The organism is Rhabdaerophilum sp. SD176 (genome assembly GCF_030143245.1).
Classification (GTDB): domain Bacteria; phylum Pseudomonadota; class Alphaproteobacteria; order Rhizobiales; family Beijerinckiaceae; genus Rhabdaerophilum.
This window is the reverse complement of record NZ_JARJNS010000002.1, coordinates 450538-505856: the sequence shown is the minus strand read 5'-3', so window position 1 is coordinate 505856 and position 55319 is coordinate 450538. Positions and strand designations below refer to the sequence as shown.

Annotated in this window: 57 protein-coding genes (2 of these 57 only partly in view); 33 read left to right on the top strand and 24 right to left on the bottom strand. The window is 65.2% G+C overall.

The window, feature by feature from the left end:
* Together P0652_RS06210 and P0652_RS06205 are read right to left on the bottom strand one after the other, a co-directional pair.
* Nucleotides 1-312, bottom strand: the 5' portion of a protein-coding gene (locus P0652_RS06210; protein WP_284177898.1) for a LemA family protein. The gene continues 252 nt to the left of window position 1, outside the view; the window shows 312 of its 564 coding nt (coding positions 1-312); the start codon lies at nt 310-312; its stop codon lies beyond the left edge, outside the window.
* Between the two features lie 26 nt (nt 313-338).
* Nucleotides 339-1313: an OmpA family protein gene (locus P0652_RS06205; RefSeq protein WP_284177897.1), complete on the bottom strand. Its 975-nt coding sequence runs from the start codon at nt 1311-1313 to the stop codon at nt 339-341.
* A 238-nt stretch (nt 1314-1551) separates the two neighbouring features.
* Here P0652_RS06205 and carB point away from each other — a divergent pair, with 238 nt between their 5' ends.
* The 3 genes from carB to P0652_RS06190 all read left to right on the top strand — a co-directional run bounded on the left by carB (nt 1552) and on the right by P0652_RS06190 (nt 5940).
* Complete coding sequence (carB, locus tag P0652_RS06200; protein WP_284177896.1) at nt 1552-4890, top strand: carbamoyl-phosphate synthase large subunit; 3339 nt, start codon at nt 1552-1554, stop codon at nt 4888-4890.
* A 116-nt stretch (nt 4891-5006) separates the two neighbouring features.
* Complete coding sequence (gene greA / locus P0652_RS06195; RefSeq protein ID WP_284177895.1) at nt 5007-5480, top strand: transcription elongation factor GreA; 474 nt, start codon at nt 5007-5009, stop codon at nt 5478-5480.
* A 22-nt stretch (nt 5481-5502) separates the two neighbouring features.
* Nucleotides 5503-5940 carry a hypothetical protein gene (locus P0652_RS06190; protein WP_284177894.1) on the top strand — a complete coding sequence of 146 codons (438 nt, stop codon included), beginning with the start codon at nt 5503-5505 and terminating at the stop codon, nt 5938-5940.
* A gap of 19 nt (nt 5941-5959) precedes the next feature.
* Here P0652_RS06190 and P0652_RS06185 read toward each other — a convergent pair whose 3' ends face one another.
* Complete coding sequence (locus tag P0652_RS06185) at nt 5960-6442, bottom strand: Lrp/AsnC family transcriptional regulator (RefSeq protein ID WP_284177893.1); 483 nt, start codon at nt 6440-6442, stop codon at nt 5960-5962.
* Between the two features lie 223 nt (nt 6443-6665).
* Here P0652_RS06185 and P0652_RS06180 point away from each other — a divergent pair, with 223 nt between their 5' ends.
* From P0652_RS06180 to P0652_RS06170, 3 genes are all read left to right on the top strand, one after another.
* Nucleotides 6666-7748 carry a mitochondrial fission ELM1 family protein gene (locus tag P0652_RS06180; RefSeq protein ID WP_284177892.1) on the top strand — a complete coding sequence of 361 codons (1083 nt, stop codon included), beginning with the start codon at nt 6666-6668 and terminating at the stop codon, nt 7746-7748.
* The gene (gene trxB, locus P0652_RS06175) at nt 7745-8713 is read left to right on the top strand and encodes a thioredoxin-disulfide reductase (protein WP_284177891.1); all 969 of its coding nucleotides are present in this window, start codon (nt 7745-7747) and stop codon (nt 8711-8713) included. Before P0652_RS06180 ends, trxB begins: the two co-directional genes overlap by 4 nt.
* A gap of 130 nt (nt 8714-8843) precedes the next feature.
* Nucleotides 8844-9734 carry a LysR family transcriptional regulator gene (locus tag P0652_RS06170; protein WP_284177890.1) on the top strand — a complete coding sequence of 297 codons (891 nt, stop codon included), beginning with the start codon at nt 8844-8846 and terminating at the stop codon, nt 9732-9734.
* A gap of 176 nt (nt 9735-9910) precedes the next feature.
* Here P0652_RS06170 and msrP read toward each other — a convergent pair whose 3' ends face one another.
* The 5 genes from msrP to P0652_RS06145 all read right to left on the bottom strand — a co-directional run bounded on the left by msrP (nt 9911) and on the right by P0652_RS06145 (nt 15991).
* On the bottom strand, nt 9911-10864 hold the full coding sequence (gene msrP / locus P0652_RS06165) for a protein-methionine-sulfoxide reductase catalytic subunit MsrP (RefSeq protein ID WP_284177889.1): 954 nt from the start codon (nt 10862-10864) through the stop codon (nt 9911-9913).
* 88 nt (nt 10865-10952) lie between these two features.
* Entirely contained in the window at nt 10953-12635 is a 1683-nt protein-coding gene (locus P0652_RS06160; protein ID WP_284177888.1) for an AMP-binding protein, read from the bottom strand.
* 154 nt (nt 12636-12789) lie between these two features.
* Entirely contained in the window at nt 12790-13737 is a 948-nt protein-coding gene (locus tag P0652_RS06155; RefSeq protein WP_284177887.1) for a DMT family transporter, read from the bottom strand.
* A gap of 77 nt (nt 13738-13814) precedes the next feature.
* A complete protein-coding gene (locus tag P0652_RS06150) occupies nt 13815-14762 on the bottom strand; it encodes a YcbK family protein (protein ID WP_284177886.1) in 948 nt (315 codons plus the stop codon).
* A 26-nt stretch (nt 14763-14788) separates the two neighbouring features.
* Complete coding sequence (locus P0652_RS06145) at nt 14789-15991, bottom strand: pyridoxal phosphate-dependent aminotransferase (protein WP_284177885.1); 1203 nt, start codon at nt 15989-15991, stop codon at nt 14789-14791.
* 204 nt (nt 15992-16195) lie between these two features.
* Here P0652_RS06145 and P0652_RS06140 point away from each other — a divergent pair, with 204 nt between their 5' ends.
* Both P0652_RS06140 and P0652_RS06135 read left to right on the top strand, forming a co-directional pair.
* A complete protein-coding gene (locus P0652_RS06140; protein WP_284177884.1) occupies nt 16196-17188 on the top strand; it encodes a Bug family tripartite tricarboxylate transporter substrate binding protein in 993 nt (330 codons plus the stop codon).
* A 31-nt stretch (nt 17189-17219) separates the two neighbouring features.
* Nucleotides 17220-18338: a PQQ-dependent sugar dehydrogenase gene (locus P0652_RS06135; RefSeq protein ID WP_284177883.1), complete on the top strand. Its 1119-nt coding sequence runs from the start codon at nt 17220-17222 to the stop codon at nt 18336-18338.
* A gap of 12 nt (nt 18339-18350) precedes the next feature.
* Here P0652_RS06135 and P0652_RS06130 read toward each other — a convergent pair whose 3' ends face one another.
* Nucleotides 18351-18608, bottom strand: coding sequence for a SemiSWEET transporter (locus tag P0652_RS06130; protein WP_284177882.1), 258 nt, complete (start codon nt 18606-18608; stop codon nt 18351-18353).
* A 276-nt stretch (nt 18609-18884) separates the two neighbouring features.
* On the opposite strand from P0652_RS06130, the gene P0652_RS06125 reads away from it, so the two are divergent.
* Both P0652_RS06125 and P0652_RS06120 read left to right on the top strand, forming a co-directional pair.
* Nucleotides 18885-20954 carry a methyl-accepting chemotaxis protein gene (locus P0652_RS06125; RefSeq protein WP_284177881.1) on the top strand — a complete coding sequence of 690 codons (2070 nt, stop codon included), beginning with the start codon at nt 18885-18887 and terminating at the stop codon, nt 20952-20954.
* A 147-nt stretch (nt 20955-21101) separates the two neighbouring features.
* Nucleotides 21102-23171, top strand: a complete 2070-nt coding sequence (locus P0652_RS06120) for a methyl-accepting chemotaxis protein (protein ID WP_284177880.1) — start codon at nt 21102-21104, stop codon at nt 23169-23171.
* An 8-nt stretch (nt 23172-23179) separates the two neighbouring features.
* Here the strand turns inward: P0652_RS06120 and P0652_RS06115 are convergent, their stop codons facing one another.
* Nucleotides 23180-23650: a tetratricopeptide repeat protein gene (locus P0652_RS06115; RefSeq protein WP_284177879.1), complete on the bottom strand. Its 471-nt coding sequence runs from the start codon at nt 23648-23650 to the stop codon at nt 23180-23182.
* An 82-nt stretch (nt 23651-23732) separates the two neighbouring features.
* Here P0652_RS06115 and uvrB point away from each other — a divergent pair, with 82 nt between their 5' ends.
* Nucleotides 23733-26495 carry an excinuclease ABC subunit UvrB gene (gene uvrB / locus P0652_RS06110; RefSeq protein WP_284177878.1) on the top strand — a complete coding sequence of 921 codons (2763 nt, stop codon included), beginning with the start codon at nt 23733-23735 and terminating at the stop codon, nt 26493-26495.
* A gap of 9 nt (nt 26496-26504) precedes the next feature.
* Here uvrB and P0652_RS06105 read toward each other — a convergent pair whose 3' ends face one another.
* The gene (locus tag P0652_RS06105) at nt 26505-26777 is read right to left on the bottom strand and encodes a PepSY domain-containing protein (protein WP_284177877.1); all 273 of its coding nucleotides are present in this window, start codon (nt 26775-26777) and stop codon (nt 26505-26507) included.
* A gap of 194 nt (nt 26778-26971) precedes the next feature.
* On the opposite strand from P0652_RS06105, the gene P0652_RS06100 reads away from it, so the two are divergent.
* A complete protein-coding gene (locus P0652_RS06100; protein WP_284177876.1) occupies nt 26972-27247 on the top strand; it encodes a hypothetical protein in 276 nt (91 codons plus the stop codon).
* A gap of 257 nt (nt 27248-27504) precedes the next feature.
* On the opposite strand, the gene P0652_RS06095 is transcribed toward P0652_RS06100, so the two are convergent.
* Both P0652_RS06095 and P0652_RS06090 read right to left on the bottom strand, forming a co-directional pair.
* The gene (locus P0652_RS06095) at nt 27505-28767 is read right to left on the bottom strand and encodes an amidase (RefSeq protein ID WP_284177875.1); all 1263 of its coding nucleotides are present in this window, start codon (nt 28765-28767) and stop codon (nt 27505-27507) included.
* Complete coding sequence (locus tag P0652_RS06090; protein WP_284177874.1) at nt 28751-28999, bottom strand: DUF2798 domain-containing protein; 249 nt, start codon at nt 28997-28999, stop codon at nt 28751-28753. The genes P0652_RS06095 and P0652_RS06090 overlap by 17 nt, the downstream gene beginning before the upstream one ends.
* A gap of 115 nt (nt 29000-29114) precedes the next feature.
* Here P0652_RS06090 and P0652_RS06085 point away from each other — a divergent pair, with 115 nt between their 5' ends.
* From P0652_RS06085 to P0652_RS06060, 6 genes are all read left to right on the top strand, one after another.
* On the top strand, nt 29115-30389 hold the full coding sequence (locus tag P0652_RS06085) for an extensin family protein (protein ID WP_284177873.1): 1275 nt from the start codon (nt 29115-29117) through the stop codon (nt 30387-30389).
* 54 nt (nt 30390-30443) lie between these two features.
* On the top strand, nt 30444-31433 hold the full coding sequence (locus P0652_RS06080; protein WP_284177872.1) for an aldo/keto reductase: 990 nt from the start codon (nt 30444-30446) through the stop codon (nt 31431-31433).
* 108 nt (nt 31434-31541) lie between these two features.
* Nucleotides 31542-31973 carry a hypothetical protein gene (locus P0652_RS06075; protein WP_284177871.1) on the top strand — a complete coding sequence of 144 codons (432 nt, stop codon included), beginning with the start codon at nt 31542-31544 and terminating at the stop codon, nt 31971-31973.
* A complete protein-coding gene (locus P0652_RS06070) occupies nt 31973-32632 on the top strand; it encodes a ribonuclease T2 family protein (protein ID WP_284177870.1) in 660 nt (219 codons plus the stop codon). The genes P0652_RS06075 and P0652_RS06070 overlap by 1 nt, the downstream gene beginning before the upstream one ends.
* A 6-nt stretch (nt 32633-32638) precedes the next feature.
* Nucleotides 32639-33481: a 23S rRNA (adenine(2030)-N(6))-methyltransferase RlmJ gene (locus P0652_RS06065; protein WP_284177869.1), complete on the top strand. Its 843-nt coding sequence runs from the start codon at nt 32639-32641 to the stop codon at nt 33479-33481.
* A 96-nt stretch (nt 33482-33577) separates the two neighbouring features.
* The gene (locus tag P0652_RS06060) at nt 33578-34186 is read left to right on the top strand and encodes a glutathione S-transferase (RefSeq protein ID WP_284177868.1); all 609 of its coding nucleotides are present in this window, start codon (nt 33578-33580) and stop codon (nt 34184-34186) included.
* A 233-nt stretch (nt 34187-34419) separates the two neighbouring features.
* Here the strand turns inward: P0652_RS06060 and P0652_RS06055 are convergent, their stop codons facing one another.
* The gene (locus P0652_RS06055) at nt 34420-34989 is read right to left on the bottom strand and encodes an outer membrane protein (RefSeq protein WP_284177867.1); all 570 of its coding nucleotides are present in this window, start codon (nt 34987-34989) and stop codon (nt 34420-34422) included.
* Between the two features lie 270 nt (nt 34990-35259).
* On the opposite strand from P0652_RS06055, the gene P0652_RS06050 reads away from it, so the two are divergent.
* Both P0652_RS06050 and P0652_RS06045 read left to right on the top strand, forming a co-directional pair.
* The gene (locus P0652_RS06050) at nt 35260-36048 is read left to right on the top strand and encodes a glycosyltransferase family 2 protein (protein ID WP_284178026.1); all 789 of its coding nucleotides are present in this window, start codon (nt 35260-35262) and stop codon (nt 36046-36048) included.
* Nucleotides 36045-36800 (top strand): SDR family oxidoreductase, encoded by a 756-nt coding sequence (locus P0652_RS06045; protein ID WP_284177866.1) that lies wholly within the window; start codon nt 36045-36047, stop codon nt 36798-36800. Before P0652_RS06050 ends, P0652_RS06045 begins: the two co-directional genes overlap by 4 nt.
* A gap of 121 nt (nt 36801-36921) precedes the next feature.
* On the opposite strand, the gene pgeF is transcribed toward P0652_RS06045, so the two are convergent.
* The 3 genes from pgeF to lgt are packed head-to-tail and all read right to left on the bottom strand — an operon-like array spanning nt 36922 to nt 39683.
* Nucleotides 36922-37689 (bottom strand): peptidoglycan editing factor PgeF, encoded by a 768-nt coding sequence (gene pgeF / locus P0652_RS06040; protein ID WP_284177865.1) that lies wholly within the window; start codon nt 37687-37689, stop codon nt 36922-36924.
* Between the two features lie 9 nt (nt 37690-37698).
* Nucleotides 37699-38799, bottom strand: coding sequence for a class I SAM-dependent methyltransferase (locus P0652_RS06035; RefSeq protein ID WP_349774963.1), 1101 nt, complete (start codon nt 38797-38799; stop codon nt 37699-37701).
* A gap of 2 nt (nt 38800-38801) precedes the next feature.
* Nucleotides 38802-39683, bottom strand: coding sequence for a prolipoprotein diacylglyceryl transferase (gene lgt, locus P0652_RS06030; RefSeq protein WP_502947466.1), 882 nt, complete (start codon nt 39681-39683; stop codon nt 38802-38804).
* A 60-nt stretch (nt 39684-39743) separates the two neighbouring features.
* On the opposite strand from lgt, the gene P0652_RS06025 reads away from it, so the two are divergent.
* From P0652_RS06025 to P0652_RS06005, 5 genes are all read left to right on the top strand, one after another.
* The gene (locus P0652_RS06025; protein WP_284177863.1) at nt 39744-40037 is read left to right on the top strand and encodes an accessory factor UbiK family protein; all 294 of its coding nucleotides are present in this window, start codon (nt 39744-39746) and stop codon (nt 40035-40037) included.
* Between the two features lie 436 nt (nt 40038-40473).
* On the top strand, nt 40474-40974 hold the full coding sequence (locus P0652_RS06020; protein ID WP_284177862.1) for a type III secretion system chaperone family protein: 501 nt from the start codon (nt 40474-40476) through the stop codon (nt 40972-40974).
* Between the two features lie 77 nt (nt 40975-41051).
* Nucleotides 41052-41864, top strand: a complete 813-nt coding sequence (gene proC, locus P0652_RS06015; RefSeq protein ID WP_284177861.1) for a pyrroline-5-carboxylate reductase — start codon at nt 41052-41054, stop codon at nt 41862-41864.
* Nucleotides 41865-41935: 71 nt separating this feature from the next.
* A complete protein-coding gene (locus P0652_RS06010; RefSeq protein WP_284177860.1) occupies nt 41936-42619 on the top strand; it encodes a ubiquinone biosynthesis protein COQ9 in 684 nt (227 codons plus the stop codon).
* A gap of 8 nt (nt 42620-42627) precedes the next feature.
* The gene (locus tag P0652_RS06005) at nt 42628-42978 is read left to right on the top strand and encodes a tRNA-binding protein (protein ID WP_284177859.1); all 351 of its coding nucleotides are present in this window, start codon (nt 42628-42630) and stop codon (nt 42976-42978) included.
* Between the two features lie 3 nt (nt 42979-42981).
* Here the strand turns inward: P0652_RS06005 and P0652_RS06000 are convergent, their stop codons facing one another.
* The 3 genes from P0652_RS06000 to P0652_RS05990 form a co-directional block, all read right to left on the bottom strand.
* Nucleotides 42982-44493 (bottom strand): ATP-binding protein, encoded by a 1512-nt coding sequence (locus P0652_RS06000; protein WP_284177858.1) that lies wholly within the window; start codon nt 44491-44493, stop codon nt 42982-42984.
* On the bottom strand, nt 44490-45203 hold the full coding sequence (locus P0652_RS05995) for a response regulator (RefSeq protein WP_284178024.1): 714 nt from the start codon (nt 45201-45203) through the stop codon (nt 44490-44492). The genes P0652_RS06000 and P0652_RS05995 overlap by 4 nt, the downstream gene beginning before the upstream one ends.
* A 75-nt stretch (nt 45204-45278) precedes the next feature.
* Complete coding sequence (locus tag P0652_RS05990) at nt 45279-45803, bottom strand: MarR family winged helix-turn-helix transcriptional regulator (protein WP_349774962.1); 525 nt, start codon at nt 45801-45803, stop codon at nt 45279-45281.
* Nucleotides 45804-46068: 265 nt separating this feature from the next.
* On the opposite strand from P0652_RS05990, the gene P0652_RS05985 reads away from it, so the two are divergent.
* Nucleotides 46069-46962 carry a branched-chain amino acid aminotransferase gene (locus tag P0652_RS05985; protein ID WP_284177857.1) on the top strand — a complete coding sequence of 298 codons (894 nt, stop codon included), beginning with the start codon at nt 46069-46071 and terminating at the stop codon, nt 46960-46962.
* Nucleotides 46963-47042: 80 nt separating this feature from the next.
* On the opposite strand, the gene P0652_RS05980 is transcribed toward P0652_RS05985, so the two are convergent.
* From P0652_RS05980 to uvrC, 4 genes are read right to left on the bottom strand one after another with little or no spacing between them, the layout of a single operon-like run.
* Complete coding sequence (locus P0652_RS05980) at nt 47043-47498, bottom strand: molybdenum cofactor biosynthesis protein MoaE (RefSeq protein ID WP_284177856.1); 456 nt, start codon at nt 47496-47498, stop codon at nt 47043-47045.
* 1 nt (nt 47499) lies between these two features.
* Nucleotides 47500-47751 carry a molybdopterin converting factor subunit 1 gene (gene moaD / locus P0652_RS05975; RefSeq protein ID WP_284177855.1) on the bottom strand — a complete coding sequence of 84 codons (252 nt, stop codon included), beginning with the start codon at nt 47749-47751 and terminating at the stop codon, nt 47500-47502.
* On the bottom strand, nt 47748-48389 hold the full coding sequence (gene pgsA, locus P0652_RS05970) for a CDP-diacylglycerol--glycerol-3-phosphate 3-phosphatidyltransferase (RefSeq protein WP_284177854.1): 642 nt from the start codon (nt 48387-48389) through the stop codon (nt 47748-47750). The genes moaD and pgsA overlap by 4 nt, the downstream gene beginning before the upstream one ends.
* A gap of 58 nt (nt 48390-48447) precedes the next feature.
* The gene (gene uvrC, locus P0652_RS05965) at nt 48448-50448 is read right to left on the bottom strand and encodes an excinuclease ABC subunit UvrC (protein WP_284177853.1); all 2001 of its coding nucleotides are present in this window, start codon (nt 50446-50448) and stop codon (nt 48448-48450) included.
* A gap of 214 nt (nt 50449-50662) precedes the next feature.
* Here uvrC and P0652_RS05960 point away from each other — a divergent pair, with 214 nt between their 5' ends.
* The 7 genes from P0652_RS05960 to P0652_RS05930 all read left to right on the top strand — a co-directional run.
* Nucleotides 50663-50941, top strand: a complete 279-nt coding sequence (locus P0652_RS05960) for a hypothetical protein (RefSeq protein ID WP_284177852.1) — start codon at nt 50663-50665, stop codon at nt 50939-50941.
* Nucleotides 50942-51264: 323 nt separating this feature from the next.
* A complete protein-coding gene (locus tag P0652_RS05955; RefSeq protein WP_349774961.1) occupies nt 51265-51546 on the top strand; it encodes a hypothetical protein in 282 nt (93 codons plus the stop codon).
* A gap of 177 nt (nt 51547-51723) precedes the next feature.
* Nucleotides 51724-52875: a M24 family metallopeptidase gene (locus P0652_RS05950; RefSeq protein ID WP_284177851.1), complete on the top strand. Its 1152-nt coding sequence runs from the start codon at nt 51724-51726 to the stop codon at nt 52873-52875.
* Nucleotides 52872-53195, top strand: a complete 324-nt coding sequence (locus P0652_RS05945; protein ID WP_284177850.1) for a PAAR domain-containing protein — start codon at nt 52872-52874, stop codon at nt 53193-53195. Before P0652_RS05950 ends, P0652_RS05945 begins: the two co-directional genes overlap by 4 nt.
* Nucleotides 53196-53291: 96 nt before the next feature.
* Nucleotides 53292-53816, top strand: a complete 525-nt coding sequence (locus tag P0652_RS05940) for a YajG family lipoprotein (RefSeq protein ID WP_284177849.1) — start codon at nt 53292-53294, stop codon at nt 53814-53816.
* A gap of 165 nt (nt 53817-53981) precedes the next feature.
* On the top strand, nt 53982-54923 hold the full coding sequence (locus P0652_RS05935; RefSeq protein ID WP_284177848.1) for a ribose-phosphate pyrophosphokinase: 942 nt from the start codon (nt 53982-53984) through the stop codon (nt 54921-54923).
* 12 nt (nt 54924-54935) lie between these two features.
* Nucleotides 54936-55319, top strand: the 5' portion of a protein-coding gene (locus P0652_RS05930) for a pyridoxamine 5'-phosphate oxidase family protein (protein ID WP_284177847.1). Its footprint extends 234 nt past the window's final position; 384 of the gene's 618 nt are visible here — the first part of the coding sequence; it begins with the start codon at nt 54936-54938; its stop codon lies beyond the right edge, outside the window.

Below are 55319 nucleotides of genomic sequence, written 5' to 3'. Positions count from 1 at the left end.
CAGCGCGATCAGGCGGCCGAGCGCACCTGACAGGCCCTTCTCTGCCTCGGCCATGTTGGCCGGGCCCTGCGCGCTGATCGCGGTGTTGCGGGCGCGGATCACCGCATCCAGCGTTTCCTTCTCGTGGCTGGCATAGCCTTTCACCGTTTCCACGAGATTGGGGATCAGGTCATGCCGCTGCTTGAGCTGCACATCGATATCCGCGAAGGCCTGGTTGGCCCGCTGGTTCATGGCCACGACGCCATTGTAGCTCATCAGCAGCCAGCCGATCACCAGCACGATCAGCCCGAGAATGACCCATTCCATCGTCACGTCTCCTTGTTGAGGCCCGACCGGGCTCAGCGCTTCACAATCTCGACCCGGCGGTTCTGCGCCTGCCCGGCCTCGGTTTCGTTGGTTGCCACAGGCGAGGCCATGCCGGCCCCGAACGGCGTCAGGCGGTTGGCGCCGATGCCCGCTGCCGTCAGCGCCTGCACGACAGCCTGCGCCCGGCGGCGGGACAGGTCGACATTGTAGTCGAAACCGCCCTTGGCGTCGGTATGGCCGGCCACGACGATCGCCACCTGCGGATTGGCCTTGAGATAGGCCACGATCTGGTCGATCTGCGGCCGGGATTCCGAACGGATCTCGGCCTTGTTGAACTCGAAGGTGATGCCGTAAAGCGCAGCACGGCCCTGGCCATCCAGCGCACTTTTCAGGGCGCCGGCATCGAGCACCTTGATCTTGTCGGTTTCCATGCCCTTGCTTTCGAGCACATCCACCAGCGAGCGCACCTCGCCGCTGATCTCGACCGAGAGCACGGCCACGACCGATTCGGCGCCGTTGCCATCCTTTTTCCGGGCGATCAGATAGGTCTGGCTCTCCCAGTTCGAAGGCAGCCCGCTGCCCTTGTGGGCTTCGGTCACGGCGAACCAGAGATCCGAGCCGCCGCAATCGCGCATCCGGCACAGGAACAGCGTTTCGAAGCCCTGCCCCTGCAGGCGCTGCTCGTAGTTGCGGACCACTTCCAGCGAGGAACGTCCCTGCGGTCCACGATAGAGCTGGCGCAGGGCCCGTCCCTTGATCTCGATGCTGTTTTCCTCGGTCAAAACTCTGGAATTGTTGAGCTTCTTGATCGGAAGGCGCATCTCGTCATAGTCGCGCACCTTGTGGTAGGCGATGAAGGAGCCTTCGTAGCGTCCTGCGAGGGGATGATCCCGCGAGCCCTGGACATCCTTTGTCGGAAAGGTCTGGGCCTGGGCAGTCACGGCCGAAAGCCCGACGACGAGGGTCAGGCACAGGCCCCGAATTCCGAAAAGGCAATTGCGCATCATGGTGTCGCTGTCTCCTGAATCACTCTGGCAAAATTCTGCGACGCGATAAAGCGCAGGCCCGTCCTCATGCGGCAAAAGGCGATCGGCCATCTGTGTGATGGCTCACTTTCCCCTTGGCCATCCGGTTTTGCTTGTCTATAGCGGGCGTCTAGCAGTCAAAACCACAGCAATCCGCCACCTGGCGCCGCATGAAACGCGCCCGGGATCCGGCGGGGTCGCGCAAAAATGGCCCGGAACCATGCCCAAACGTCAGGATATCCACACCATCATGATCATCGGCGCGGGGCCGATCGTCATCGGTCAGGCCTGCGAATTCGATTATTCCGGCACACAGGCCGTCAAGGCGCTCAAGGCCGAGGGCTATCGCATTGTCCTCGTCAACTCGAACCCGGCCACGATCATGACCGATCCGGAACTGGCCGATGCGACCTATGTCGAGCCCATCACCCCGGAAGTGGTGGAGAAGATCATCGCCAAGGAACGGCCGAAGACGCCGGCCGGCAAGAAATTCGCCCTTCTCCCGACCATGGGCGGCCAGACAGCTTTGAATTGTGCGCTTTCGCTGCAGAAGATGGGCGCACTCGCAAAGCATGACGTGGAAATGATCGGCGCCACCGCCGATGCGATCGACAAGGCCGAAGACCGCGAGCGCTTCCGCGAGGCCATGACGAAGATCGGCCTCGAGACGCCGAAATCGCACCACGTGAAGACGCTGGGCGCCGCCCTGGATTGCCTTGAGGATATTGGCCTGCCGGCCATCATCCGGCCCTCCTTCACCATGGGCGGCACGGGCGGCGGCATCGCCTACAACAAGAGCGAATTCATCGAGATCGTCGAGCGCGGCATCGACGCCTCCCCGACCAACGAGGTCCTGATCGAGGAAAGCGTGCTCGGCTGGAAGGAATACGAGATGGAGGTCGTCCGCGACAGGCGCGACAACTGCATCATCGTCTGTTCCATCGAGAATTTCGACCCGATGGGCGTCCATACCGGCGACAGCATCACCGTGGCCCCGGCCCTGACGCTGACCGACAAGGAATACCAGATCATGCGCGACGCCTCGCTCGCCGTCCTGCGCGAGATCGGGGTCGAGACCGGCGGCTCGAACGTGCAGTTCGCCGTCAACCCGGCGGATGGCCGGATGATCGTCATCGAGATGAACCCGCGCGTCTCGCGCTCCTCGGCCCTCGCGTCGAAGGCCACCGGCTTCCCGATCGCCAAGGTCGCGGCGAAGCTCGCCGTGGGCTACACGCTCGACGAAATCGAGAACGACATTACCGGTGGCGCGACGCCGGCCTCCTTCGAGCCGACGATCGATTATATCGTCACCAAGATCCCGCGTTTCGCCTTCGAGAAATTCCCCTCGAACGATCCGAATTTCGGCGTGCTGACCACCTCGATGAAATCGGTCGGCGAGTCGATGGCCATCGGCCGCACCTTCCATGAGAGCCTGCAGAAAGCCCTGCGCAGCCTCGAGACGGGGCTGGACGGCCTCGACGAAATCGAGATCGAGGGCCTCGGCAAGGGCGACGACAAGAACGCCATTCGTGCCGCTATCGGCACGCCGATGGCGGACCGGATCCTCAAGGTCGGGCAGGCCATGCGCCTCGGCTTCACCGACGAGGAAATCCATTCCGCCTGCAAGATCGATCCCTGGTTCCTCGCCCGGCTGCGCGAGATTGTCGACATGGAAGCGCGGATCCGTGCCCATGGCCTGCCGCAGGATGCGCATAACTTCCGCGCGCTGAAGGCGCTGGGCTTCTCCGACCAGCGCCTGGCCAGCCTTGCCGGGCTGGAGGTTGCCGCCGTGCGCGAGCGCCGCATCGGACTCGATGTGCGCCCGGCCTACAAGCGCATCGATACCTGCGCGGCGGAATTCGCCTCGCCCACCGCCTACATGTACTCGACCTATGCGCCGCCCTTCGGCGCAAGCCTCGCCGACGAGGCCCAGCCGAGCAACCGCAAGAAAGTGGTGATTCTCGGCGGCGGCCCGAACCGGATCGGGCAGGGCATCGAGTTCGATTATTGCTGTTGCCATGCCGCCTTCGCGCTGAAAGAGGCCGGCTACGAGACGATCATGGTCAATTGCAACCCGGAAACGGTGTCGACCGACTATGACACGTCGGACCGGCTCTATTTCGAGCCGCTGACGGCCGAGGACGTGCTGGAGATTCTCGAGCGCGAGAAGCAGAACGGCACGCTCCACGGCGTGATCGTGCAGTTCGGCGGCCAGACCCCGCTGAAGCTCGCCGCCGCGCTTGAGGCCGCCCGCGTGCCGATCCTCGGCACCTCGCCCGATGCGATCGACCTCGCCGAGGACCGTGACCGGTTCAAGCGCCTGCTCGACAAGCTGGACCTGAAGCAGCCCAAGAACGGCATCGCCTATTCGGTCGAGCAGGCACGCCTTGTCGCGGCCGATCTCGGCTTCCCCTTTGTCGTCCGCCCGTCCTATGTGCTGGGTGGCCGCGCCATGGCGATCATCCGCGAGCGCGAGGCCTTCGACGATTACCTGCTCGGCACCCTGCCCTCGCTGATCCCCTCGGATGTGAAGGCGCGCTACCCGAACGACAAGACCGGCCAGATCAACACGGTGCTCGGCAAGAACCCGCTCCTGTTCGACCGCTATCTCGCCGATGCGATCGAGGTCGATGTCGATTGCCTCTGCGACGGCAAGGACACCTTCATCGCCGGCATCATGGAGCATATCGAGGAAGCGGGCATCCATTCGGGCGATTCCGCCTGCTCGCTGCCGCCGCGCTCGCTCTCGCCGGAAATCCTCGCGGAACTCGAACGCCAGACACGCGAAATGGCACTCGCCCTCGGCGTCGGCGGGCTGATGAACGTGCAATACGCGATCAAGGACGGCGAGATCTTTGTCCTCGAGGTCAATCCACGCGCCTCGCGCACCGTGCCCTTCGTCGCCAAGGTGATCGGCGAGCCGATCGCCAAGATCGCCGCCCGCGTCATGGCCGGCGAGCCGCTCGGCGATTTCGGCCTGCGCCCCAAGGTGCTCAACCATGTCGGCGTCAAGGAAGCGGTCTTCCCCTTCGCCCGGTTCCCGGGCGTGGATACGGTTCTCGGCCCGGAAATGCGCTCGACCGGAGAGGTTATCGGCCTTGACCGCAGCTTCGGCGTGGCCTTCGCGAAGAGCCAGCTCGGCGGTGGCACCAAGGTGCCGTCGCAGGGCCGTGTCTTCGTTTCGATGCGTGATGCTGACAAGGATCGCATCCTGCCGACGATCCGCATGCTGGTGGAGGAAGGCTTCACCATCGTTGCGACCACGGGCACCCAGCGCTTCCTGGTCGAGCATGGCCTGCCCTGCGAGCGGATCAACAAGGTGCTGGAAGGTCGGCCGCATATCGTCGATGCCATCAAGAACGGCTCGATCCAGCTCGTTTTCAACACCACCGAGGGCGCACAGGCCCTGACCGACTCCCGCTCGCTCCGTCGGGCCGCCCTCTTGCACAAGGTGCCGTATTATACCACCTTGGCGGGGGCGATTGCCGCAGCCGAGGGGATTCGGGCCTACCGGGCCGGGGACCTCGAGGTGCGCGCGCTTCAGGAATACTTTGCCTGAAACGGGTCCGGGCTGCAGCGCCGAAACCGGAATGGCCGGTCCTGCCGGCCCTTGATCATACTCCTCCCCGCCGGCGGTGCCCGCATGGCGGGGAGACTGTTTAAGGAGAACCCGCCATGGAACGCATTCCGATGACGGCCAACGGCTACAAGATGCTGGAAGAGGAGCTCAAGCACCGCCAGACGGTCGAGCGCCCGCGCATCATTCTCGCGATCCAGGAGGCCCGTGCCCACGGTGACCTGAGCGAGAACGCGGAATATTCCTCCGCCAAGGAAGCTCAATCGCTCAACGAGGGGCGGATCGGCGAGCTCGAGAGCCTGATCTCGCGCGCCGAGGTGATCGAGGTCTCCAAGCTCTCGGGCAGCACGATCAAGTTCGGCGCCACGGTGAAGCTCGTCGACGAGGATACCGAGGAAGAGAAGGCCTACCAGATCGTCGGCGATGTCGAGGCGGATGTCCGCAGCGGCCGCGTCTCGATCTCCTCGCCCATCGCCCGCGCCTTGATCGGCAAGAAAGTCGGCGATACCGTCGAGGTGAATACCCCGGGCGGAGGCAAGAGCTATGAGGTCGTGGAGATTTCCTTCCGTTAACGCCGCCTTCTGGCTCGCTCTCATGCTGGCGGCGGCATTCCCGCTGCCGGCATCTGCGCAGGGTGCGCCGCGCATCACTGTCGAGGCCGGCGGAATCGGCCTTCCGGCCATCTCTGCCCATATCCGCCGCAGCCTGCCACGCGCCCTCGCCCGCGAGATGGCGGAGCAGGGCAAGCCGTTGCCGGCGGGCACGCGCCTCGTTGTGCGGGTGACGCAGGTGTATCTCTCCAGCGATCCGTTCCCCGGCATCCGTGGTGGCTTTGGCAGCTTTTCTCCGGGGGATGCCATTGATGGAGAAGCGATCCTGCTGGACCGGCAGGGGCGCGCGCTCTCGCGCCGGCCTGTGGCCGGCCGCTCGCCGGCCAATTCCAGCGGTTTCGCCCCGTCGCCCTATAACGAACCGCGCCGGGTCGAGGCCTTGATCGGCGCCTTTGCCTACTGGATCATCCGCGAGCTGTGAGCCCGGATCGCCGGCCGCCTCAGCGCGGCAGGCCGGGAACCGGCACCAGCCCCTCATCCTTCAGCTTGCCGAGCGCCAGCGCGGTGCGGACGTTGCGGACATTCGGCGTGGCCGTCAGGTCTCCCACCAGAACCTGCAGGCTGGGAAGGTCCTTCGTCACGCATTTGAGCAGGAAGTCGATATCGCCCGAGAGGGTCCAGCATTCACGGATGCTCGGCCAGAGGCGGATCCGCTCGGCAAAGGCCGCAAGGTCGCCCTCCGCCTGGCTCGCGAGATGCACGAAGGCGAAACACACCACCGAAAATCCGAGTTGCGGCGCATCGAGCATTGCCCGGTAGCCCCGGATGAAACCGGCCTCGCGCAGGGCATGCACCCGGCGAAGGCAGGGCGGCGGCGTCAGCCCGACCCGACGTGCCAGTTCGACATTGGTGAGGCTGCCATCAGCCTGAAGCTCGCCGAGGATTTTCCAATCGATGGCGTCAAGTTCGAGGGATTTGAGCATTGGAGACCGATCTGAAAGCAATCCTGCCCGCCTGATCCTGCATAGGCAGAGGCCGAGCAAAAAGCGAGAGGGCGTTGAAAAAACGTCATGGAAACAATTTTGGCATATCGAGCATTTTGGGCAGGTCCGGCAACCCGGACGCTTCCTTATTCCGCAAGGCAGCAGCTTCCCTCAAGCCGATTCGATGGACAAGTCTCGCCGGAGCGTGGATAACGCCGGGCGCATGAGCCACGCCGCCAGCACACCCGCGAACAGCCCCGACGCCCAGGCCAGCACCGCAGGGGCCATTGCCGCCGCGCGTGGCCTTGCCTGCTGGATCCTGACCGATGGCAAGGCCGGCGACCGGGCGCATGCCCTCGGGATCGCTGAACGGCTCGGCCTCGCCATCCAGGAACGGCAGGTTTCTCCCCGCGCACCCTGGTCCTGGCTGATGCCACACAGCTGGCGGCTCCCCGGCCTTGCTATCGACCCGCGTGAGACACCCGGCCGGCCGGATTCGCCCCTGGCAGGCCCTTTCCCGGACCTTGTCATCGCCTCGGGCCGGCGGGCTGCGGCCTACCTGCCGGCGATCAAGGCCGCGAGCGGCGGGCGCTGTTTCACCGCCTTCCTGAAGGACCCGCGCACGGGGCCGACCATCGCCGATTTCCTCTGGGTCCCTGAGCATGACCGGCTGCGCGGCCCGAATGTCATGATGACGCTGCTCTCGCCGCATCGCTTCACGCCGGAGCGTCTGGCCGGCGCCGCCGCGGCACCGCCGGCCCCGCTGGTGGACTGGCCCGGCTATCGCGTTGCACTTCTTCTCGGCGGCAACAGCAAGGATTTCACCTTCACCGATGCAGACATTGCAGGGTTCCTGCGCAGGCTCGACCGCATGATCGCGAGCGGCGCCGTGATCCGGGCCACGCCCTCGCGGCGCACGCCACCGGCGCTGCTGGAGGCCGTGCGCCAAGGGCTTTCAGGTTCCGGTGGCTGGATCTGGGACGGCACGGGCGAGAACCCCTACCCGGCCTTGCTGGCCTGCAGCGAGGCAATCATCGTCACGGCGGATTCGGTCAACATGGTCGGCGAGGCGCTGGCCACCGGCCGGCCGGTCCATCTCGTGCGGCCGAGTGGCGGATCACGAAAAATCGACCGGTTCCTCACAGAACTTGAAGAGATCGGGGCGATTTGCCCCTTCTTTGGCCGGCCTGTTCTGTATAGCTATGAGCCGATGGATGCCACGCCGGCCATTGCCGCGGCCCTGGCCCGGCATCTCACGGAATTTCGAAGCCGCCTGCCGCGGCAAGTCGCCTGGAGCACCCCATGAGCACCCCCACCCGCCACGCCAAGGTTATCGTGATCGGCTCCGGCCCGGCCGGCTATACCGCCGCGATCTACGCTGCCCGCGCCATGATGAAGCCGCTGCTCATTTCCGGCTTTGAGCCGGGGGGCCAGCTGATGATCACCACCGATGTCGAGAATTATCCGGGCTTCGCTGAGGCGATCCAGGGCCCGTGGCTGATGGAGCAGATGCGCGCCCAGGCCGAGCATGTGGGCACCGAGATGGTCGCGGACTATATCACGTCTGTCGATCTGCAGCGGCGCCCCTTCCGCCTCTCGGGGGATGGCGGCGCCACCTACACCTGCGATACGCTGATCATCGCCACCGGCGCCAAGGCGAAGTGGCTCGGCATCCCCTCGGAGGAGAAGTTCAAGGGCTTCGGCGTCTCGGCCTGCGCGACCTGCGACGGCTTCTTCTATCGCGGCAAGGAAGTCGTGGTGGTCGGCGGCGGCAATTCGGCGGTCGAGGAAGCACTCTACCTCGCCAATCTCGCCAGCAAGGTGCGCGTCATCCACCGGCGCGACAGCTTCAAGGCGGAGAAGATCCTGCAGGAGCGCCTTTTTGCCCATCCCAAGATCGAGGTGATCTGGGATTCCGCCGTCGAGGAAATTTGCGGCCAGCAGCAGCCTCCGGGCGTGACGCATCTGCGCGTGAAGAACGTGAAGACAGGCGCGATCACCGAACTGAAGACCGACGGCCTCTTCGTTGCGATCGGCCACCAGCCCGCCTCCGAACTCTTCGCGGGCCAGCTCGACATGAAGGAAAACGGCTACCTAAAGGTGGTGCCAGGCACGACGCAGACCAACATCCCCGGTGTCTTTGCGGCCGGCGACGTGGCGGATGACGTGTTCCGCCAGGCTGTGACGGCGGCCGGCCTCGGCTGCATGGCCGCGCTGGAAGCCGAGCGCTACCTGACCGCGCATGCCCCGGCGAAGGTGGCTGCCGAGTAAAGTCGGGATTCCTCGCCACGAAACCTGCGACAAGCGCCCACGGGGGCATTGCCGCAGGGCATGGCTGTGCCATTATGCCGAAAGCGCATAACTGAGCCGCCAACCAAGCGCGGCCGTGAGGGGAAGTGCTGTGGATTGGGATCGCGTCCGAATATTCTACGCCGCCGCGGAAGCCGGCAGCCTCACCCGGGCCGGGGAAGTGCTGGGCCTGTCCCAATCCGCCGTCAGCCGGCAGGTCTCGGCGCTGGAAGCCGAACTGGATGTGCCGCTGTTCCATCGCCATGCACGCGGGCTTGTCCTGACCGAACAGGGCGAGTTGCTGTTCCGCACTGCCCGCGAGCTTGTCACCAAGCTGGACCAGACCCGCGCCAGCCTGTCCGACAGCCGCGAGAAACCGAACGGCGAGCTGAAGGTCACCGCCAATGTGGCGCTCGGCGGGAACTGGCTGACGCCGCGCCTTTCCGAATTCCTCGATCTCTACCCGGACATCCGGCTGCAGGTGATCCTGACCGATGACGAGCTCGATCTCGCCATGCGGGAGGCCGATGTCGCCTTGCGCCTGCGGGCCCCCGTCCAGGCGGACCTGATCCGTCGCCGGCTCTTCGCGGTGCATTTCCATGTCTATGCCTCGCCGGACTACCTCAAGCGCTTCGGCGCGCCGCGCGTGATCGGCGATCTCGACGAACATCGCCTTGTGGCCTTTGGCGGGGACATTCCGGGCTATCTGGAGGATGTGAACTGGCATTGCACCGCCGGACGCGAGCGTCGCGAGCCACGGATCCCGGCGCTTGTTGTCAATTCGATCACGGCCCTGCTGCATGCCGCGAATAGCGGGGCGGGCATTGCCGTGCTGCCGGACTACGTGGTCGACCAATCCTCGACGCTGGTGCAATTGCTGCAGGGCGAAACCATGCCGCATCTCGATTGCTACCTCGTTTTCCCCGAGGCACTGAAGCAGGTGGCGCGCGTACAGGTCTTTCGCGATTTTCTCGTCAGCAAGGCCCAGCGCTGGGTCTATTGACGGTCCGCTTTCAGCCTCAACCCATTTAGGCCGAATGGCCGTCCGAGCTTTTGCGAGGGTCTTGTTCCATCCGGCAATGCCTTGGACGGAACGAAAGAAACCCAGGCCGAATGGCCGTCCGAACTTATGCGAGGATCCTCTGCCGCCCGACAAAGCTTCGGGAGGCAGGAAAAACATCACGCCCAGAGCCGTTCCTTTTCCAGCCCCTTGTAGAGCCCGGCCACTTCATTGGCATAGCCGTTGAAAAGCAGCGTCGGGATGCGATTGTTCGTGCCGAGCACGTTCTCGCTGGCCTGGCTCCAGCGTGGATGCGAGACTTCCGGGTTCACATTCGCCCAGAAGCCATATTCGGCAGCCTGCAGCGATTCCCACAGGCCCTTCGGCCGCTGATCGGTGAAGGTGATACGCTTGATCGACTTGATCGACTTGAACCCGTATTTCCAAGGCAGCATCAACCGGATCGGGGCGCCATATTGCTTGGCGAGAGTCTTGCCATAGGCGCCCGTCACCATGAAGGCGAGATCGTTCCGCGCTTCCTCGATCGTGACACCCTCGACATAGGGCCACGGATAGAACGGCGCGCGCTGGCCCGGTGCCATCTTCGGATCGAAGAAGGTTTCCATGCGCACATATTTCGCGCCCGAAAGCGGCTTGCAGTAATCCACCAGCGCCTTCATGCCGAAGCCAGACCACGGCACCACCATCGACCACGCCTCGACGCAGCGGAAACGGTAGATCCGCTCCTCGCGCGGCATGGCCATGATCAGGCTGTCGATCGCCACCGGGCCGGGCTTCTCGACCATGCCATCGATCTGGATATCCCACGGCCGCGTCACCAGCTGTTGCGCCGCTGCGGCGATGCTCTTCGAGGTGCCGTACTCATAAAAATTGTTGTATTGCGACGCGAATTTCTCATCCGTTACCGGCCGGCCCGGATCATAGGCGGCATTGCGCGGATAGGGGTGGAGGGCATCCGTTTCGGCCTGCGAGGCCGCACGGGCTTTGCCGGCGGCCAGCATCGCCATCAGGCCGGCGCCAAGGCCGAGGCTCTCCCGTCGCGACAGGAAGGCCGCCTCCGGGGTCACGGCGCTTTCCGGCAATTCCCAGCTGCGGCGGCGAATAATGTGCATGGCTCTCTCCCTGACCTCGGCGCAGCACAAGATCTAGCGCAGCTCGGCCTCGCGACATAATCACGAGACCGTGCCCGGGAGGAGCGCCTTATGCAGATGGCTCGCGCAGCATCCGGCGCAGCACCTTGCCGACATTGGTCTTCGGCAGGGAGTCGCGGAAATGGATGACCTTCGGCACCTTGTAGGCAGTGAGTTCCGAGCGGCAATGCGCCCGGATGGTTTCGGCCTGGAGGTCGGGGTCCTTTTTGACGATATAGGCCGCAACGGCCTCCGTCGATTGCGGGTCCGGCACGCCGATCACCGCCACTTCCAGCACGCCCGGATGCTTGGCGATCACCTCTTCGACCTCGTTCGGATAGACGTTGAAGCCGGAGACAAGGATCATGTCCTTCAGCCGGTCAACAATCTTGAACGTGCCGTCGGGCAGCTGGACGCCGACATCGCCGGTCCGGAAGAAGCCGTCCGCCGTCATGACCTTCTGGGTCTCGTCCGGCCGCTGCCAGTAGCCCTGCATCACCTGCGGGCCGCGGGCGCAGATCTCGCCGGCCTCGCCCACCGGCACCGACTTGCCCTCGGCATCGCGCAGGTCCATGTCGGTCGAGGGAACCGGGAACCCGATCGTGCCCGAGAATTCCTCGAGATCGACGCGATTCACCGTGAGGATCGGCGAGGTCTCCGAGAGGCCATAGCCCTCGATGATGGCGCAACCGCTAACGGCCTTCCAGTTCTTCGCCACCGCGCTCTGGGTGGCCATGCCGCCGGCAACGCAGAATTTCAGCGTGGTGAAATCCACCGTCCGGATATCGGGATGGTTCGCCAGCGCGTTGTAGAGCGTGTTCACGCCGGACATCAGCGTGAAGCGGGTTTTCTTCAGCGTGGCGATGAAGCCGGGAATGTCACGCGGATTGGCGATCAGCAGGCAGGCCGCACCGATCTTCATCATGTAGAGACAGCAGCAAGTCAGGGCGAAGATGTGATAGAGCGGCAATGCCGTCACCATCACGTTATCGGGGATGGAATTCACCGCCGGGCCAAGCCACATCTCAGCCTGCACGACATTGGCGGAAATGTTCCGATGCGTGAGCGTGGCGCCCTTGGAAACGCCCGTGGTGCCGCCGGTATATTGCAGGAAGGCGATGTCATCGAGGCTGATCTGGACCGGCCGGAGCCCGGCACCACGCCCGACGCGCACGACCTCCTCGAAGCGGACCGCCTGCGGCAGCGAATACGGGGGCACCACCTTCTTCACATACTTGGCCACGAAGGACACGATCTTGCCCTTGAAGCCGAGCAGATCGCCGGCCGAGACGATCACCACCTTCTTGAGCGAGGTATGCGGCAATGCGCTGGCGACGACATGGGCGAAATTCTCGAGGACGAAGATCGCCTCGGCGCCGGAATCGTTGATCTGGTGGATCAGTTCCCGCTCGGTATAGAGCGGATTGACGTTCACGACGGTGAACCCGCCGAGCAGCGTCCCGAACATCGCGGCCGGATAAGCCATGACATTCGGCATCATCATGGCGATGCGGTCGCCCTTCTGGAAGCCCTGCGCCTGCAGCCAGCCGCCCACGGCCTCGGCCACCTCGCCGATCTGCCGGTAGGTCAGCGACTTGCCGAAGCTCTCGAAGGCGCGCCGATCCCCGAAGCGGGTGATCGAGTCGCGGATCAGGGTTGCGAGATCGGGCAACCTGTTGACGTCGATCTCGGCCGGGACATTGGCTGGATAATGTGCAAGCCAGGGCCGCGACGGCATCGCGTGCATGGACATGGTTTCGACCTCCCCTTGATGCCTGGAACCAGGCGCATCCGGCGTATGCTCGCCGATTGTTCATATGTAAACCAAAGTCTACATACCATCGAAGGGTAGTTTGTCCAGTGGTTCTGGCAAGCGCTCCGGCAACAATTTCGGTTGGAAGCCGGTTTCAGCCCCTCCGGCGCCGGAAAAGACCGATCAGGCGCCCGTCGATCACCAGCAGCCCGGCGGCGATGATGGCGAGCCCGAGAAAGGCCTCCTCTTCCAGCCGTTCACCCAGGAAGAGTGTGCCGAACAGGATCGCCGAACAGGGGATGAGCAGGGTCACAAGCGAGACATTGGTGGCACCTGCCCGGCCGAGGATCCGGTAGAACAGTGAATAGGCGACGGCCGTCGAGAGCAGGCCCAGCCCGACGATCGCGCCGATCGCCGTCAGGCTCGGCATGGGCCCCGAGAACGGTGCGTCGACGATGAGGGCCAGCGGCATCAGCGGCAGCAAGGCGAAGGTCTGCTGCCCCGCCGCCATGGCCAGGGGATGGGCGCCGGGCACAATCACCTTCCGCCCGAAAATGTTGGAGAACCCGTAGGAAAGCGACGCGCCGAGGCAGGCAACGAGGCCGATCAGTTCTCCCGCGCCGGCACCGAGCCGGTCCCAGAACAGCACGATGACACCGGCAAAGCCGATCATGACGCCGGCTGCTCGCCTGGGGTCGAGCCGCTCGCTGGCCAGGAAGAGATGCGCCAGCACCATGGTGAAGATCGGCGTCGTGGCGTTGAGGATCGAGGCGAGCCCGCTCGGCACGCGGGTCTGCCCGAAGACGATCAGGCAGAAGGGCAAGGCGCAGTTGAGAATCGCCATGCCGAGATAGGCCTTGAGCGAAGCCCGGTCGAGCGGGAAAGGGATACGCATGACCCTCAGCGCAAGATGCAGCGCCAGCCCGCCCAACAGCACACGCAAGGCGACGACGGTGAAGACCGGCAACTCGCGCAAGGAAAGGGCATTGAACAGGTAGGAGCCACCCCAGAGCATGGAAAGCAGCACCAGCAACGCCCAATCGCTGGACGACATGGAGGGCGTCTGGCGCGAGGCACCAGCCGGCGGGGCGATCGAGGCCATGGAAAATCCGGAATCAGGTCAGGTTGGCTGACCCTCGCATGGCATGCCGGGCATTGCCACCCGTTTCCGCCAGCTGCTCAGCGCAAGGCAAAGCGGGTGCGGAAGCCGCATTGCCACCAGTTGCGCGGCTCGCCGGTATCGATATGCACCGATTTGGTGTGGCAATAGGTGCCGACGCCGCCGGCCCCCGGCAGGCTGCGGAGATAGCGGGCCAGCCGCGCCCGCTCGACGCCCGGCACGAAGAAATCGGCCGCCATGCACCGGCGGTGATAGGAATTCCTCCGCCCGCGGCTGCGTTGGCCCGAGGTGATGACCGGCGTGGCGCCGAAATGGTCGCCGGCCTGTTTCACGAGGCGCAGCAGGTCCGGCTGGAGGCAGGAAATATCCACCGCATCGGTCTGCTTCTCGACCAGAGTCGGCTCCGGCATGCGCTCCTCCTCGGCCTCGATTTCCTCGGTCGTCGCGGGCTGCGTGACGATGGGCAGCGAGATGATCCGCATATTGGGCGTCAGCTCGATATCCGGTTCGTCCGGCAGCGCGGCAACCGCCGGCGGCGCGGCCGGGGGCTCCGCCTCGGCAGGTGGCGCAGTGCCCGGAGGTGCAGGACCGGCTGCTGAAGGCGCCGGAGGGGCCGGAGTCCCGGGGGAAGGGATTGCCGGCGCGGCGGGTGCGGTCGCCTGGGCCGGGGCCTGAGGCGCGAAGAAGGGCCGCGGCGGCGGCAGCGGCGCCGTCACCACCGGCAGGCGCCGGCCGGGATCGACATCGAGCACGGGCGGCGTTGCGCCGGGCTGGAGAGGCTGCTGCGGATCGGATTGCGGCTCCGGCTCGTCATCCGGCGGGACGGTGGTCGCCATCATCGGATTTTCCTGCGCCCGTGCAGCGCCGGACCGGGCCTCCGGGAGCCGGGCGCCGTCGCCCGGGAAGGTCATGCCCGGCGGCAGGGCGAAGAGGCCGGCAAGCAGCGCCGGCATGAAGAAGCGGATCAGGAAAAGGCGTGTCGAGGCAAGGCGCGGCAATACCAACATGGTGTGCTGCGCCTTGCCGGACGGTCTCAGGCGATCGATGCGCAGAAGCGCTGGATGCGCCGGCACGCTTCTTCCAGCGCCGCGTTCGACGTGGCGTAGGAAACGCGGAAATTCGGGCCGAGGCCGAAGGAGGAGCCATGCACCGTGGCCACGCCTTCGGTCGCGAGCAGTTCCATCACGAAATCCTCGTCGGTCTCGATGACCTTGCCCGACGGGGCCTTCTTGCCGATCAGCGCCGCGCAGGACGGATAGACATAGAAGGCGCCTTCCGGCTTCGGGCATTTCAGGCCGCTCGCCTGGTTGAGCATCGACACGACGAGGTCACGCCGTTCCTCGAACACCTTGCGGCTCTGCGGGATGAAATCCTGCGGTCCGTTCAGGGCTTCCACCGCCGCCCACTGGGCGATCGAACAGGCGCCGGAGGTCTGCTGGCCCTGCACCAGTTCCATCGCCTTGATCAGCTTGTCCGGGCCGGCCGCGTAGCCGATCCGCCAGCCGGTCATGGCATAGGCTTTCGACACGCCGTTCATGGTCAGCGTGCGGTCCATCAGGCCCGGCTCGACCTGGGCCGGCGTGGTATAGACGAAATCACCGAACACGAGATGCTCGTACATGTCGTCGGTGAGCACCCAGACATGCGGGTGCTTCATCAGCACATCCGTCAGCGCCTTGAGTTCGGCCCAGGTATAGGCCGCGCCCGAAGGGTTCGACGGCGAATTGAACATGAACCACTTCGTGCGCGGGGTGATCGCGCGGTCGAGTTCTTCCGGCGTCAGCTTGAAGTTGTTCTCGATCTTCGTGGTCACATAGACCGGGGTGCCGCCGCAGAGCAGGATCATCTCCGGATAGGAGACCCAGTACGGCGCCGGGATGACAACCTCGTCGCCCGGGTTGATCGTGGCCATGAAGGCATTGAACAGCACATGCTTGCCGCCCGTCCCGACAATGGTCTGGGTCGGCTTGTAATCGAGATTGTTCTCGCGCTTGAACTTCGCGGCAATTGCCTCGCGCAGCGGCACGATGCCCGGCACCGGCGTGTACTTCGTCTCGCCGCGCGCAATGGCCGCCACAGCGGCATCCTTGATGTTCTGCGGCGTGTCGAAATCCGGCTCGCCGACCGAGAGCGAGATCACGTCCTTGCCTTTGCCTTTCAGGTCCCGGGCCATCTGGGTGATCGCGATCGTCGCGGACGGCTTGATGCGGGACAGGGCATCGGCAAGGAAGGCCATGATCGGGTTCTCCGTTGGAGCGGTTGCAGGACGCCGGGCTTTCACAAAACCGGACAGGCATCCGGATGGCTGGCCAAGCGCGGCCCCACGCTTTATGTCTGTTGCCCCGAGGCATCAAGCCGAAACCGGGCAAAAAGACGGCACCCTCCGTGCTTTTTTGGCCATCGCGCCGACCCGGGCAGGAAACAAGGAGAGGAACCGCTCATGACTTCCCGATTTACCCATCCCAATCGCCGCCATCTTCTCGCCCTGGCCGGCGGTATCGTGGCCATGCCGGGCATCCTCCGGGCCCAAAGCGGCTTCCCGTCAAAGACGATCACGCTCGTGGTGCCCTATCCGGCCGGCGGCCCGACCGATGTCATCGCGCGCCTTGTCGGCCAGGCCATCGAGGAGCCGCTGAAGCAGAAGGTCATTGTCGAGAACAAGGCCGGCGCCTCGGGCTCGATCGGCACGCGTGCGGTCGCCACGGCCGAGCCGGATGGCCACACCATCATCTTCGGCAACAACCAGACGCACGGCAACAACATGTTCCTGCTGAAGGACCCGGGTTATGACGCGATCAAGGATTTCGCGCCCCTGGCCGGCGCGGGCGCATTCCCGCATGCCCTCGTCGTCAAGAACGCCTTGCCGGTGAAGACGCTGCCGGAACTGATTGCCTATGCGAAGGCCAATCCCGGCAAATTGAATTACGGCTCCACCGGCGTCGGCTCCGGCTCGCATCTCTCGATGGAATTGCTGCTCAAGCGCACCGGCACCAGCATGCAGCACGTTCCCTATCGCGGTGCCCCGCCGCTGGTGCAGGACATCATCGCCGGCACGATTGATGTCTCTCTCTCCACCCTGCCGAGCGTGATCAAGCAGGTGCAGGCTGGCCAGATGCGCGGAATCGGCGTTGCCAGTGCGAAGCGTCCGGGCCAGGTTCCGGATATCCCGACCTTCCGCGAGCAGGGCATCACCAATGCCGATGCGGAATCCTGGGCCGCCTTCTTCGCTCCCGCAAAGACACCGAAGCCCGCACTCGACATGCTCTCCGGCGCGATCGTCGCGGCTCTGAAATCGGCGCCGGTTGCCGAAAAAATCACGGCCCTGGGCTTTGCGCTGGATGTCCGTGCTCCAAATGATTTCGGTGCCTACCTGAAACGGGAAATCGATACCTGGGCGGATGTCATCAAGACGCTCGGCATCAAGCCGGCGTAAGGCTGAGGCGCCGCCCCGCAACGAGGTGACCATGTCCTGGAACGCCCTCAAGGCCGCATCCCTGTGCGGCCTCGCCCTGCTGCCCGCCGCCGGCCTCGCCGCCGCGCCCGATGAACCCCGGGTCGAGGTGGTCGTGCGGGGGCTCGCCAATCCTTGGGGCCTGGCCTTCCTGCCGGATGGGCGGGCCCTCGTCACCGAACGGGCGGGGCGGCTGCGCATTGTCAACCTGCGGACGGCTTCCCTCTCGGGGCCGATCGGCGGCCTGCCATCGATCGCCGCAAGAGGCCAGGGCGGCCTGCTTGGCCTCGCGCTGCATCCGGATTTCGCCCGGACGCGCGAGGTCTTCCTCTGCTTTGCCGAAGCGCGCGACGGCGGCGTCGGAAGCTCGGTCTTCCGGGCGAAGCTGGCCGGAAACGGGTCCATGCTGGAAGAAGGCCAGGTCATCTTCCGACAGAACCCGGCCGGTTCGACGACCCGGCATTTCGGCTGCCGGCTCGTCTTCGACCGGCAGGGCAATCTCTTCATCACGCTGGGCGATCGCGGTAACATGGAAGCCGAGGCACAGAACCTTGCCAACCATATCGGCAAGGTCATCCGCATCCGGACCGATGGCAGCGTCCCGCCCGACAACCCCTTCATCGGCCGGGCGGACGCTCGGCCGGAAATCTGGTCCTACGGCCACCGCAACGTGCAAGGTGCGACGCTCCATCCCGAAACCGGCCAGCTCTACACGATCGAGCATGGCGCCCGTGGCGGCGACGAGATCAACCGGCCCGAAAAGGGCAAGAACTACGGCTGGCCCGTTATCACCTACGGCATTGATTATTCAGGCGTAAAGATCGGCAGCGGCACCCACCGCGAGGGTATGGAGCAACCGCTCTTCTATTGGGATCCCTCGATCGCACCCTCCGGTGGAACGTTCTATACCGGCGACAAATTCCCTGCCTGGCGCGGCCATCTGCTGACGGGCGCCCTTGCCGCCGGACTGATGGTGCGGCTGGAATTCCGGAACGGCCAGGTCACCGGTGAAAATCGCTACCTCGAAGCCCGGCGGGAGCGGATTCGTGATGTCGTGCAGGGGCCGGACGGCTATGTCTATCTCCTGACCGACGAGAGCGACGGCCAGATGTTGCGCCTCGTTCCGCGCTGAACCGTCTCGTCATCATCCAAAGCGCAGCTTCATGGCCAGGATGGTGACCACGAGCACCAGCGTGACGAGATTGGCCCCGATCAGCGGCCAGGACAGGATCAGCAGGCCATAGACCAGCCAGAGCGCGATCCCGACGGCCAGCATCAGGTACATGATCAGCGAGAGCGACCGTGTGTCGCGCGTGCGGATCACCTTGATCGCCTGGGGCACCCAGCACAGGGTGGTAATGACGGCAGCAACGCCGCCGATGAGTTCCACGACAACGGACACGGGGCCTCCTTCGCGCTTTCTGCCTGACTGCCCTGTCTCACGATTCGTGCCAAACAAAATCGGCGTCCCCCGGCCGTTGCTTCATCCTGCCCGGTTTTTCACCAGCCTGCTCCGGATATGACCACCGATGCCGGAAGAACCGACTATCCCAAGTTGCAACTTTCCGGAAACTCCCGCTCGAAAGTTGCAACCATAGGCGAAATCACGGTGGTTTAAGCCTCTCTTAGGGTTTGCATCGGATCATTACTCCAGCAATTATTATTTTATGGAATTCCGATGCAGCACCTCACGATCCGCCAGAATCTCGGGCTTCTCCTGCTGGTTCCGCTGCTATCGGCAGTCCTCTCGCTCTGGCAGATTGCCCCTGTCGCCGTTGACCAGCTCGCCAAAGCCCGGCTGCTCGATATGGGGATCCGGATCGCCGGGGTTTCCACCACGCTGATGCACTCCCTCCAGGCCGAGCGTGCTGCCGCTGCCGGCCTGATCTCGGCCACGGAAGGCCGCGCCGCCCATCGCAACCGTTTCGTGCAGATGCAGGATGGCGTCGACAAGGCCCTCGAAGCCTTCATGGAACTTGTGGAGGAAGCCGGGAAGGAACCGGGGCTCACCACCGGGGTCGAACGGTTGAAGGCGGCAAGGACCAAGATCGTCGACAATCTCAAGGTCATCCGGGAGAAAGTTTTTGGCTCGGCCGCCGATATGGGCACGATGCTTCTCGCCTACAGCGAGATTATCGACGAGCTGTCCTCGGGTGCCTCGGCGCTCAGCGCAACATCGAACAATGAAGCCATCACGCGCACCCGCCAGGCACTGGATGCGCTGCTTCTCGCGAACGAAAATCTCGGGATCGAGCGGGCGATCGGCGTAGCGCTGATCAACGAGGACGGGCTCGATGACACCCTGCGCGATCGGTTTATTGGCGCGATTCGCCTGCATGACCGCTTCTTCGCTTTGTTCGAGGCCGCCTCGGCCTCGCTTGATGGTTTGGCGCTGGACAGCAATCTCCCGCCGGCCGCCACGGCGAGCTTCCTGCAGAAGCGGCGCGATCTTCTGGAATCCACACGCAGCCAGACCAAGACGAACATCACTCCGGAAGAATGGTGGAACCTGACCGGCCAGAGGACCGACGCCTACAATGCCATGCTGGCGGGGGTAACGGATCGCCTCAAGGCCCTGGGCACGGCGGAAGGACAATCCGCCTGGAACCAGATGGCCCTCATGATCGGCCTTCAGCTGCTTGCGGTGCTGCTCGGTGTCGGCTTTACGGCCTGGGTCGGGGCGTCGCTGTCGAAGCCGATCCGCAGGGCTTCGGACGCACTGGAACAATCCCTGCGCGGCGATCCGGATGTCGTGGCGCCGCCGCCGATGTCGGCACGCAGCGAGATCGGCCTGATCTCAAACGCGGTCGGACGCTTCATCGAGGCTGCCGCCGAGCGTCAGAAGCTCATCGAGGAACGCGCCGCGGCCGAAGCGCGGCTGGGCGAAAGCCGCCGCACCATCCTCCAGCAGATGGAGCGTGAATTCAACGAGGCGTCGCAGACCGCCACCGGCACCCTGCAGATGGCGGCCGCTACCCTGAACGAGAAGTCGATCACCATGCTCGGCACCGTCAATGCCGTGCGCAAGGCGCAGGACGAGGCCTTCTCCGCTACGGAAACCTCGCGTGAGACCGTCGAGGAAGTCACCCGCCTCTCCGACGAACTGGCCAAATCCATCGCCGAGATCGCCGAGCAGACCAGCCGCACCGCCCAGTTGGCCCAGGAAGTCATGGGCCGCGCCGACAATTCCCGCATCTCCGCCGGCAAGTTCGAGGAAGTCGCCATCGCGATCGGCTCGATCGTCGATCTGATCAACGCCATTGCCAGCCAGACCAATCTCCTCGCGCTCAATGCCACGATCGAGGCCGCCCGCGCCGGAAATGCCGGCAAGGGCTTTGCGGTCGTCGCCGGCGAGGTAAAGGAACTGGCCTCCCGCACCATGGGTGCCACCCGCACCATCGAGGCGAAGGTCGCCGAGCTGAAGGACATTGCCCGTCAGGCTTCCGACCAGGCCTCTGTCCTGTCGCAGGAAGTCGGGACCATCCAGGGCCTCAACGCCGCCATCGCTGCCGCCGTTCACGAACAGCACATGACATCCGAGGGCTTCGGCCAGTCGATCCATTCGCTCGCCGATGCCGTGCGCACGGTCGCGGACCAGGTCAACGCGATTGCCCAGCTCGGCTCCGATGCCCATGCCTCGGCCGAATCCGTGCAGGGCGTCGCCGACGAGATGGAGCGCACCACCGGCACCCTCGTCGAAACCTTGCCCCGCATCATTGCGGAAACAGGAAAACGCATTACGGGGTGAGACGGGCAGACGCAAAACCCGCCACTATGCCTAAATTTGATGCAAACAACTATTTGTGAACACGGGTCCGGACTTAAGATCTAGTCATTTTACTCAATTTTTACTTGATAAGAGAAATAAATCTGGAACCCATCGGAGGGATCCAGGATGCATCGCTTCTCGCTTCGCCAATCCCTGACGCTCTTGATCATTGTTCCCGTGATCTGCGCGGTCATTGGCATTGTCCAGCTTTATGGACATGTCGCCGAACGGCTGACCACGGCGCGGGTAACGGAGCGGATGATCGGACTGAGCGATGCCGCCGCCGGCCTCGTCCACGCGCTGCAGGTCGAGCGGGGTTCATCGGTCGGGCTGGTCTCGGCCGTCGAGAACCGCTCCATGCACCGCAACCGCGTGATCGCCGCGCAGGAAGCCTCGGACAAGGCCCTCGAATCCTTCAACGAGTATCTCGCAAAGGCGAAGGATGACCGAGAACTGCCGAAGCGCGTTCAGAGCTTCGTCGCCGCCAGTGCCAGCCTCAGCGAGGATATCAAGGCCTTCCGTGAGCGGATCCTCACCGGCGCCGCCATGCCGCCGGATATTCTCGGCTTCTATACCGGCATCATCAACAACCTGATCCACGGCTCCTCCGGCAGCAATGCGAGCAGCCGGGCAGAAGATATCGCGACCCTGCGGTCGGCCCTGCAATCGCTGATGCTCGGCAAGGAATTTGCCGGCCTCCAGCGGGCCACGGGCAACGGCATCCTCTCGGCCGATACGGTCGATGCGAACCTGCTGGAGCGCTTCATCCGCGTCTCGGCCAACCAGAACCAGGCGCTGGATCAGATGCGCCGGCAGCTTGGCGAGCAGGTCGAGACCTATTTCGACGCGCTGATCCCGCAGGCCATGCAGCAGGCCTTGCGGAAGAGCGAGCAAAGCATCATCACCTATTCCCGCGACGGCGGCGAGAAGCCGATGACCGCCGCGCAATGGTGGGCCCAGACCTCCGGCCGCATCGATGCCATGCGCGCGGCCGAGGTGAAATTCTCCGAACGCCTGAGCCAGCTGAGCGCGGATGACGGCGCGGATGCCATGTGGTCGCTGCTGCTGAGCCTGGGCCTGCAGGGCGCCGCCGTGGCCTGCGGAGTGCTCTTCATGACCTGGGTCGGCGCGTCGCTGTCGAAGCCGATCCGCAGGGCTTCGGATGCACTGGAACAATCCCTGCGCGGCGATCCGGATGTCGTGGCGCCGCCGCCGATGTCGGAACGCAGCGAGATCGGCCGCATCTCCAATGCCGTCGGACGCTTCATTGAGGCTGCCGCCGAGCGTCAGAAGCTCATCGAGGAACGCGCCGCGGCCGAAGCGCGGCTGGGCGAAAGCCGCCGCACCATCCTCCAGCAGATGGAGCGTGAATTCAACGAGGCGTCGCAGACCGCCACCGGCACCCTGCAGATGGCGGCCGCTACCCTGAACGAGAAGTCGATCACCATGCTCGGCACCGTCAATGCCGTGCGCAAGGCGCAGGACGAGGCCTTCTCCGCTACGGAAACCTCGCGTGAGACCGTCGAGGAAGTCACCCGCCTCTCCGACGAACTGGCCAAATCCATCGCCGAGATCGCCGAGCAGACCAGCCGCACCGCCCAGTTGGCCCAGGAAGTCATGGGCCGCGCCGACAATTCCCGCATCTCCGCCGGCAAGTTCGAGGAAGTCGCCATCGCGATCGGCTCGATCGTCGATCTGATCAACGCCATTGCCAGCCAGACCAATCTCCTCGCGCTCAATGCCACGATCGAGGCCGCCCGCGCCGGAAATGCCGGCAAGGGCTTTGCGGTCGTCGCCGGCGAGGTAAAGGAACTGGCCTCCCGCACCATGGGTGCCACCCGCACCATCGAGGCGAAGGTCGCCGAGCTGAAGGACATTGCCCGTCAGGCTTCCGACCAGGCCTCTGTCCTGTCGCAGGAAGTCGGGACCATCCAGGGCCTCAACGCCGCCATCGCTGCCGCCGTTCACGAACAGCACATGACATCCGAGGGCTTCGGCCAGTCGATCCATTCGCTCGCCGATGCCGTGCGCACGGTCGCGGACCAGGTCAACGCGATTGCCCAGCTCGGCTCCGATGCCCATGCCTCGGCCGAATCCGTGCAGGGCGTCGCCGACGAGATGGAGCGCACCACCGGTACCCTCGTCGAAACCTTGCCCCGCATCATTGCGGAAACAGGCAAGCGCATCACGGGATAGGGCTGAGATCAGCCGCCCGGCTTGCCGGCCCGCTCTGCCTTTGCAATGGCCTCGGCGAGGTCCTGGTATTCATGGCATGTGCCACAGAACATTTTCAGCCTATCAAGGTTCTTCCGGGCGCTCGCCATGTCGCCCGTCTCGATGAACCACTCGCCCTGGTATTCCAGCGTGGGTAAATGCGCGTAGTCCAGTTCCAGAGCACGATCATAATGGCGCTTGGACGTTGGATAATCCTTGAGCTTGCGATAGGTCACGCCGAGGAGATTATAGACATCTGCAGAGGTCTTGATTTCAGCCTCGATGCTGAGCAGGATCGGCAGCGCCTCCTGCCAACGGCCAGCCTTGACGAGTTCACTGGCTTTCCGGAATTCAGGATCATTGGAAAGCGATGAATTGTCCGATCCCGCGGCGATCGCCAGCGGGGAAGCAGCGACGCCTGCAATCAGGGCAAGGACGACCAGCAATGAGCGACGGAACATGGCGATTCCTCCTGACAGATTCTGACATTAGCAGAGTTGCAACCCGCTTGTATGACGCGGGCTGCCGCGCCATGTTGCCGCCATGGCGAAATCCCCCGGCACTCCTCGCTCCAAGGCTTCGAAGCCGGCCCTGCAGCCGCTTGACCAGCATCTCGCGCGCTTGCTGAACCCGGCTCTCGCCGGCGAGGATCGGGGCAAGGGCTTCGGCGAGGCTCCGCAAGCGCGCTATCAGGCGGAAGCGCCGGTCGGCGTGGACCCGGCTTTGGCCAAGGCGCTCGGCCTTCAGCCGGAGCCACCGCCGTCCCGCCGCCGCACGCGCGAAACCGAAGCCACCAGCTACGCCGAGATTGCCGGCGCGAAACCCCGCCGGGTGATGCAGGGCAATGTCGCCCCGGCCCTGCCGGATGAGATCCGCATGGGTGGAGGGCTGGACGGGCTGTCGGAAGCCGATACGCAGACATCGTCGCTCGGGGTGAAGGCGACCGCCGATGCGCTGAAAGCCCTGCTGGAAACCGGCAACCCGCTGTTCAAGGACGAAAAGCTCTGGGTACCGCATCGCCCGGCCCGCCCCGCCAAGTCGGAAGGCGGCATCGCCTTCCGCATGCAGGCCCCGTTCGAGCCGAAGGGCGACCAGCCCCAGGCTATCGTCGAACTGGTGGGCGGCGTTCAGGGTGGCGAGCGCGATCAGGTGCTGCTGGGCGTCACCGGGTCGGGCAAGACCTTCACCATGGCCCAGGTGATCGAAAAAACCCAGCGCCCGGCCTTGATCCTCGCGCCGAACAAGACCCTGGCTGCGCAGCTCTATTCGGAGTTCAAGAGCTTCTTCCCGGATAATGCGGTCGAGTATTTCGTCTCGTATTACGATTATTACCAGCCCGAGGCCTATGTGCCGCGGACCGATACCTACATCGCCAAGGAATCGACCATCAACGAGGAGATCGACCGGATGCGCCATGCGGCGACCCGGGCGCTGCTCGAACGCGATGATGTCATCATCGTCGCCTCGGTCTCCTGCATCTACGGTATCGGCTCGGTCGAGACCTACACCGCGATGAGTTTCTCGGTGGAGGTCGGCGAGCAGATCGAGCAGCGCCAGTTGATCGCCGATCTCGTCGCCCTGCAATATCGCCGCACCAATGCCGATTTCTCGCGCGGCACCTTCCGGGTGCGCGGCGATGTGATCGAACTCTTCCCGGCGCATTTGGAAGACCGGGCCTGGCGGATCGGCCTGTTCGGCGACGAGGTCGAGAGCATTGCCGAATTCGACCCGCTGACCGGCCACAAGAATGCCGATCTGAAATTCGTGAAGGTCTATGCGAACTCGCATTACGTGACACCGCGCCCGACGCTCGACCAGGCCGTCAAGGGAATCAAGGAAGAGCTGAAGTTCCGTCTGGACGAGTTGAACCGGCAAAACCGCTTCATCGAGGCGCAACGGCTGGAGCAGCGCACACAGTTCGATCTCGAGATGCTGCAGGCCACCGGCGTCTGCCAGGGCATCGAGAATTACTCGCGCTATCTCACGGGCCGCAAGCCGGGCGAGCCACCGCCGACCCTGTTCGAATACCTGCCGGACAATGCCCTCGTTTTCACCGACGAAAGCCATGTCACGGTTCCGCAGATCGGCGCGATGTACAAGGGCGACTTCCGCCGCAAGGCAACTCTGGCCGAATATGGCTTCCGCCTGCCTTCCTGCCTCGACAACCGCCCCCTGCGCTTCGAGGAATGGGAGGCAATGCGCCCGCAGACGGTGCATGTCTCGGCCACGCCGGGCAACTGGGAGATGGAGCGGACCGGCGGCGTCTTCACCGAGCAGGTCATCCGCCCGACCGGGCTGATCGACCCGCAGGTGATCATCCGCCCGGCGCGGACGCAGGTCGATGACCTGCTGGGCGAGGTGCGCGATGTCGCCCGCGCCGGCTACCGCACTTTGGTCACGGTGCTGACCAAGCGCATGGCCGAGGATCTCACGGAATACCTGCACGAGAACGGCGTGCGCGTGCGCTACATGCATTCGGATGTCGATACGCTGGAGCGGATCGAGATCATCCGCGATCTCCGGCTTGGCACCTTCGACGTGCTGGTCGGCATCAACCTGCTGCGCGAGGGGCTCGACATTCCCGAATGCGCGCTGGTCGCCATTCTCGATGCCGACAAGGAAGGCTTCCTCCGCTCCGAGACCTCGCTCGTGCAGACGATCGGCCGCGCCGCCCGCAATGTCGATGGCCGCGTCATCCTCTATGCCGACCAGATGACAGGCTCGATGGACCGCGCGATCGCGGAGACCAACCGTCGGCGGGAGAAGCAGGAGCGCTACAATGCCGAGCATGGCATCACGCCGCAAAGCGTGAAGCGCAACATCGAGGATATCCTCAACTCGCCCTATGAGCGTGACCGCGTCACCGTCGACAAGGGCGTGGCCGACCAGGCGATTTCGATCGGCCATAATTTCGAGGCGGTGCTGGCCGATCTCGAGAAAAGGATGCGCGCGGCCGCGGCCGATCTGGAATTCGAGTCCGCCGCCCGCCTGCGCGACGAGATCAAGCGTCTCAAGGAAACCGAGATGGCGGTGTTCGAGGAGCCTTCGAGCCGGCAGGCCCAGGTGACAGCGAAGGCCGGCAAGGCGGCGGCGTCGCAATATGGCGCGGCGGCGAATTTACCGCCAAAAAACGCGAAACCAAGCGAAGTGGGCACCGGTTCGCGTGAAGATTTCGCGAAAGGGAAAACAACCCGCGCCGGGAAACCGTCCCTCGATGCGATGGGCCCCGGCACGGACCGGGAAGTGCCGCTGTCCGGAACGCCGCGCGCCAAGGGCGGCGGGCGCCCTTCGAACAAGCGGCGCTGAGAAGACTGCTTACCGCATCACATCGCCGGTCATCGGATCGAGGATCAGGTCCTCGCGCTGGCCGGCAGCGTTCTGGACGCGCACCGCATAGCATTTCTGCTCGGCGAGCCGGATCTCGACCAGCCGCAGGCCACGCTGCTGCAATTCGAGCGCGATTTCCGACGAGGACAGCCAATGCACGCGGGGGATGCGTGCACAATACGGATCATAGGAAGGCTGGACAGCAGCGGCAGAGCTGGCGAAGCCGCAGGCAAGCAGGAGCGGCAGGGTCAGACGGTGCATCGCGGTTTCCCTATTCTGGAGCGGGTCAGTTCTGGAGCGAGACGACATCTAGCCGGTGCCCTTGAAGACTTTGCTGACCTCACCCGCCGCCTTTTGCTTGAATTTGACTAGTTACAGGCGGAGGCTCATTCTCGGAGGTGTTGATCCGGTCGCCAGGCCGATTCAGGGTGGCGCCGGCAAGAGCGGAGGCGACCATGCTTGCCCGTGCATTCCCTGACTTCCTGGCTTTGCCGATCGTCGCGTTTCTCGGGCTGCTGGCCATGCCTGCCCTGGGCGCGGAACCGCCGCGCGCGGCGTCGGACATCCCGGTTTCCCGGGCCAGCAGCAAGACGCCCTGTACCTGCCGGGCGGCAGGCCAGTCTTTCGAGGTCGGCAGCGAGATCTGCCTCGGAAATCGCATGATGCGCTGCACAATGGCGATCAATGTCACGTCGTGGGAACAGACCGAGCAGCCCTGCCCGCAATCCTGAGCGGAGCCTTCCGGCCGTCCACGGTCACGGCGGCCCGGCGGCCGCCGACGCACTCACACCAATCCGAAAACGATCGCCGCAAGCAGGGCGAAGGAAGCAAGAAACGCGAGCAGATCGAGACGAAGAACCGCGCTCATGGGACAACTCCTCGGTGGAGACCCGGAAAGCTTACCTTTTGTTAACGAGTTGGCAACGGATTTCCGCGGCCCCTTCACAGGACGGTTAATGGCGCGCCAAATGGATGCCGAAAATGCCCGTCAGGCGGCTTCGGACACCGCGAGCGCCCCTTCCAGGAAGGCCGCGGCCGCCAGTGCGCGCTGGTCATCCCCGAACGCAGCCACCACCTGCAGGCCCACCGGAAGCCCCTCGTCGGTCCGGCAACCCGGCACATTCACCGCCGGCAGGCCGAGCAGCGTGACAAGACGGTTGAAGCGTGGATCGCCGGTCGTGTCGGCCAGCGGTGCCGGCCCCGGTGCGGAATAGGTCAGCAGCACGTCGATCGGCTCGAACAGGGCATGCGTTGCCTTGCGGGCCTTGTTGGCGACCGATCGCGCAGCATCGAACTCGACGACGGGGATTGCCCGGCCCTCGTCCAGAGCCGCCCGGAGCGTCGCGGACAACGCCTCCGGGTGACGCCGATGCTCGAAGGCGAGGTGCTGCGCCGCCTCGAACAGCGAGATCGTGCGCTGCGCGTCATGCGCGGCCGCAAAACGCCCGTCCAGGGTTACATCCACCACCTTCGCTCCGGCCTTGCCAAGCGCATGGATGGCTCGCCGGAGCGCCGCCTCGGCCTCCGGCTCGGCCGAACCGGCAAATGGCATGCGCGTGACGCCGAAGGTCGGCGTACCGAAATCCTGCCCGTCCACGCGCAGCGCGCGGCCCGTGATCGCCTCCAGCCCGAAGGCGACATCCGCCACCCGGGCGCCCATCAGGCCAAGCGTGTCGAGCAGCGGCGCGAACGGCTTCACCCCGCTGATCGGCAGCAGGCGGTAACTCGGTTTCATGGCAGCCACGCCGCAGAAGCTGGCCGGACGGATGACCGAGCCCGAAGTCTGCGTTCCGAAGGCGAGCGGCAGCATCCCCGCCGCCACAGCCGCCGCCGAACCGGAGGAGGAACCGCCCGGCGTCCGTCGCGGGTCATGCGGGTTGCGCGTCTTCGGCGGGCTGAGGAAGGCGAGTTCGGTCGTCACCGTCTTGCCGGGCACGATCCCGCCGGCATCCTCGGTCAACACCACGATCGGCGCATCGGCCACCGGGCGATTGTCCCGGTAAAACGGCACGCCATAGGCCGTCGGCATCGCAGCCGTCTCGATGATGTCCTTCATGCCGACAGGCAGCCCACCGAGCGGCCCTCTCGGCCGGCGGGCGGCGAGAATGCGGGCCCGGTCGAGATCGAGATGCTGGAAACAGCCGAGTTCCGCCTCGCGGGCGGCGATGGCCTGGGCGCAGAGTTCGAGCACGGCCTGCGGCGTGATGTCGCCCTCGTCGAGGGCCTCGGCAAGATCAAGCGCGCGGAGCATCGGATTTTCCGTCGATCAGCTGGAGGATCAGCATCGTCCCGCGCCGTGCGATCGGCGAGGCAATGAGCGCCGCGATATAGGCCAGCGGCCAGGCGATAACGAAGGCACGCAACCACCGCGCGACGAAATCGGGCGGCGTACCGACATTGAGATAGGTCACTACCGCCGTCATCAGGAATGCCATCACGCAGGAGAGGATGGCAGGAAAGATAAGTCGGGCCTTGCCCTGCATGCGCGTCACTCCGCCACGGATGAAATCGGATTATCTGGCATCGTTACGCAGCGTTTACCGCTTCGTAACCCTTTCTCTTAAGAGAAGGTTACCGGGATCGCGTCATTTTTAGCGGATGTTGCGTTTCAACCATGCCTCCGCACGTCCGGCCTCTATCGGCCCGCGCACCCTGTCGCGGCTGGCCCTGCTGGCTGCCGGCCTCGGCGCCTTCCTGAGCGGCTGCGGCTTCGCCCGGTTCGAGCCGCGTGAACCCTGGCGCGCGGAAGCGGAAATGGCCTGCATGAAGGCCGGCATCATCCGCGAAAGTCAGTTTATCCGGCAGACCAAACCGATCGATGGCCCCGGCCCCTGCGGCGCCGACCTGCCCCTGAAAGTCGCTGCCTTCCCGAATGACAGCCAGTCCGTCGCGCTGGCCCTCGCCTCAACCGGCGGCCAGCAGGCCGGCTTCACGCCCGGCCTCCTCGAGATGACGGTGATCAAGCCGGAAGCCACGCTTGGCTGCCCGATGGTTGCCTGGACGGATGACTGGATCACCACGGCGGTCCAGCCCGCCGCCATCGCCTGGTTCGGCCAGGGCATACGCGAGATCCGCACCGCCGGCTCCTATGCCTGCCGTCGGCGCAACCACCAGGCCAATGCCCGCCTGTCCGAACATGCTTTCGGCAATGCCATCGACATCATGAGCTTCGTCTTCAATGACGGCAATGTCGTCACGGTGAAGGGCGGCTGGCGCGGCACCGAGCAGGAACAGGGCTTCCTGCGCGATGTATTCCACGGCGCCTGCCAGCGCTTCCGCACCGTGCTCGGGCCCGGCTCGGACGCGCTCCACTACGATCATTTCCACCTTGATCTCGCCCGCCATGACGCCCGGGGCCAACGCCGCTACTGCAAGCCGCAGGTCGCCGCACCGCAGCGCCCGCTGCCGGGCACCTACGGGCCTGCCGTCAACCCGTTCGGCGGCCCGCAGAACCCCTATGCCTTCCGGCAGGCGCCTGCTTCGCCCTATCCCGCCGGGACGCTGCAGGCCCAGCAGAACCAGATCGCCGCCGGCCCGCGCCCGCCGGCATCCCTGCAGGCCAGCACGCTGCCCGCCCCGGCCGGTGGCATGCTGCCCGGCCCGCGTGCCCCCGCACCCGCCGGCAGCCGCTGGCAGGATTCGCAGGGCCAGGATCTCGAGATCGAGCCTGATTTCGACCCCTCGCAATTCGACCTCGCCACCGGCTCGATCCCCGACCTGCCGCCCCGCCGCGTACCGGGCCTGCCGCCGGATCGGACCGGCTCCATCCCCGCCAGCCCGGTCGAGACCGAAACCATCCCGGCGCCGAAGCCCCGCCCCCGTGCCGCCGCGCCGGTGCGTCAGCCGACCATGGCCAATCCCCGCGGAAACTGAGCCCTTGCGGCGATGGGCCCGCCGGGCCATCCTCCGGCCAACGGAGGATCTCCCATGGATTACGTACGGTTGGGCCGGACCGGCCTGAAAGTGTCGCGCATCGCGCTCGGCTGCATGACCTATGGCCACCCGTCCTGGCGGGAATGGGTGCTGGAGGAGGAGGAATCCATGCCCTTCTTCCGGCGCGCCATTGAGGCCGGGATCAATTTCTTTGACACTGCGGACATGTACTCCCTCGGCGAGAGCGAGCGGATCACCGGCAAGGCGCTGAAGGAATTCGCCCCGCGCGACGAGGTGGTCATCGCCACCAAGGTGTTCAACGCGATGGGCCCGAAGCCCAACCAGCGCGGCCTCTCGCGAAAGCATATCCGCGAGGGCGTGGATGCCTCACTCAAGCGGCTCGGCACCGACTATATCGACCTCTACATCATCCATCGGCTCGACCATGAAACCGAGATGGAGGAGATCGTCGAGGGCCTGAATGATGTCGTCCGCGCCGGCAAGGTGCTCTATCTCGGCGCCTCCTCGATGTATGCTTGGCAGCTCATGAAGTTGATCGGCCTGCAACGCGCGCATGGCTACGCCGAATTCGTCTCGATGCAGAACTTCTACAACCTCGTCTATCGCGAGGAGGAACGCGAGATGATCCCGCTCCTGCAATCCGAGGGGCTGGGCATGACGCCATGGTCGCCACTGGCCCGCGGCTATCTCGCAGGTTCGGGCCTGTCGAAGCCGGTCAGCAACGAAACGACGGTGCGCGGCCGGTCCGACCAGCATGTCGGTGCCCTGAAGATCGGCACCCCTCAGGACGAAAGCATCCGGCGGCGGCTCGTCCAGGAGGCGGAGAAACTCGGCACCACGCCGGCCATCCTTGCCCAGGCCTGGGTGCTGGCGAAGCCTTTTGTCACCAGCACGATCCTCGGCGCCTCCAAGATGCGCCATGTCGATGATGCCCTCGCCGCGCTCGCCCTCAAGGTCGATCCGCGCGTCTGGGCCCGGCTCGAGGCGCCCTACCGCCCGCGCGAGGTGGTGGGCCACCAGTGACGTTGCCGCCATGCCGCAACCCTGTCGAAAATCCCCGGATCTGCCCGCGCGGACTTGACCGCCGGGCGCCGAGGGGCGAAGGCTAGGGTCGAAATTCAGGAGGTTCCGATGCGCCTGCTTCCCGTCCTGTTCGGCCTGCTCGTGGCCGCACTCCCCGCCTCCGCGCGCGAGGAAATCCCGGCCGAGACCCGGATCATCCCGTGGTCGGCGCAGGTCTCCTCCTGCGACAGCCCGGGCGTGCTGTCGAAGCTGCAGCACCGCTTCAACGCGACCGAGCGGAAATACTGGAACAGCAGCGCCGAGATCGTCGGGTTCGAGAAGGTCCGGCAGGCCGCCTTCCGCCCGCATGGCCTTGATCTGATCCCCCGCCGCTACTGCCAGGCGCAGGCCGTGATGGCCGATCGCCGCCGCCTGACGATGCGCTACGCGATCATCGAGGAAACCGGCATCATCGGGATGAGCGAGGGCGTCCAGTTCTGCCTCTCCGGCTATGACCGCAACCACACCGCGATGCCGGGCTGCTACCGCCTCGACCGCTGATGACCCGCCTTCCGGCCCTCCTTGTGCTGCTGGCGGCTTTCGTGCTGCCGGCCTCCGCCCAGCCGCGCGAGGAGCGTGGCGCGCCGATGGGCCGCTTCGATTTCTACGTGCTCTCGCTCTCCTGGTCGGCCACGTTCTGCGACCTGACAGGCGAGCGCCGCAGGAACCCGCAATGCGAGCCCGGGCGCAATCCCGGCTTCGTGGTGCACGGGCTCTGGCCGCAATATGAACGCGGCTACCCCTCGTTCTGCACGCCGGATGGCCGCAATCCCTCGCGCAACGCCATGGATATCGGCGAGCGCGTCCTGCCGACGAGCGGTCTCGCCCGCCATCAATGGCGCAAGCACGGCACCTGCTCCGGTGAAAGCCCGGCCGGCTATTTCACCGCCACCGAGACGGCGCGGAACCGGGTGAAGGTGCCGAAGGATCTCGAGGCGCCGGAAGCGCCGCGCCGCTGGTCCGTGCCGGATATCGAGCGCGCCTTCGCCCTCGCCAATCCTGGCCTGCGCCCGGACATGATGGCCGTGACCTGCAAGAAGGGCATGCTGGAGGAAGTGCGGCTCTGCCTCACGCGCGATCTTCGCAGCTTCCGCCCCTGCGATGAGGTGAGCCGCGATGTCTGCCGCACGCGTGACATCGTCGTCCCGGCTGCACGGTAAGGGCCGGTGAATTACCGCCACGCCTTCCATGCCGGCAATTTCGCCGATGTGTTGAAACATGCGGTGCTGATGCGCATCCTCGCGCATCTCATGCAGAAAGACACGGCGATCCGCGTCATCGACACCCATGCCGGCGCCGGCCTTTACGACCTCAAGGGCGACGCCGCCAGCCGCACCGGCGAATGGGTCGACGGGATCGGCCGGCTGAACGCGGGGCCCCTGGATGCGCCGGCCGAGACCATCCTCGCCGGCTATCGCGCCGCCCTTGCCGACCTCTCTCGCGACGGGCGGCTTTATCCCGGCTCGCCGGCGCTGATCCGGCATGTTCTCCGGCCGCAGGACCGGGCCTCCTTCAACGAGTTACACCCGGAAACCCTACGTGACCTGCGTCGCGCCCTGCCGCGTGATGACCGGCTGGTGATCAACCAGCTCGACGGCTACATCGCCTGGAAGGCGCAGATCCCGCCGCCGGAGCGGCGCGGCCTCGTGCTGGTCGATCCGCCCTTCGAGAAGGAAGACGAATTCGACCGGATGATCGAGGGCATGCAGGTCATGGCGCGCAAATGGCCGACCGGCCTCGCCATGCTCTGGTACCCGGTCAAGAACCAGCGCCGCGTCTCGCTTTTCGAGGCAGGTTTGGTGGAGAGCTCCTTCGCGCGCATCCTGATCGTCGAGTTGCATGTCGACGAGCCCGAGGCGGAAGGGCCGCTGGCGGCCTGCGGCCTCGCCATCGCCAATCCGCCGTGGAAGCTCGACGAGGAATTGCTGAACCTGCTGCCGGCCCTGTCGGAGCGGCTTGGGCGCGGCGGCATTGCGCGCTGGCGGGTTGACTGGCTGAAAAGCGCCTGAGCCAAAGGCCAACAAAGCCCTTGCCGATTTCCGGTCAAGCGGCAATGGTCAGGCCATCCAACGCCCCGGAAGGGGCCTCAAGAAACGGAAACGCCCATGCTGAAACTGCGCTCTTCCGCCGCTTCGCCCTTCGGCCGCAAGGTCAAGGTAGCGGCGCTCTTCACCGGCCATGCCGACAGCCTCGAGATGCTGCCGACGGACACGATGAACCCGGCCGATCCGCTGCGGCAGGACAACCCGCTCGGCAAGATCCCGTGCCTGATCCTGCCCGATGGCAGCACGGTCTATGACAGCCGCGTCATCGTCGAATATCTCGACCACGAGGCCGGCGGCGGCAAGGTGATCCCGGCGGCATGGCCGGCCCGGCTCGCCGCGCTGAAGCTTCAGGCCCTCGCCGATGGCATCACCGACGCGGCGATCCTGCAGCTCTATGAAGGCCGCTTCCGCGCGCCCGAAAAGCACGAGCCGGCCTGGATTGCCCATCAGGGCGGCAAGGTCGAACGCGGTCTCGGCACGCTGGAAGCCAACCCGCCCGTGGCCAGCGCCACGCCGGATATCGGTGTTATTTCCGTGGCCTGCATGCTCGAATGGTACGAGTTCCGCTTCTCCGGCCTGTCGAGCGGGAACTATCCGAAACTCGCGGCCTTCGCGGCGGAGTTCAACCGCCTCGTTCCCGCTTTCGCGAAGACCAAGCCGCACGCTTGAGCAGCGGGTGAGGCTCACCCCCTCACCACAAGGTCCCCAATCTGCCTCCCCGCCAGGGCCCACGGCCCTGGCCAGGCGCGAAGACGCCGCCGAGCAGACCCGTCAGGAGCCGTTGCGAGGGACCTGCGCCAAAGGCCAAACAAGTCCCATCCCGACGGACCCCAAAAAAGAAGGGGCCCGGTTCCCCGGACCCCTGTCGCCCCCCGGCATTCCCTTGAAGGCGCTATGCGCCCTCAGAAGCGGTAATTGACGCCAACGCGGATTTCGTTGTTCACGATATTCGCGTTGCGAGCGGGAACCACATTGTAGGTCTGGCCCTCGAAACGGTAGTGCAGATACTGGACCGAGGCGGAAACGCGGTCCGTGAGCATCATTTCGCCGCCGAGACCGATGACATAGCCGATATGACCGTTCGAGGATTTCGCGCCGCCGGCCTTCATCGTGCCGGTCGTGTAGGCGATACCGCCGGTCACGAAAGGCAGGAAGCGCTCGAACGCATAGCCGACGCGGACACGGCCCGAGCCGATCCATTTCTGGCGGAAGCTCTCGGTGAAGCCACGATAATCGATGCCGGCATAGGCGAGATCGGCCTCACCACCAATAACCAGCCGGTCCATCTGCCAGTTATGCCCGATCTGCAGACCGCCCTTGAACCCGTCGAGATCCGCCGAGCGCGAACGCCCGAACACGTAGCCGAGATGGGCACCGGCATAGAACCCGGCCCAGTTGGTCGCGAAGACCGGCGTCGGAGAATAGCCGGAGCGGCGCTGGAGATCTGCGGCCTGAACTTGAGAAACAGCCATGAGACCTGCAACGCAGGCAGTAGTGGCAAGAATTTTCCTGACGACACCACGCATCTTGGGCTCCTTACTCAAGCAACACATCTTCAAGCAGAAATTCATTCGGATTGTGATCTAGCACAAGCATCTGTTAAGCTGAACAGGACCCTGCATTGAGGGAAAACATTTGATTAATCGGCATCGGCGGCGATTAAGGTTATTCAAAAACTAACATCACAGTTGCAAGAACATGGCGGCCATGCGAAGCGAGGGAAAAGTCATGTCCGGGGCCTGCTGGTGACGCTGCCGCTGTCGATTTTCATCATTGCCCGCAACGAGGCTGACCGCCTGCCCCGCACGCTCGAACCGCTGGCGGCCCTGAGCGACGACATCGTCGTCGTCGATTCCGGTTCGACCGATGGCACGGTTGCGCTGGCCGAGGCCGCAGGCGCGCGCGTCATCCACAACGACTGGCCGGGCTATGGCCCGCAGAAGCGCTTCGCCGAGGCGCAATGCCGCCATCCCTGGCTGCTCAATCTCGATGCCGATGAATGGCTGCCGCCGGAACTGGTGGCGGAAATCCGGGCCTTGTTCGCCGCCGGCACTCCGGCCGCCGATGCCTACGAGATCCGGATCGCCGAGGTGTTCCCGGGTGAGGATGCCCCCCACCCCCTCGCCTATGCTTTGCCGCCGGTCCGGCTCTACCATCGCGCGAAGGGCGCCTATTCGACCTCCATCGTGCATGACCGGGTCGATCTCGTGCCCGGCGCGAAGGTCGCGCGGCTCAGAGGCATCGTCCACCATTTCTCGGTGCGGTCGATCGGCGACCAGATCGCCAAGCTCAATGCCTATGCCGACCAGCAGGTGGCTGATCTGGCGCAGCGCGGCAAGCGTATCCCCGACTGGCGGATCTTCACGGAATTCCCGCTGGCCTTCTTCAAGGCCTATCTGATCCGCCGCCATTTCGTGCGCGGCATCTATGGGTTCATCACCGCCATGAATTTTGCATTCTATCGCTGGTTGCGGGTCGCCAAGGATTACGAGCGTCGCTCGTTGGAGCGGAAGCGGAACCGCCAGCCATGACGGCGCGGCAGATCGCGTTTGTCACCGGCGGGTCGAAGCGCATCGGTGCTGCCATCGTCCGGCATCTGGCGGAAGCAGGCTATGCCGTGGTGATCCATTTCCATCGCGGCCGCGAGGAAGCTGAAGCCTTGGCCGCGGAACTGGCGGCGCGCGGATGCCGCGCTGCCACGACCGGCGGCGATCTCTCCGCGCTCGAGTCCTTGCATGCCCTGATGGCAGCGGCTGCCCGGCCCTTCGGCCCGCCTGATCTGCTCGTCAACAATGCCTCGGTCTTCCTCGATGACCGCATCGGGACGCTCGAACCCGCCCGTTTTGCAACGAACCTCGCCGTGAACCTGCAGGCGCCCTGCCTGCTCGCCCGCGCCTTCGCCGAGGGCCTCCCGCCCGGCGAGGCCGGCGCCATCGTCAATCTGATCGACCAGCGCGTCTTCCGGCCCAACCCGCAATTTTTCAGCTACACCCTGGCCAAGGCGGCATTGCTGACAGCCACGCAAACGCTGGCACAGGCGCTCGCACCACGCATCCGCGTCAATGGCGTCGGGCCGGGCCCGACCATCCCGAACATCCATGATGGTGCGGAGGGCTTCGCACAGGAAGCGGCCGGGACCCTGCTCGGCGAGGCCGTCGCACCTGAAGCCATTGCCCAGGCGGTGCTTTACCTCGCCCGCGCGCGGTTCGTCACAGGCCAGATGATTGCCGTCGATTCCGGCCAGCATCTCGGCTGGCGCACCCCGGATATTGTCGGAAACTGAAGCGACCCACGCCCCGCTGGATTGACCAAAGGGCCAAGGCCACCGGCCTTGGCTAGGCGCGACTGCGCCGCCGAGCAGGCTCCGGCAGGAGCCGTTGCGAGGGACCCAAAGGGGGGAACGACTATACCCGGATGGCGGCGATCAGGCGGCCGTAATCCGGCTCGTTGAGATGGGTCTTCCGCCGATACGAAAAAAATCTTTGAGGATCGGCATAGGTGCACAAATTCAGTTTGTCGATTTCACCGATCCCGATGCGTTCCAGACGGGCCGAAATGTAGCCCGGCAGGTCGAAATGCGGGTGCGTTTCGCGCCGTCCCGGACGAAAGAAGCAGGCATTTCCGGCATCCGCTGCCAGGAACTGCGCCATGAATTCCGGCCCGACCTCATAATTTTCCGGCCCCAGCATCGGCCCGAGCGCAACAATCATGCGGGAACGCTGCGCGCCCTTCCGTTCCATCGCGTCGACCGTGGCTTCAAGAACCCCGCCGATCGCGCCTTTCCAGCCGGAATGGGCCGCGCCGACGACGCCAACCTCCGGATCGGCAAAGAGAATCGGCCCGCAATCCGCAGCGCCGACACCCAGGGCGAGGCCCGGTTTCACGGTAACCATCGCATCGGCCTGCGGCCGTTCCGCCAAAGGCCAGGGCGCCTCGACATCGAGCGCGATGGCGGAATGGATCTGATAGAGCGAGAGAAAATGCTCTGGCAGAACATCGAGATAGGCCGCCATCCGGTGTCGGTTCTCGGCCACGGCCGCCGGATCGTCATTCGAGCCGATCCCCCCGTTCAGGCTGGCATAGACGCCCGTGGAAACGCCGCCTTCGCGGGTAAAGAAGGCATGGCGGATTCCGGCGCGGTTGAGGGCAGGTGAAGTCAACGGCGTGAGCATTGCGGGCTTTCAGCGAGAAGCGGTTCCGGCGAGGCGTGGATCGGGCTGGTCGAAGCCGGGCAAGGCGGCCATGCCCGGGCCGGATATGGCCAAGGCCTTGAAAAGCTGGCCCATTCCGCCCGGACCAGTGCCAGCGAGGCGCTCCACTGCGGCATCGATCTCGGCCGGATTTTCCGCCTTCGGCTTGAGGATGCCGGCCCTGTGCCGGATGCCCAGCCGCTCCAGCAGGGTGGCCTGCGTCAGGACCGGGTGATCCTTGGCGCCCGCCCGCCGCGCCGCGATGGCAAGGCTGGCGAAATCGACATGGGCGGTGATATCGGCCTCACCGGGATTGGCGAGGACCGAAGCAAACTGGTGCTTCCTGACGGCCTGAAGCGTCTCGCCGAAGGCAAAATGCGCGTGTCCGTAATCGACCGCCAGCAGCAGGCCGTTCTGGGCAACGAGCCGGCTCGCCAGCTTTTTCATGATGTCGAGCGAGATTGGCGAGGTTTCGAAAACCGTGCCTTCCGGCGCTTCGATCGTCAGCCCCTGTGCGGCGTTGCGATCAAGCCCGAGCGCCAGTTGCCCTTCCGGTCCGATCCCGACAAGGCGCTCGCGCCATTCGGTTCCGTAGCGCTGGAACTGGCGGATCGGCAGCGCATCGAAGAACTCATTGGCAAGGATCAGCAGCGGGCGATCCTCCGGCAGACTCTCGATCGAGGCATGCCAGGTCACACGGTGCCCGCTCTCCTTCAGCGTATCGGCCTGTGCCCGCTGGAGAACCGGGCTCATCTCGACGAGATGCACCTCGAGGCAGGAGGTGAAGCCGGGCAGCGCCCGCGCCGCCCGCAAGGCATCGGCCATCAGCGTGCCACGTCCGGGGCCAAGCTCGACCAAAGCCACCCTCGGCGGCTCGCCCAGCATCTGCCAGCCAATGGCGGTGAACAGCCCCAGCAATTCCCCGAAGATCTGGCTGATTTCCGGCGCAGTGACGAAATCCCCGGCCATGCCGAACGGGTCGCGCGTCATGTAATAGCCGTGGCGCGGATGGCCGAGCGCCAGCGCCATGAACCGGTCGATCCCCATCGGGCCGTTGGCGCGGATCTCGGCGACAATCTCGTTCTCGAGCATGCTCACTCCGCCCCTGCCAATCCTGTCCTGCGGGCCGCAAGCCCCCGCCGGATCAGCCAGAGTCCGGCCAGGAACATCGGGATCGACAAGGCCATGCCCATGGTCAGCCACCCCCCGGCGATGAAGCCGAGATAGCGGTCCGGCTCACGGAAGAATTCCACGAAGAACCGCGCTGCAGCATAGCCGCTCCCGAAAATTCCCGCCAGCAGCCCGGGCGCACGAAATCCCGTGCGTCGGACCAGTACGGCGAGAACGATCAGCAGCAGAAGCCCTTCCAGTCCCGCCTCGTACAACTGCGAAGGGTGGCGCGGCTCCGGCCCGGCATCCGGAAAGATGATCGCCCAAGGCACATCGGCAGGCCGACCCCAGAGCTCTCCCTTGATGAAATTGGCGATGCGGCCGAGCAGGAGGCCGACCGGCGCCACAACCGCAGCAAGATCGGCCATGGCATAGGGGTTGAGCCCGCGCCGTCGGGCAAACAGGGCCACGGCAACAGCCGCGCCGAACAGCCCCCCATGGAACGACATGCCGCCCTTCCAGGTCTGCAGGATCTCGAGCGGGTTCGCGACATAGTAGCCCGGCTTGTAGAACAGCACGAAGCCGAGCCGCCCGCCGATCACCACACCGAGGGCCGCGAAGACAAGGAGGTCGTCCAGCTCTTCCGGCGTCGGTGCCCGCGCCCCGCCCCAGAGCCGGGCGGTTGCGGCCAGATGCCGCGCATAGAGCCAGCCGGCCACGAGGCCGAGAATATAGGCCAGCGCATACCAGCGCACGATGATCGGTCCGATGGCAAAGGCGACGGGGTCGATTTCGGGGAGCAGCATGGGCAGCAGGTCCTTCACGTCGCGCGGGCGAATCTTCTCTAACGAAAGCCGCTCCGCCATGCTAGAAGCTCGTCCCGAATGGCGACCTGCCAACCCAACCCTGCCCTCACGGAGCCGACAATGCGTGAACCCCCGACCCGCCTGCTCGATGAATTGTCGCGTGTGATGACCGGCGCCGTCGGTCTGGCGCAGGGTGTGCAGCGCGAGGCGGACAGTTTTGCCCGCAGCCAGATCGAGCGGATCCTCCGCGATTCAGACCTTGTGACCCGTGAGGAATTCGAGGCCGTCCGGTTGGTGGCCATCGCCGCGCGGGACGAGAATGATCGCCTGCTTGCCCGGATCGAGGCACTGGAATCAGCCCTTTCCGGCAAGGCGGCATCGAAGAAGGCCGGCAAGGAATCAGCGGAGAGCTGAGCCGGCTTTCCTTAAACGGCGGCGCCGTCAAAGGGTTTCTTACACCCCTGTGGACATCGCCAAGACTGTGGATCGGATCGGGCCGCGAGGTTGTGGCAGCCCGCCGAATCCCGGAAGGTCGCACGTGACGCTGACTTCCCGTCCCGCCGGTTTTCCGGTCGCGGTTTTTCCCCAACGTCGCTGTGAGTATCGCCGCAGAAAGGCGGCGACAGCGCGAATCTGGCCATGCTAGGTTCGATGAGGGTGATTCGCGGCAGAAAAAAACCGCCCGAGTCAAGTCCGCGTTGGCTGTTCCGGCATGCCGGTATGGCCGGGTAGCGTGGCGTTCCCCGCGTTCCGCGTAGTCTCAAGTCTGGCAGCGTGCCATCCGGCGCGACGGGTTCTTGCGCCCGTTTTCCGGCAGCACGCACATGAAAACGACCATAAAAGGCCTGTGATGACATTTGTCGATCGCGACCCCGCCCGCGCCGAGAACCCGGTCGATCTGATCGAGCAGATTGCCCTGCGGCATCACTGGTCGTTCGAACGGGATGACGAGGACGAGATCTCCCTCGGCGTCACCGGCCGCTGGTGCGACTACCAGATCAGCTTCACCTGGCTTTCCGAGATGGAGGCCCTGCATCTCAGCTGCGCCTTCGACCTGAAAGTGCCGGAGCGCCGCCGCGCCGAGGTGCTGCAGCTGATCGCCAAGCTCAACGAGCAGATGTGGGTCGGCCATTTCGATGTCTGGTCGAGCGGCAATGCCGTGGTGTTCCGCCATTCGCTGCTGCTGGTCGGCGGCGTCGATCCTTCGCCCGACCAATGCGAAGCGGCGATGAAAATCGCGGTCGAGGCCTGCGAACGCTATTATCAGGCCTTCCAGTTCGTGGTCTGGGCGGGTAAGACGGCCGCCGAGGCGCTGGATACCGCCATGTTCGAGACGGCCGGCGAGGCCTGATCCGGACGGAGGCAGATCCGGCCGCCGGGAACCGTTTCCCCGCCTTTCGGATCTTTCGCCAACCCTTCGGATTTTTCATGGACAGCTTTGTTGATCTTCTGATTTTCGGTGCCGGCAAAATGGGCGGCGCCATGCTCCACGGCGCGTTGAAGGCCGGCTGGCCCGCCACACGGATCCGCGTGATCGATCCCAACCCGTCCGATACCCTCCGCGCGGATGCCGCGCGCTATGGCTTCAGCCTGAACCCTGCCGCCGGCACACCCGCGGAACTGGTTCTCCTCGCCATCAAGCCGCAGATGCTGGATTCGGCTGCCGCCACCCTGAAAATGCATGTCGATGCGAACACGGTGATCGTCTCGATCCTCGCCGGGAAGAGCATCGCCGACCTGCGTGCCCGCCTGCCCGGAATCACCCGGATCGTCCGCGCCATGCCGAATACGCCCGCGGCGATCGGGCGCGGCATTACCGGCGCCTATGCCACAGGCGGGCTGAGCGAGGCGGAGCGGCGGCAGGTTCTCGCCCTTCTGCAGACAACCGGCCGCCTCGAATGGCTCGACCATGAAGCCGATATCGATTCGGTCACGGCCCTGTCCGGCTCCGGCCCGGCCTATGTGTTCCATCTGGTCGAGGCGATGGCGAAAGCCGGCGAGGAACTCGGCCTTGCGCCCGACCTCGCCATGCGCCTGGCCCGCGCCACGGTGGAAGGCGCCGGTGAGTTGCTGTTCCAGGAAGCGGAAACCCCGCCAGCTACCCTGCGCCAGAATGTCACCTCGCCAGGTGGCACCACGGCAGCGGCGCTCGAGGTGCTGATGGGCCAGGAAGGGCTTCAGCCGTTGATGACGAAGGCCATCAAGGCCGCGCGCGCCCGGGCCCGGGCCCTGGCGGGTTGACGCGGCGGGCTTGCGTCCGCCGCATTGTGGCCTACCTTGGAGCGACAATGTCCTGACCCCAGGAGGCACCCATGGCACGCAAGGCTTCATCCCCCGAACAGGTTGCTTCACCGCGCGATCGCGTCGTGGATGCGCTGATGACCCTCGCCGCCGAGCGGGAATGGGCGGATATCCCGCTGGAGGCCATCGCCGAGGAGGCCGGCCTCGGCCTTGCTGACCTGCGCGATCTTTTCCCCTCCAAGGGGGCCATGCTCGGTGGCTTCGTCCGCCGCATTGACCGGGTGACCCTCGAGGGCACGCCAGCCGACCTGATCGACCAGCCCGCGCGGGACCGAGTGCTCGACCTGATGCTGCGCCGTTTTGACGCGCTGCGGCCCTATCGTCATGCCTTGCGCAGCATCCACCGCGCCTTCCAGGGCGACGTGCCGGGTATGTTGGCGCTGAACCAGCAGGCGCTGAATTCCTGGCGCTACCTGCTCGCCTCGGTCGGCATCGAGACGGAAGGGCCGATGGGCCTGGTCAAGCTGCAGGGCGCGATCCTCGTTTTCGCCCGGGTGATGCCCGTCTTCCTCGACGAGAATGACGAGACCCTGCCGAAGACCATGGCTGCGCTTGATCGGGAATTGTCGCGCGGGGAATGGGTCCTCCGGCGGGCCGAAGGGCTCGACCGCCTGATGGCGCCGTTGCGCGGCTTCTGCCGGGCGGCAAAGGACCTCCGGCGGCCTGGCAGGAACAGCGAACGGGACGCGGCCTGAATCCCATGATGGCGACTGCCCTTCAGCCTGTCACCCCGTTCGACACGTTCGCGGCGCTGGATATCCGCGTCGGCACCATCGTCGCGGTCGAGGCCTTCCCGGAAGCCCGCAAACCGGCCTGGAAGCTGACGATCGATTTCGGACCGCTCGGCACGCGCCGCTCCTCGGCGCAGATCACCGTTCATTACACGCCGGAAACGCTCGTCGGCCGGCAGGTGGCGGCGGTGATGAACTTCGCGCCGCGCCAGATCGGAAAATTCATGTCCGAGGTGCTGACCCTCGGCTTCCCCGATGCCGAAGGCGAGGTCGTCCTCGTGATGCCGGAACGCCCCGTTCCGAATGGCGGCCGGCTGTTCTGAACCTCAGGCGGGCACCTTCACCCGGGCCCGCAATCCGCCAAGCGGCGAATCTTCCAGAACGATGTCGCCGCCATGCCCGCGCGCGATGCCCCGCGCAATCGCAAGGCCAAGGCCCGTGCCGGCATGATCCTGGTTGCGCGAGACATCGAGCCGGAGGAAGGGCTTGAACACCTCCTCGCGCAGCTCCTCGGGAATGCCCGGCCCGTCATCATCCACCGTTACCGTGAGATAGCGCTCGTCATGCACGGCCTGGATCTCGATCCGGTCGCCATACCGCGCGGCGTTGGCAACGAGGTTCCCGAGAAGCCGGCGGAAGGCCTGCGGCCGCACGCTGACCACCGGATCGCCCTCGACGGCGAGGGTGGCGAAATGCCCTGTACGCTCTGCATCAACCCGGAAATCCTCCAGCAGCGCGCGGATATCGGTCGCTTCGGCCGATTCGGCCGCCTCGCCGCGCGCAAAAGCGAGGTAATCCTCCAGCATCCGGCTCATCTCGTCGATATCGCGCTTCATATCCTCGACTTCGGGCCCCTCGGGCAGCAGCGCCAGGGAGAGGCGGAACCGGGTCAGGATCGTCCGGAGATCGTGGCTGACCCCGTTCAGCATCGTGGTGCGTTGCTCGATCGCCCGCTCGATCCTGTTCTTCATCTCGAGGAAGGCGAGGCCCGCCCGCCGCACCTCGCGCGCCCCGCGGGGCCGGAACTGGACATCCCGCCCTTTGCCGAAGCTGTCGGCCGCATCGGCGAGGCTCAGGATCGGCCGGATCTGGTTGCGGAGCAGCAGGATCGCCACCGTGATCAGAACCAGCGACGAGCCCGCCATCCAGATCAGGAAAATATGCGAGTTCGACGCATAGGCCTGGCTGCGCCGGGCCGTGACGCGCATCATCGCGCTGTCGAGCAGCACCCGGATCTCGACGATCGAGGAGGAGCCGACCGTGTCGATCCAGAACGGCTTGCGGACGCGGGTGCGCAATTCAGCCGAGAGCGCCTGATCGAGAATGTCGAAAAACGGCTTTTCGAGCGGCGGCGGCAGCGGTTCAAGCGGCAGGAAATCCACGTCGAGCCCGAGCCGCTGCTCCGCGATCTGGGCCAGCAATCGGCCATCGATGCCCGGCGTCGGCCGCTCGTAGATGTCGATCAGCGCGGCGATATCCTGGGTGATCGCGGCAGAAAGCCGCGCCGTGACGGCCTGCCAGTGCCTTTCCATGAAGATATAGGCCACCACGGCCTGGAGCAGCACCATCGGCACGATGATGATCATCAGCGCCCTTGTATAGAGCCGTTTGGGCAGGATCCGGTTGAGCCAGCGCCCGATCCGCGCCTCCAGACGGAAAAAGGGCTGGAACAGGCGCTGGATCTCCGGCCGCTGCCAGACGACGCGGACGACATGAAGCAGGAGCCCGAGCAGCCAGCGCACCAGGTCGAACACCATCCGGAGCATCCGCCAGACCAGCCGGGCCAGCATGGCGAGGGCAGCGGCAACCTGGTCGAACGTGGTCCGCCACGCGCTCATCGATCGATGACCAGCCGGTAGCCGATGCCCCGCACGGTCTGCAGGAAAACCGGATTGCCGGGATCCGGCTCGATCTTGCGACGCAGGCGGTTGATCTGGACATCGATGGTCCGCTCGTTCGAGGCGCTGCCATTCTCAGCCAGCGCCTCCCGCGGGACCGTCTCGCCAAGAGCCCCGGCCAGCACGCGGAGCATCTCGCGCTCGCGCTCCGTGATCCGGAGATGCTCCTCCTCCTGCCGCAATTCGCCACGGGCGAAATGAAACTGGAACGGCCCGAACCGCACGGTTTCCGGCGCATTCTCGCGCGGATTCGTCGGCGGCAGGGCGGCCCTGCGCAGGATGGAGGAAATACGCAGCAGCAATTCGCGCGGGTCGAAGGGCTTGGTGAGGTAATCATCGGCCCCGGTCTGGAGGCCCGCAAGCCGGTCATCGATTTCCGCCCGCGCCGTCAGCATCAGGATCGGCACGGCAGAGCCGGCGCGGATCCATTGCGCGAGGCTGAGCCCGCTCTCACCGGGCATCATCACATCCAGCACGATCAGGTCGAAGAGCAGCCCTTCAAGCCGGGCGCGCGCTTCGCGGGCATTGTCGGCCGTCGAGACGCGGTAGCCGTTTTCCGACAGGAACCGGTACAACAGCGTGCGGATCCGGTCATCATCGTCGACGATGAGGATATGCGGGGCTTCGTCGGTCACCACCGTCTTGCGCATGGACACGGCTTTCTCGGGCGATAAGGCCCGGCAGGGGCTGTCCCGCCGGACATGAAAAGGGCTGCGCCCCTCCTATCACGACGCGGATGGCGCTGTCGCGGGGGCCGCCCCGCGTTCCTTGTCGATCAGTTCCGCGAGAAAGCGGGCAATCATGGGGCGATGCTCGGAGCCGATGGCCGCCACGGCACGGGTGATCCGCTGGTGCTGCATCGTGGCCAGCCCGTCGGCGAGGGCCCGCCCCTTGTCCGTCAGGAACAGGAGGCGCTGGCGGCGATCTTCCGCCCCGGCCTTCTGCTCCACGAAATCGCCATGGATGAGATCCTTCAGGACACGGGCGAGGCTCTGCTTGGTGATCTCGAGAATATCAAGCAGTTCCGCGACCGTCAGGCCGGGATGCCGGTTGATGAAGTGGATCACCCGGTGATGGGCGCGGCCGAAACCGTGCCGCTCGAGCAGCCTGTCCGGTTCACCGACAAAGTCGCGATAGGCGAAGAACAGCAGCTCGATCAGTTCGAAATCCGGCAGGGCCGGCGTCAGCGCGCGCGGATCCGCCGGCGGAGCCGGGGCGGCAGCAACAGCGGAAAGGAGGGGCGATTTCACGGGATTCCTGCCTCAACAGCACCGGGTGCAAGCATTGCCCAGAAAAATTACGTCAATGATGTTGACATATTTCAGATCGATTGTTACTCGTCAAGCCAATTCACGCGCAATGAAAATGCGCTGAAGAGATCTTTCAGGCTTATGCATTGCAAAGGCTGTGGCTTCAAGACGGGGCCGCCGCTTGCGGAAAAAAGCCGGCCTCTGGCTTTCGCCTTTGCAAGCAACTAAAAGGCCCGAAAAATCACCTCAAACGGAAGGAAATGCCATGTCGACTGCTGCCGCCCCCGCCGTGATCCCCTTCGACAAACGGGAGGGCTACATCTGGATGAACGGTGAGTTGCTGCCATGGGTCGACGCGAAGGTCCATGTCCTGACGCATGGCCTGCATTACGGCTCGTCGGTCTTCGAGGGCGAGCGCGCCTACAAGGGCAAGGTCTACAAGAGCCGCGAACATACCGAACGCCTGTTCAAATCCGCCGAGATCATGGATTTCGAGATCCCCTATACGGTGGACGAGATCGAAGCCGCCAAGATGGCCGTGCTCGAAAAGAATGGCGGCGGTGACCAGTATATCCGCCCGGTGGCTTTCCGCGGCTCCGAAATGATGGCGGTGTCGGCCCAGCACAACAAGATCCATGTTGCCATCGCCACCTGGAACTGGCCGTCCATGTTCGATCCGGCCGCCAAGATGAAGGGCATCCGCCTCGACATCGCCGAATATCGCCGCCCGGATCCGGCCTGCGCCCCGGTTCATGCCAAGGCCGCCGGCCTCTACATGATCTGCACCATTTCGAAGCATCGCGCCGAGAAGCGCGGCTATGCCGATGCGATGATGCTCGACTGGCAGGGCCGCGTGGCCGAATGCACCGGCGCGAACATCTTCTTCACCAAGGACGGCGCGATCCACACACCCAAGGCCGATTGCTTCCTCGATGGCATCACCCGCCGTTCGGTGATCGACCTGGCGAAGCGCCGTGGCATGGATGTGATCGAGCGCCGCATCCTTCCGGACGAACTGCCGAGCTTCAACGAATGCTTCATCACCGGCTCGGCTGCCGAGGTGACGCCCGTGGCCGAGATCGGACCCTACCGCTTCACGCCGGGCAATATCAGCCGCGTGCTGATGGAAGATTACGTCGCCGAAGTCGGCGCCAACTGAAACCGGTCTGAACGGAACCGCGATCCTGCCGGCCACAACTCAGGTGTGGCCGGCAACCGAATCAACGGGGCGAGCGGGCATTACCAGCGCGAAAGGGCGGCCTCGTCGCTCTCCTTGGCATCGACCCACTGGCCCTCACGGCCGTCGGTGCGATGTTCCTTCTTCCAGAACGGCGCGCGCGACTTCAGGAAATCCATGATGAACTCGGCACCGGCAAAGGCCGCCTGCCGGTGGGACGAGGCGACACCGACCAGCACGATCACCTCACCCGGCGCGACAAGCCCGTAGCGATGGATCGCCACGATGCCGAGCAGCGGCCAGCGGCCAGCGGCCTCCTCGGCGATCCGGATGATCTCGGCCTCGGCCATGCCTGGAAAATGCTCGAGCTCGAGTCCGGACAGCGTGCCCTTCTCGTCGCGGCAGAGGCCGGTGAAGGTGACGATCGCCCCGATATCACCCCGGCCTTCGGAGAGGAAACGCGTCTCGGCCCCGACATCGATCGGTTCGGCCTGCAGGCGCACGACCAGCGGTGCCATGTCAGCCACCGGTCATCGGCGGAAACAAGGCCAGTTCGCGGGCCTCGCCCAGCGGGGTTTCCAGCGGCACATGCTTGCGGTCAAGCGCCGCCCGGATGATCGAGGGCTGCTCGAACGCATAAGCATAATTCTCGCCGAGGCTGGAGAGATGGGTGATGACCTCGCCGACAGTCCGCACGTTCTCCGGCAGGGCGATCACCTCTTCCGGCACGCCCACCCGCTCGCGGAGCCAGGCGAAATAGAGGATCTTCATGCCGCGTCTCCGTCATCATCCATGAGATGGCGGATGGAGGCCTTCATGTAGTCATAACCGGTGATGATCGTCAGAATCGCGGCGGCCCAGAGCAGCGCAATCCCGATATGGCCGGTCCAGCCCGCCGGAAGGATCGCGTCGCCCGCCGGCCCGGCAACCAGGAAGCCGACCGAAACAATCTGTGCCGTTGTCTTCCATTTGGCGAGCTTGGAAACCGGCACCGAGATCTTCACCTCGGCCAGGAATTCGCGCAACCCGGAAACGAGGATCTCGCGGCTGAGGATGACGATCGCCGCCCAGATCGACCAGGAGCGGATCGTGCCATCTGACACCAGCATCAGCAGGCAGGCCGCGATCAGCAGCTTGTCGGCAATCGGATCGAGCATGCGCCCGAGCGAGGATTGCTGCTCGTAGACGCGCGCCAGATAGCCGTCGAGATAATCGGAGATGCCGGCCAGCGCATAAAGCCCGAGCGCGTACCAGCGCATGGCGGGGTCGCCCGGCCAGAAAAGCAGGCCGACAATGACGGGGATGACGGCGATGCGGCCATAGGTGAGCAGGTTCGGCAGCGACATGGCAAGCCGTCTTCCGCGACCGGATCCCGATTGCCGCAAGGAGTTCGACGTGCCTTCCCTCATACCGCCTTAGCACCATGCAGCGGCGGGCGGGTCAAGCGGCCAATGCGGGAATTCACGCTCACGTGGGTTTCTCGTGGAAGAAGTCATAGACCAGCCGGGCTGTCGCCTCGTTGATCCCGTTGACCTTGGCCAGATCACCATAGCTCGCGCGGCTGACGGCTTTGGCCGTACCGAAATGCAGCAGCAATGCCCGTTTTCGCGAGGGGCCGATCCCGGGGATCTCGTCGAGCGGGTTCTTCGTGATGTCGCGCTTCCGCTTGGCGCGATGGGTGCCGATGGCGAAGCGATGCGCCTCGTCGCGCAGACGCTGGATGAAATATAGCGTCGGATCGCGCGGGGGCAGCTTGAAGGGCTCGCGGCCCGGCACGAAAAAGGTCTCCCGCCCGGCATCCCGGTCCGGCCCCTTGGCGACGCCGACCAGCGGCACATCGGTAATGCCAAGTTCGGCCAGCACACCACGTACCGCCTCGAGCTGGCCCTTGCCACCATCGATCAGCACGAGATCCGGCCAGGCCGGCAGCGCCTCGGGATCTTCCAGAACCTCTGGTCGCGGTGTCTCCTTGAGCAGCCGCGCGAAACGCCGCTGCATCACCTCGCGCATCATGCCGTAATCATCGCCAGGCACGAGGCCCTCGGACTGGATCGTGTAGGTCCGGTAATGCGTCTTGGAGAAGCCGCGTGGGCCGGCGACGACCATGCCGCCGACCGCATTGGTGCCCATGATGTGGGAATTGTCGAAGACATCGATCCGCCGTGGCGGCGCCTTCAGCCCGAACGCCTCCGCTACGCCCTCCAGCAAACGCGCCTGGCTGGCGGTCTCGCTGAGGCGCCGGCCCAAAGCCTCGCGGGCATTGGTCAGAGCATGCTGCACCACGTCGCGCTTCTCGCCGCGTTTCGGCACCAGGATCTCGACCTTGTGCCCGGCGCGTTCGCTCAACGCCTCGGCCAGCAGCACCCGGTTCTCCACCTCCTCGGAGAGCAGGACAAGACGCGGCGCGGGCCGCTCGTCGTAGAACTGGCCGAGGAAGGAATCGAGCACCTCGCCCGGCTCGAGTGCCCGGTCGGCGCGCGGGAAGAAGGCGCGGTTGCCCCAGTTCTGCGCGGTGCGGAAAAAGAACACCTCGATGCAGAAATGCCCGGCCTCGGCATGGATGGCGAAGACATCCGCCTCCTCGATCCCCGCCGGATTGATATCCTGGCTGGCCTGCACGCTGGACAGGCCGGCGAGCCGGTCGCGGTAGCGGGCTGCAGCCTCGAAATCGAGCCGCTCGGAAGCCGCCATCATCTCAGCGCCCAGCTTTTCGCGGATCGTGCCGCTGCGCCCGGACAGGAAGGCCTTCGCCTCCCCGACCAAAGCACCGTAATCCCCGAGCGATATCTCGCCCGTGCAGGGCGCGGCGCAGCGCTTGATCTGGAACAGCAGGCAAGGCCGGGAACGGTTCTCGTAATAGGAATCGGCGCAGGTGCGCAGCAGGAAGGCGCGCTGAAGGGCGTTAAGCGTGCGGTTGACCGCCTGGGCCGAGGCGAAGGGCCCGAAATACTGGCCCTTGCGGTTCCGGGCACCGCGATGCTTGCGGATCTGCGGGGCGGCATGATCACCGGTGATCATGATGTAGGGGAACGACTTGTCGTCCCGCATCAGCACGTTGTAGCGCGGCTTGAGCTGCTTGATGAGATTGGTCTCGAGCAGCAGCGCTTCGGTTTCCGTCGTCGTGGTGATGAATTCCATCGCCGACGTCTCGGCGATCATCCGGGCGATCCGGTTGTTCGGCGCATCCCCGCGCGCATAGGACGAAACCCGCGCCTTCAGGTTGCGGGCCTTGCCGACATAGAGCACCTCGCCTGCAGCATTGAGCATGCGATAGACACCGGGCGAGCCCGGCAGCGTCTCCCAGAAGGCGCGGATCACGGCCATGCCGCTGGCGAGGCGCTGCGGCGTCGCCTCGATGACGGGCAGGGCCTCGGTCTCGAGTTCCTCGACGATCTCCTCCTCGCCAGGCTCCTCGATCGGATCAGGCAGGTCGTCCTCGGAAGCGGAAGGGGGTCTGGCGGCACTCATGGCGGCGAGAGATAGGCCCTGGAAGGTCGATCGCAAAGGGCAGGCAGCACCTTTCCCGATCGAATTTCACCCTGTGCGTCATCACACGGCGGGGCCGGCTGCCCCGGAGTAGCTTCACATCATCGCCGAGACAGAAACCGGCGGGAAGCCGAAACAACCGCCGAACCCGACAAACCCGAACCCCGACAACCCTGACCCCCCAAAGGAGACCGCCATGACCACCTTCAAGAAGACCCTCACCGCCGCTGCCGCCGCCCTCACCATGTCGGTGGCCTTCGCCCCCGCCGCCGAGGCCAAGTTCCACCGCAACGGCTGGCTGGCCGCCGGCCTCATCGGTGGCGCCGTCATCGGCAGCACCCTCGCTGTCCGCGGCGCCCATGCCCACGGCTACTATCATGGTGGCTACGCCTCGGACTGCTACCGGGTCCGTGAGCGGGTCTGGGATGATTACCGCGGTCGCTTCGTGGTGGTCCGCCGGACGGTTTGCCACTGAACCACCCCGCCCCTTCGGCCCTGACCCGAACCCCGCCTCCCCCGAGGCGGGGTTTTTCGTTCGGCTGACCATTAGCACAGCCCGCCGAAACGGCAGCGCCTGGGCCCCGGCAAACCCTGACCACCGCGAAGGGCCAGCCCCCCGGGAACCCGCTGGCACGTCCAGAAAACCCGTTTTTCACCCTGTGCGGAATCGCACGGCGGGCCGGGAGGGGCCGGTCTAGGGTCTTTTCAACGACGAGACGAAAGCCCCGCCGCCCCGAAGACCGAAACGCCAACCGCCTGACCCCGCACCCGAACAACCCAGCCCCCCGGAGACCCACCATGACCTCGATCAAGAAGACCCTCGCCGCCACCGCCGCCGCCCTCACCATGGCCGTGGCCTTCGCCCCCGCCGCCGAAGCCAAGTTCCACCGCAACGGCTGGCTGGCCGCCGGCCTGATCGGCGGCGCCGTCATCGGCACCGCAATCGCCGCGAACAACGCCCACGCCGCCCCGGTCTACCACGCGCCGGAAGTCGGCCCGGATTGCTACCGCGTCCGCGAGCGCGTCTGGGACGATTACCGCGGCCGCTTCGTGACGATCCGCAAGACCGTCTGCGAATAAGCCCCCGCCTCTCTCCCCCGGCGCCATCAGCCCCTGCCAATCCCGATGGCGCCTGGACTGCCCCGCTTCCTGCCGCTGGAAGCGGGGCTTTTTCTTTTGTCGGCGGGTGCTCCTGCCCGTTGCACCGCGTGACATGGTCGATAAGTTGTCGCTGACGTAACGACACAGGAACGGCCGATGGCCCTGCATTTCTCCCCTGCCGAATTCGAACGCCGCAAGCAGGCAGCCCTCGCCGCCATGGCGCGCGAGAATCTCGATGCGCTCTTCCTTTTCCAGCAGGAGAGCATGTTCTGGCTCACCGGCTACGACACGTTCGGCTTCTGCTTTTTCCAGTGTCTCGTGCTGAAGGCGGATGGCCGCATGGCCCTGCTGACGCGCTCGGCGGATTACCGGCAGGCGCAGCGCACCTCGACGCTCGAGGATATCCGCGTCTGGAAGGATTCAGCCACGGCCAATCCCGCCCTCGACCTGCGCGCGATGGCGGCGGATCTCGGCCTGGCCGGCAGGCGGATCGGCGCCGAATTCGAGAGCTACGGGCTGGTCCATTCCAATGGCCGCAAGCTGGAGGCGGCCTTTGATGGCTTCGCGACCCTGGTTGATGCCTCGACAATCCTCACCCGGCTCCGGGCCGTGAAATCGGCGGAGGAAATCGCCTATGTGCTTGAAGCTGCTCGTTTGTCTGATGCAGCAGACAAGGCTGCGATCGACCACCTTGGCCCCGGCGCCGACGAAGGCGTGATCCTTGCCGCCCAGCACGCGGCGATCTTTGCCGCCGGCGGCGATTATCCGGCCAATGAGTTCATCATCGGCTCGGGCGGCGATGCGCTGCTCTGCCGCTACAAATCCGGCCGACGGCGGCTTGATGCGAATGACCAGATCACGCTCGAATTCGCCGGCACCAGCCGGCACTACCATGCCGCGATCATGCGGACCCATATCGTCGGCGCGCCGAAGCCGCTGCACCGGCGCTATCACGAGGCCGCGGAAGAGGCGCTGCATGCCTGCCAGGCCGCAATGAAGCCGGGCAACCCTGCCGGTGAGGTCTTTGCCGCGCATGCCCGCACCCTTGATTCGCACGGCCTCTCGGCGCATCGGCTCAATGCCTGCGGCTATTCTCTCGGCGCGAAATTCACGCCCTCCTGGATGGACTGGCCGATGTTCTTCGAGAACAACCCCTGGACCCTTGAACCCGGCATGGTGATGTTCGCACACATGATCCTGATGGATTCGGCCTCGGAAACCGCCATGTGCCTCGGCCGCACCTACCTCATCGAGGAAAACGGCGCCCGGCCGATCAACGCTCCCGATCTCTCCCTGGTGATTCGATGAACCGTTGCGCAGCGCGCCCGGCGGTTCTGGCAGCGATTCTGATCGCCGCCGCCCTGCCGGCCGGGGCGGCCAATGAAACGCCGGCTCCTTCGGGCGGCTCGCCGAATGCGACGATTGGCGGCCAGCCTGCGGTGCGGCAGGGCGATGGTGTCGCCGGCGGCACTTCGCCGAATGTCTTCATCAACGGGCGCCCGGCGGCCATCCAGGGCAGCCGCACCGATTGTGGCGGAGTAATCGTCGGTGGCTCGTCGAATGTCTTCATTAACGGCCGGCCCGCCGCCACGTCCGGCAGCACAACCACGCCCTGCCCGCCGCGCTGACCTTAACCACGTTTGCCCTGCCCTTGCGCTGCCCTCTTCCCCTGCGGGAGTCCGGACGTTAAAAAAGCGTTAACGGATCGGTGAGGGAGAAACGGAATGGCGCGGCGCTGGATCATGCGGGCAATGCTTGTGGCCATGCTGCCTTTCGGCCTTGCCGCCTGCCAGTCAAGCATGACCGCGATCGCTCCTGCCACCGGCCTCGGCGGATCCGCCACCTCACTCGCCTTCGTCGCCGTTCAGGGCCCGGCGCCGGATCTCGCCCAGAAATTCGAATCGATCCTCGCGCAGGAAGCGCGCAAGCGCGGCTTCGAGGTTGTCAGCCCGAATACGCCCGGCAATGCCCTCCGCGTGAAAACCTATCTCGATGCCTACCAGGCAGCAGATGGCAAGGCCGGCTTCTCGTGGGTGCTCGATACCTCGGAAAACGGCCAGACCCGATCGAACCGCGTGCGCGGCGCGGCGGCACTCGGTTCGGCCACCGGCACGCCCTGGGCCTCGCTCGACGAGGCCGCCATGCGCCAGATCGCGCAGATGAGCCTCGACGATCTCGCCCGCCAGTCTGCCGGCAGCCCGGCGGCAACCACAATCGCCTCAACAGCCGGCACAACCGAATCCGAGTGACCGTCACCGGCCAGCGTTGATTTTTGGCCACGCACGCCGGTTCTCCCGTGCTGTAACAGACCTGTCATGTTGAAACGCGCGGCGTCGCGCGCTACCAGCGTGACTTCCGGCTGGCCTGCCTCGGGGGTGCGGGGCCGCCGGCTGGCACAAGCGGGAACCGAGATCATGGACAAGATCAAGCTCGTCGCGGGCAATTCGAACCGGCCGCTCGCCGAAGCCATCGGCGCTTATCTCCAGCAGCCTCTGGCCAAGTGCCAGGTCCGGCGTTTCGCCGACATGGAGATCTTCGTCGAGATCCAGGAGAATGTGCGCGGCGAGGATGTGTTCGTCATCCAGTCGACGTCCTTCCCAACCAACGATCACCTGATGGAACTGCTCATCATTACCGATGCCTTGCGTCGCTCTTCGGCCAAGCGCATCACGGCCGTGGTGCCCTATTTCGGCTATGCCAGGCAGGACCGGAAATCGGCGCCGCGCACGCCGATCTCGGCCAAGCTGGTCGCCAACCTGATGACCGAGGCCGGCGCCGACCGCGTGCTGACGCTTGACCTGCACGCCGCCCAGATCCAGGGCTTCTTCGACGTGCCGGTGGACAATCTCTTCGGCGCCCCGGTCATGGTGCAGGATATCAAGTCCCGTTTCGAGGCCGGCAAGGTGATGGTCGTCTCGCCGGATGTCGGCGGCGTGGTGCGTGCCCGCGCTTTGGCCAACCGCATCAACGCCCCGCTCGCCATCGTCGACAAGCGCCGCCCGCGCGCCGGCGAATCGGAAGTCATGAACATCATTGGCGAAGTCGAGGGTTATTCCTGCATCCTCGTCGATGACATCGTCGATTCGGGCGGTACGCTCTGCAACGCGGCCGAGGCCCTGCTGGCCAACGGCGCGCACGATGTCTCCGCCTATATCACCCATGGCGTTCTCTCCGGCGGCGCCGTGGCCCGCATCACCGCCTCCAAGCTGAAGGAACTGGTCCTGACCGATTCCATCCAGCCGACCGAGGCGGTGCGCGTGGCAAAGAATATCCGCGTCATTTCCGTGGCTACGCTGCTGGGCGAGGCGATCAAGCGGACGGCCGGTGAAGAGAGCGTGTCCAGCCTGTTCGACTGATCCGGAGGCCGCATGAGCGCCAGCCACGACGTGACCACCCTTGCCGAGCTGGATGCACTCTATTCGCCGGTCAACCCGACCGCGATCCTCAAGGAAATCGACCGGATCATCCCGGAATATGCCCGCTTCATCGAGGCCGCGCCCTTCGTGGTGATCTCGACGGCCGGGCCGGAAGGGCTGGATTGCTCGCCGCGCGGCGACCCGGCGGGCTTCGTCCGCATCCTCGACGAGAAAACCCTGCTCATCCCTGACCGGCGCGGCAACAACCGCGTCGACACGTTGCGCAACCTCGTTCGCGATCCGCGCATCGCGCTGCTCTTCATGATCCCCGGCATCGGCAACACGATGCGCGTCAATGGCCGCGCCCGGATCTCGGCCGATCCGGAGCTCTGCGCC

Coding starts and splice junctions, on each gene's coding strand:
- P0652_RS06205 (WP_284177897.1), bottom strand. CDS start 1,313: ATGATGCGCAATTGCCTTTTCGGAATTCGGGGCCTGTGCCTGACCCTC.
- carB (WP_284177896.1), top strand. CDS start 1,552: ATGCCCAAACGTCAGGATATCCACACCATCATGATCATCGGCGCGGGG.
- greA (WP_284177895.1), top strand. CDS start 5,007: ATGGAACGCATTCCGATGACGGCCAACGGCTACAAGATGCTGGAAGAG.
- P0652_RS06190 (WP_284177894.1), top strand. CDS start 5,503: ATGCTGGCGGCGGCATTCCCGCTGCCGGCATCTGCGCAGGGTGCGCCG.
- P0652_RS06185 (WP_284177893.1), bottom strand. CDS start 6,442: ATGCTCAAATCCCTCGAACTTGACGCCATCGATTGGAAAATCCTCGGC.
- P0652_RS06180 (WP_284177892.1), top strand. CDS start 6,666: ATGAGCCACGCCGCCAGCACACCCGCGAACAGCCCCGACGCCCAGGCC.
- trxB (WP_284177891.1), top strand. CDS start 7,745: ATGAGCACCCCCACCCGCCACGCCAAGGTTATCGTGATCGGCTCCGGC.
- msrP (WP_284177889.1), bottom strand. CDS start 10,864: ATGCACATTATTCGCCGCCGCAGCTGGGAATTGCCGGAAAGCGCCGTG.
- P0652_RS06160 (WP_284177888.1), bottom strand. CDS start 12,635: ATGTCCATGCACGCGATGCCGTCGCGGCCCTGGCTTGCACATTATCCA.
- P0652_RS06155 (WP_284177887.1), bottom strand. CDS start 13,737: ATGGCCTCGATCGCCCCGCCGGCTGGTGCCTCGCGCCAGACGCCCTCC.
- P0652_RS06150 (WP_284177886.1), bottom strand. CDS start 14,762: ATGTTGGTATTGCCGCGCCTTGCCTCGACACGCCTTTTCCTGATCCGC.
- P0652_RS06145 (WP_284177885.1), bottom strand. CDS start 15,991: ATGGCCTTCCTTGCCGATGCCCTGTCCCGCATCAAGCCGTCCGCGACG.
- P0652_RS06140 (WP_284177884.1), top strand. CDS start 16,196: ATGACTTCCCGATTTACCCATCCCAATCGCCGCCATCTTCTCGCCCTG.
- P0652_RS06135 (WP_284177883.1), top strand. CDS start 17,220: ATGTCCTGGAACGCCCTCAAGGCCGCATCCCTGTGCGGCCTCGCCCTG.
- P0652_RS06125 (WP_284177881.1), top strand. CDS start 18,885: ATGCAGCACCTCACGATCCGCCAGAATCTCGGGCTTCTCCTGCTGGTT.
- P0652_RS06120 (WP_284177880.1), top strand. CDS start 21,102: ATGCATCGCTTCTCGCTTCGCCAATCCCTGACGCTCTTGATCATTGTT.
- P0652_RS06115 (WP_284177879.1), bottom strand. CDS start 23,650: ATGTTCCGTCGCTCATTGCTGGTCGTCCTTGCCCTGATTGCAGGCGTC.
- uvrB (WP_284177878.1), top strand. CDS start 23,733: ATGGCGAAATCCCCCGGCACTCCTCGCTCCAAGGCTTCGAAGCCGGCC.
- P0652_RS06105 (WP_284177877.1), bottom strand. CDS start 26,777: ATGCACCGTCTGACCCTGCCGCTCCTGCTTGCCTGCGGCTTCGCCAGC.
- P0652_RS06100 (WP_284177876.1), top strand. CDS start 26,972: ATGCTTGCCCGTGCATTCCCTGACTTCCTGGCTTTGCCGATCGTCGCG.
- P0652_RS06095 (WP_284177875.1), bottom strand. CDS start 28,767: ATGCTCCGCGCGCTTGATCTTGCCGAGGCCCTCGACGAGGGCGACATC.
- P0652_RS06090 (WP_284177874.1), bottom strand. CDS start 28,999: ATGCAGGGCAAGGCCCGACTTATCTTTCCTGCCATCCTCTCCTGCGTG.
- P0652_RS06085 (WP_284177873.1), top strand. CDS start 29,115: ATGTTGCGTTTCAACCATGCCTCCGCACGTCCGGCCTCTATCGGCCCG.
- P0652_RS06080 (WP_284177872.1), top strand. CDS start 30,444: ATGGATTACGTACGGTTGGGCCGGACCGGCCTGAAAGTGTCGCGCATC.
- P0652_RS06075 (WP_284177871.1), top strand. CDS start 31,542: ATGCGCCTGCTTCCCGTCCTGTTCGGCCTGCTCGTGGCCGCACTCCCC.
- P0652_RS06070 (WP_284177870.1), top strand. CDS start 31,973: ATGACCCGCCTTCCGGCCCTCCTTGTGCTGCTGGCGGCTTTCGTGCTG.
- P0652_RS06060 (WP_284177868.1), top strand. CDS start 33,578: ATGCTGAAACTGCGCTCTTCCGCCGCTTCGCCCTTCGGCCGCAAGGTC.
- P0652_RS06055 (WP_284177867.1), bottom strand. CDS start 34,989: ATGGCTGTTTCTCAAGTTCAGGCCGCAGATCTCCAGCGCCGCTCCGGC.
- P0652_RS06045 (WP_284177866.1), top strand. CDS start 36,045: ATGACGGCGCGGCAGATCGCGTTTGTCACCGGCGGGTCGAAGCGCATC.
- pgeF (WP_284177865.1), bottom strand. CDS start 37,689: ATGCTCACGCCGTTGACTTCACCTGCCCTCAACCGCGCCGGAATCCGC.
- P0652_RS06035 (WP_349774963.1), bottom strand. CDS start 38,799: ATGCTCGAGAACGAGATTGTCGCCGAGATCCGCGCCAACGGCCCGATG.
- lgt (WP_502947466.1), bottom strand. CDS start 39,683: ATGGCGGAGCGGCTTTCGTTAGAGAAGATTCGCCCGCGCGACGTGAAG.
- P0652_RS06025 (WP_284177863.1), top strand. CDS start 39,744: ATGCGTGAACCCCCGACCCGCCTGCTCGATGAATTGTCGCGTGTGATG.
- P0652_RS06020 (WP_284177862.1), top strand. CDS start 40,474: ATGACATTTGTCGATCGCGACCCCGCCCGCGCCGAGAACCCGGTCGAT.
- proC (WP_284177861.1), top strand. CDS start 41,052: ATGGACAGCTTTGTTGATCTTCTGATTTTCGGTGCCGGCAAAATGGGC.
- P0652_RS06010 (WP_284177860.1), top strand. CDS start 41,936: ATGGCACGCAAGGCTTCATCCCCCGAACAGGTTGCTTCACCGCGCGAT.
- P0652_RS06005 (WP_284177859.1), top strand. CDS start 42,628: ATGGCGACTGCCCTTCAGCCTGTCACCCCGTTCGACACGTTCGCGGCG.
- P0652_RS06000 (WP_284177858.1), bottom strand. CDS start 44,493: ATGAGCGCGTGGCGGACCACGTTCGACCAGGTTGCCGCTGCCCTCGCC.
- P0652_RS05995 (WP_284178024.1), bottom strand. CDS start 45,203: ATGCGCAAGACGGTGGTGACCGACGAAGCCCCGCATATCCTCATCGTC.
- P0652_RS05985 (WP_284177857.1), top strand. CDS start 46,069: ATGTCGACTGCTGCCGCCCCCGCCGTGATCCCCTTCGACAAACGGGAG.
- P0652_RS05980 (WP_284177856.1), bottom strand. CDS start 47,498: ATGGCACCGCTGGTCGTGCGCCTGCAGGCCGAACCGATCGATGTCGGG.
- moaD (WP_284177855.1), bottom strand. CDS start 47,751: ATGAAGATCCTCTATTTCGCCTGGCTCCGCGAGCGGGTGGGCGTGCCG.
- pgsA (WP_284177854.1), bottom strand. CDS start 48,389: ATGAGGGAAGGCACGTCGAACTCCTTGCGGCAATCGGGATCCGGTCGC.
- uvrC (WP_284177853.1), bottom strand. CDS start 50,448: ATGAGTGCCGCCAGACCCCCTTCCGCTTCCGAGGACGACCTGCCTGAT.
- P0652_RS05960 (WP_284177852.1), top strand. CDS start 50,663: ATGACCACCTTCAAGAAGACCCTCACCGCCGCTGCCGCCGCCCTCACC.
- P0652_RS05955 (WP_349774961.1), top strand. CDS start 51,265: ATGACCTCGATCAAGAAGACCCTCGCCGCCACCGCCGCCGCCCTCACC.
- P0652_RS05950 (WP_284177851.1), top strand. CDS start 51,724: ATGGCCCTGCATTTCTCCCCTGCCGAATTCGAACGCCGCAAGCAGGCA.
- P0652_RS05945 (WP_284177850.1), top strand. CDS start 52,872: ATGAACCGTTGCGCAGCGCGCCCGGCGGTTCTGGCAGCGATTCTGATC.
- P0652_RS05940 (WP_284177849.1), top strand. CDS start 53,292: ATGGCGCGGCGCTGGATCATGCGGGCAATGCTTGTGGCCATGCTGCCT.
- P0652_RS05935 (WP_284177848.1), top strand. CDS start 53,982: ATGGACAAGATCAAGCTCGTCGCGGGCAATTCGAACCGGCCGCTCGCC.